This is a genomic window from Archangium sp. (assembly GCF_045802675.1).
Lineage (GTDB): Bacteria > Myxococcota > Myxococcia > Myxococcales > Myxococcaceae > Archangium.
Genome location: NZ_JBJMQO010000138.1, coordinates 1 through 56839 on the forward strand (window position 1 = coordinate 1; position 56839 = coordinate 56839).

48 protein-coding genes (1 of these 48 cut by a window edge) are annotated in these 56839 nt (G+C 69.5%); 18 read left to right on the forward strand and 30 right to left on the reverse strand.

The genetic code is table 11. From position 1 onward, the window contains the following. Both ACJ8AN_RS38290 and ACJ8AN_RS38295 read left to right on the forward strand, forming a co-directional pair. The coding region (locus ACJ8AN_RS38290) for an ABC transporter substrate-binding protein (RefSeq protein WP_407760562.1) at positions 1–2167 on the forward strand (2167 nt) is incomplete at its 5' end. A gap of 11 nt (positions 2168–2178) precedes the next feature. Beyond that, on the forward strand, positions 2179–3138 hold the full coding sequence (locus ACJ8AN_RS38295; protein ID WP_407760563.1) for a ketopantoate reductase family protein: 960 nt from the start codon (positions 2179–2181) through the stop codon (positions 3136–3138). A gap of 5 nt (positions 3139–3143) precedes the next feature. Here ACJ8AN_RS38295 and ACJ8AN_RS38300 read toward each other — a convergent pair whose 3' ends face one another. The 3 genes from ACJ8AN_RS38300 to ACJ8AN_RS38310 form a co-directional block, all read right to left on the reverse strand. Then, positions 3144–3917 carry a hypothetical protein gene (locus ACJ8AN_RS38300; protein ID WP_407760564.1) on the reverse strand — a complete coding sequence of 258 codons (774 nt, stop codon included), beginning with the start codon at positions 3915–3917 and terminating at the stop codon, positions 3144–3146. An 84-nt stretch (positions 3918–4001) separates the two neighbouring features. Beyond that, on the reverse strand, positions 4002–5345 hold the full coding sequence (locus ACJ8AN_RS38305; protein ID WP_407760565.1) for a DUF2330 domain-containing protein: 1344 nt from the start codon (positions 5343–5345) through the stop codon (positions 4002–4004). After that, on the reverse strand, positions 5315–6166 hold the full coding sequence (locus tag ACJ8AN_RS38310; RefSeq protein WP_407760566.1) for an RnfABCDGE type electron transport complex subunit D: 852 nt from the start codon (positions 6164–6166) through the stop codon (positions 5315–5317). The genes ACJ8AN_RS38305 and ACJ8AN_RS38310 overlap by 31 nt, the downstream gene beginning before the upstream one ends. Positions 6167–6215: 49 nt before the next feature. Between ACJ8AN_RS38310 and ACJ8AN_RS38315 the strand changes: the two genes are divergently transcribed. The 3 genes from ACJ8AN_RS38315 to ACJ8AN_RS38325 all read left to right on the forward strand — a co-directional run bounded on the left by ACJ8AN_RS38315 (position 6216) and on the right by ACJ8AN_RS38325 (position 9939). Beyond that, positions 6216–6821: an HD domain-containing protein gene (locus ACJ8AN_RS38315; protein ID WP_407760567.1), complete on the forward strand. Its 606-nt coding sequence runs from the start codon at positions 6216–6218 to the stop codon at positions 6819–6821. Between the two features lie 124 nt (positions 6822–6945). Beyond that, complete coding sequence (locus ACJ8AN_RS38320) at positions 6946–8754, forward strand: OPT/YSL family transporter (protein WP_407760568.1); 1809 nt, start codon at positions 6946–6948, stop codon at positions 8752–8754. An 84-nt stretch (positions 8755–8838) separates the two neighbouring features. Next, positions 8839–9939, forward strand: a complete 1101-nt coding sequence (locus tag ACJ8AN_RS38325) for an alpha/beta fold hydrolase (RefSeq protein WP_407760569.1) — start codon at positions 8839–8841, stop codon at positions 9937–9939. A gap of 12 nt (positions 9940–9951) precedes the next feature. Here the strand turns inward: ACJ8AN_RS38325 and ACJ8AN_RS38330 are convergent, their stop codons facing one another. The 5 genes from ACJ8AN_RS38330 to ACJ8AN_RS38350 form a co-directional block, all read right to left on the reverse strand. Further along, positions 9952–10638 carry an endonuclease V gene (locus tag ACJ8AN_RS38330; RefSeq protein ID WP_407760570.1) on the reverse strand — a complete coding sequence of 229 codons (687 nt, stop codon included), beginning with the start codon at positions 10636–10638 and terminating at the stop codon, positions 9952–9954. Between the two features lie 99 nt (positions 10639–10737). After that, positions 10738–11301 (reverse strand): imm11 family protein, encoded by a 564-nt coding sequence (locus tag ACJ8AN_RS38335; protein ID WP_407760571.1) that lies wholly within the window; start codon positions 11299–11301, stop codon positions 10738–10740. An 11-nt stretch (positions 11302–11312) separates the two neighbouring features. After that, positions 11313–12632 (reverse strand): AHH domain-containing protein, encoded by a 1320-nt coding sequence (locus ACJ8AN_RS38340; protein ID WP_407760572.1) that lies wholly within the window; start codon positions 12630–12632, stop codon positions 11313–11315. Positions 12633–12668: 36 nt separating this feature from the next. Next, complete coding sequence (locus ACJ8AN_RS38345) at positions 12669–13232, reverse strand: imm11 family protein (protein WP_407760573.1); 564 nt, start codon at positions 13230–13232, stop codon at positions 12669–12671. Between the two features lie 16 nt (positions 13233–13248). Further along, entirely contained in the window at positions 13249–14568 is a 1320-nt protein-coding gene (locus tag ACJ8AN_RS38350) for an AHH domain-containing protein (protein ID WP_407760574.1), read from the reverse strand. Positions 14569–14721: 153 nt separating this feature from the next. Here ACJ8AN_RS38350 and ACJ8AN_RS38355 point away from each other — a divergent pair, with 153 nt between their 5' ends. Beyond that, a complete protein-coding gene (locus tag ACJ8AN_RS38355) occupies positions 14722–17103 on the forward strand; it encodes an FdhF/YdeP family oxidoreductase (RefSeq protein ID WP_407760575.1) in 2382 nt (793 codons plus the stop codon). Positions 17104–17106: 3 nt separating this feature from the next. Here ACJ8AN_RS38355 and ACJ8AN_RS38360 read toward each other — a convergent pair whose 3' ends face one another. Then, a complete protein-coding gene (locus ACJ8AN_RS38360; RefSeq protein WP_407760576.1) occupies positions 17107–17862 on the reverse strand; it encodes a PP2C family protein-serine/threonine phosphatase in 756 nt (251 codons plus the stop codon). Positions 17863–18010: 148 nt separating this feature from the next. Further along, complete coding sequence (locus ACJ8AN_RS38365) at positions 18011–19723, reverse strand: dipeptidase (RefSeq protein WP_407760577.1); 1713 nt, start codon at positions 19721–19723, stop codon at positions 18011–18013. A 131-nt stretch (positions 19724–19854) separates the two neighbouring features. On the opposite strand from ACJ8AN_RS38365, the gene ligA reads away from it, so the two are divergent. Continuing rightward, positions 19855–21927, forward strand: coding sequence for an NAD-dependent DNA ligase LigA (gene ligA / locus ACJ8AN_RS38370; RefSeq protein WP_407760578.1), 2073 nt, complete (start codon positions 19855–19857; stop codon positions 21925–21927). A gap of 77 nt (positions 21928–22004) precedes the next feature. On the opposite strand, the gene ACJ8AN_RS38375 is transcribed toward ligA, so the two are convergent. Both ACJ8AN_RS38375 and ACJ8AN_RS38380 read right to left on the reverse strand, forming a co-directional pair. Then, positions 22005–22466, reverse strand: a complete 462-nt coding sequence (locus ACJ8AN_RS38375; protein ID WP_407760579.1) for a hypothetical protein — start codon at positions 22464–22466, stop codon at positions 22005–22007. A 51-nt stretch (positions 22467–22517) separates the two neighbouring features. Continuing rightward, the gene (locus tag ACJ8AN_RS38380) at positions 22518–22868 is read right to left on the reverse strand and encodes a hypothetical protein (RefSeq protein WP_407760580.1); all 351 of its coding nucleotides are present in this window, start codon (positions 22866–22868) and stop codon (positions 22518–22520) included. Between the two features lie 227 nt (positions 22869–23095). On the opposite strand from ACJ8AN_RS38380, the gene ACJ8AN_RS38385 reads away from it, so the two are divergent. Beyond that, positions 23096–24727 carry a fumarate hydratase gene (locus ACJ8AN_RS38385; protein ID WP_407760581.1) on the forward strand — a complete coding sequence of 544 codons (1632 nt, stop codon included), beginning with the start codon at positions 23096–23098 and terminating at the stop codon, positions 24725–24727. A gap of 45 nt (positions 24728–24772) precedes the next feature. On the opposite strand, the gene ACJ8AN_RS38390 is transcribed toward ACJ8AN_RS38385, so the two are convergent. The 10 genes from ACJ8AN_RS38390 to hemL form a co-directional block, all read right to left on the reverse strand. After that, positions 24773–25165 carry a hypothetical protein gene (locus tag ACJ8AN_RS38390; RefSeq protein WP_407760582.1) on the reverse strand — a complete coding sequence of 131 codons (393 nt, stop codon included), beginning with the start codon at positions 25163–25165 and terminating at the stop codon, positions 24773–24775. Between the two features lie 116 nt (positions 25166–25281). Continuing rightward, on the reverse strand, positions 25282–27162 hold the full coding sequence (locus ACJ8AN_RS38395) for a M4 family metallopeptidase (RefSeq protein ID WP_407760583.1): 1881 nt from the start codon (positions 27160–27162) through the stop codon (positions 25282–25284). Positions 27163–27602: 440 nt separating this feature from the next. Next, a complete protein-coding gene (locus tag ACJ8AN_RS38400) occupies positions 27603–29531 on the reverse strand; it encodes a response regulator (protein WP_407760584.1) in 1929 nt (642 codons plus the stop codon). 44 nt (positions 29532–29575) lie between these two features. Further along, positions 29576–31357, reverse strand: a complete 1782-nt coding sequence (locus ACJ8AN_RS38405) for an ATP-binding protein (RefSeq protein WP_407760585.1) — start codon at positions 31355–31357, stop codon at positions 29576–29578. After that, positions 31354–32367 carry an ATP-binding SpoIIE family protein phosphatase gene (locus ACJ8AN_RS38410; protein ID WP_407760586.1) on the reverse strand — a complete coding sequence of 338 codons (1014 nt, stop codon included), beginning with the start codon at positions 32365–32367 and terminating at the stop codon, positions 31354–31356. The genes ACJ8AN_RS38405 and ACJ8AN_RS38410 overlap by 4 nt, the downstream gene beginning before the upstream one ends. Next, on the reverse strand, positions 32358–32738 hold the full coding sequence (locus tag ACJ8AN_RS38415) for an anti-sigma regulatory factor (protein ID WP_407760587.1): 381 nt from the start codon (positions 32736–32738) through the stop codon (positions 32358–32360). Before ACJ8AN_RS38415 ends, ACJ8AN_RS38410 begins: the two co-directional genes overlap by 10 nt. Positions 32739–32742: 4 nt before the next feature. Further along, on the reverse strand, positions 32743–33144 hold the full coding sequence (locus ACJ8AN_RS38420; RefSeq protein ID WP_407760588.1) for an STAS domain-containing protein: 402 nt from the start codon (positions 33142–33144) through the stop codon (positions 32743–32745). Positions 33145–33156: 12 nt separating this feature from the next. Next, complete coding sequence (locus ACJ8AN_RS38425) at positions 33157–34029, reverse strand: STAS domain-containing protein (protein ID WP_407760589.1); 873 nt, start codon at positions 34027–34029, stop codon at positions 33157–33159. 221 nt (positions 34030–34250) lie between these two features. Continuing rightward, the gene (locus tag ACJ8AN_RS38430; protein WP_407760590.1) at positions 34251–35633 is read right to left on the reverse strand and encodes a serine/threonine-protein kinase; all 1383 of its coding nucleotides are present in this window, start codon (positions 35631–35633) and stop codon (positions 34251–34253) included. Continuing rightward, complete coding sequence (gene hemL / locus ACJ8AN_RS38435; RefSeq protein WP_407760591.1) at positions 35626–36921, reverse strand: glutamate-1-semialdehyde 2,1-aminomutase; 1296 nt, start codon at positions 36919–36921, stop codon at positions 35626–35628. Before hemL ends, ACJ8AN_RS38430 begins: the two co-directional genes overlap by 8 nt. Positions 36922–37060: 139 nt before the next feature. Between hemL and ACJ8AN_RS38440 the strand changes: the two genes are divergently transcribed. From ACJ8AN_RS38440 to ACJ8AN_RS38460, 5 genes are all read left to right on the forward strand, one after another. Beyond that, positions 37061–38095, forward strand: a complete 1035-nt coding sequence (locus tag ACJ8AN_RS38440) for a HEAT repeat domain-containing protein (protein WP_407760592.1) — start codon at positions 37061–37063, stop codon at positions 38093–38095. A gap of 10 nt (positions 38096–38105) precedes the next feature. Next, complete coding sequence (locus tag ACJ8AN_RS38445; protein WP_407760593.1) at positions 38106–39236, forward strand: HEAT repeat domain-containing protein; 1131 nt, start codon at positions 38106–38108, stop codon at positions 39234–39236. A gap of 27 nt (positions 39237–39263) precedes the next feature. Beyond that, complete coding sequence (locus ACJ8AN_RS38450; protein WP_407760594.1) at positions 39264–40193, forward strand: DUF6929 family protein; 930 nt, start codon at positions 39264–39266, stop codon at positions 40191–40193. 190 nt (positions 40194–40383) lie between these two features. After that, positions 40384–41079: a pirin family protein gene (locus ACJ8AN_RS38455; RefSeq protein ID WP_407760595.1), complete on the forward strand. Its 696-nt coding sequence runs from the start codon at positions 40384–40386 to the stop codon at positions 41077–41079. Positions 41080–41384: 305 nt separating this feature from the next. Continuing rightward, a complete protein-coding gene (locus ACJ8AN_RS38460; protein ID WP_407760596.1) occupies positions 41385–42137 on the forward strand; it encodes a M17 family peptidase N-terminal domain-containing protein in 753 nt (250 codons plus the stop codon). 135 nt (positions 42138–42272) lie between these two features. Here ACJ8AN_RS38460 and ACJ8AN_RS38465 read toward each other — a convergent pair whose 3' ends face one another. Further along, positions 42273–43904: a sigma 54-interacting transcriptional regulator gene (locus ACJ8AN_RS38465; RefSeq protein ID WP_407760597.1), complete on the reverse strand. Its 1632-nt coding sequence runs from the start codon at positions 43902–43904 to the stop codon at positions 42273–42275. 244 nt (positions 43905–44148) lie between these two features. Here ACJ8AN_RS38465 and ACJ8AN_RS38470 point away from each other — a divergent pair, with 244 nt between their 5' ends. Then, positions 44149–44850, forward strand: coding sequence for a hydrolase (locus ACJ8AN_RS38470; protein WP_407760647.1), 702 nt, complete (start codon positions 44149–44151; stop codon positions 44848–44850). A gap of 59 nt (positions 44851–44909) precedes the next feature. Beyond that, positions 44910–46736, forward strand: a complete 1827-nt coding sequence (locus ACJ8AN_RS38475) for an amidohydrolase (RefSeq protein ID WP_407760598.1) — start codon at positions 44910–44912, stop codon at positions 46734–46736. On the opposite strand, the gene ACJ8AN_RS38480 is transcribed toward ACJ8AN_RS38475, so the two are convergent. Together ACJ8AN_RS38480 and ACJ8AN_RS38485 are read right to left on the reverse strand one after the other, a co-directional pair. Next, positions 46725–48575 carry an amidohydrolase gene (locus ACJ8AN_RS38480; RefSeq protein WP_407760599.1) on the reverse strand — a complete coding sequence of 617 codons (1851 nt, stop codon included), beginning with the start codon at positions 48573–48575 and terminating at the stop codon, positions 46725–46727. The genes ACJ8AN_RS38475 and ACJ8AN_RS38480 overlap by 12 nt on opposite strands. Positions 48576–48611: 36 nt before the next feature. Next, a complete protein-coding gene (locus ACJ8AN_RS38485; RefSeq protein ID WP_407760600.1) occupies positions 48612–49415 on the reverse strand; it encodes an isochorismatase family protein in 804 nt (267 codons plus the stop codon). Positions 49416–49676: 261 nt separating this feature from the next. Between ACJ8AN_RS38485 and ACJ8AN_RS38490 the strand changes: the two genes are divergently transcribed. Beyond that, positions 49677–51122: an alginate export family protein gene (locus ACJ8AN_RS38490; RefSeq protein ID WP_407760601.1), complete on the forward strand. Its 1446-nt coding sequence runs from the start codon at positions 49677–49679 to the stop codon at positions 51120–51122. A gap of 114 nt (positions 51123–51236) precedes the next feature. Here ACJ8AN_RS38490 and ACJ8AN_RS38495 read toward each other — a convergent pair whose 3' ends face one another. Both ACJ8AN_RS38495 and ACJ8AN_RS38500 read right to left on the reverse strand, forming a co-directional pair. Further along, positions 51237–52178, reverse strand: coding sequence for a tetratricopeptide repeat protein (locus ACJ8AN_RS38495; RefSeq protein ID WP_407760602.1), 942 nt, complete (start codon positions 52176–52178; stop codon positions 51237–51239). Further along, a complete protein-coding gene (locus ACJ8AN_RS38500) occupies positions 52178–52435 on the reverse strand; it encodes a hypothetical protein (RefSeq protein WP_407760603.1) in 258 nt (85 codons plus the stop codon). The genes ACJ8AN_RS38495 and ACJ8AN_RS38500 overlap by 1 nt, the downstream gene beginning before the upstream one ends. 375 nt (positions 52436–52810) lie before the next feature. On the opposite strand from ACJ8AN_RS38500, the gene ACJ8AN_RS38505 reads away from it, so the two are divergent. Together ACJ8AN_RS38505 and ACJ8AN_RS38510 are read left to right on the forward strand one after the other, a co-directional pair. Continuing rightward, positions 52811–53812: an AAA family ATPase gene (locus tag ACJ8AN_RS38505; protein WP_407760604.1), complete on the forward strand. Its 1002-nt coding sequence runs from the start codon at positions 52811–52813 to the stop codon at positions 53810–53812. Further along, positions 53812–54669: a hypothetical protein gene (locus ACJ8AN_RS38510; protein ID WP_407760605.1), complete on the forward strand. Its 858-nt coding sequence runs from the start codon at positions 53812–53814 to the stop codon at positions 54667–54669. The genes ACJ8AN_RS38505 and ACJ8AN_RS38510 overlap by 1 nt, the downstream gene beginning before the upstream one ends. A gap of 16 nt (positions 54670–54685) precedes the next feature. On the opposite strand, the gene ACJ8AN_RS38515 is transcribed toward ACJ8AN_RS38510, so the two are convergent. From ACJ8AN_RS38515 to ACJ8AN_RS38525, 3 genes are all read right to left on the reverse strand, one after another. Next, positions 54686–55075: a hypothetical protein gene (locus ACJ8AN_RS38515; RefSeq protein ID WP_407760606.1), complete on the reverse strand. Its 390-nt coding sequence runs from the start codon at positions 55073–55075 to the stop codon at positions 54686–54688. A gap of 179 nt (positions 55076–55254) precedes the next feature. Next, entirely contained in the window at positions 55255–55764 is a 510-nt protein-coding gene (locus tag ACJ8AN_RS38520; protein ID WP_407760607.1) for a KdsC family phosphatase, read from the reverse strand. Positions 55765–55775: 11 nt separating this feature from the next. After that, positions 55776–56839: the 3' portion of an MXAN_5187 C-terminal domain-containing protein gene (locus ACJ8AN_RS38525; RefSeq protein WP_407760608.1), read on the reverse strand. Its footprint extends 37 nt past the window's final position; only the last 1064 of its 1101 coding nucleotides appear in the window; its start codon lies off the right edge, out of view — the gene reads right to left on this strand; its stop codon occupies positions 55776–55778.

A 56839-nucleotide genomic window follows, 5' to 3' on the forward strand; every position in this document is an offset into this window, starting at 1 on the left:
CGCCGCGCAGGCCGGTGAGCAGGGCCGTCCCTTCGGCGTGGTGGCCGACGAAATCCGCAACCTCGCCGAGCGCACCGCCCGCTCCACGCGGGAAATCGCCACCATGGTGGGCGGCATCCGGCGCGAGGTGGACACCACGGTATCGCTGGTGAGGGAGGGCCGCGAGCAGGCCGGTACGGGCGTGCTGCTCGGAGACCGGGCCGCCGAGGCGCTGGTGGAGATCCGCACCATCACCCAGCGCACCTTCTCCGCGGTGGAGGCCACGCTGACGGAGACCCAGCGGCTGGAGGCCCAGGGCAGCACGGTGGTGGATGCCAGCCGCCGGGTGGCCCGGCGCGTGGACGACGTCACGCGAGCCGCCATCGAGCAGTCGGGACAGGGCCGCGAGCTGGTGCACCAGACGCAGCAGATGGCGAAGCTGGCGCAGGAGGCCTCGCTCAAGGCCGAGGGCCAGGCGCGCACGGGCCGGGACCTGTCCGGCGCGGTGGGACGGCTGAGCACCGCCATCGAGGAGATCCGCTCGGCGCATGGCGTGTTGATGCGCGGGGACTCGGCCATCGGCGAGGAGGTGACGCGGGTGCGCGAGGACGCGCTGCGCGTCATCCGCATCGGTGACGGGCTGAGCCGCACGGTGGACCAGCTGGAGCACGAGGCGGCGAGCCTGGAGGGCGAGGTGTTCCGCTTCCAGCTCCCGGTCCCGCACCCGGGCGGCACGCTGCGCGCGGGCATCCACCAGACGGCGGTGCTCAGCACGGTGGGCAAGATGGATCCCCTCTTCGGCGTGGAGATCCAGCTCGTGGAGATGAGCTGCTGCATCTTCTCCAACCTGCTGCGGTTGGAGGACGGCGTGCTGGCACCGGACCTCGCCGAGCGCTGGGAGGCGGACCCCTCGGCCAGCCGCTACCGCTTCTACCTGCGCCCAGGCGTCACCTTCCACGACGGCACGCCCCTCACCGCGCGCGACGTGAAGCGCCACTTCGAGCGGCTGTTGAGCCCGGCGGAGAAGTCGCCGGAGCGTGGGCTGCTCGAGGACGTGGCCGGGGCCAAGGCCTTCATGGCGGGCCAGGCGGCCGAGGTGACGGGCATCACGGTGCTGAACGACCTGACGGTGGAGATGCACCTGGAGGAGCCCAAGGCCTTCTTCCTGCAATTGCTGGCGCAATCCGCGGCGGCGGTGGCGCGGGTGGACGCCCGCGGACAGGTGGTGGGCACGGGCCCCTTCCGGCTGGTGGACTTCGGCCCGGAGCGCATCGTGCTCGAGCGCAACCCCACCTATTGGCGCAGGGGACAACCCCTGCTGGACCGGCTCGAGTTCCACCTGCTGGGCTCGCGTGACAAGGCGCTCGAGGCGCTGCGCGAGGGGACGGTGGACTTCGTCTCGTACCTGCACGCCACGCACGTGGAGCAGCCCGAGCAGGAGGGCTTCCAGGTGGTGCCGGGCATCACGCCGACCACGGCGGTGCTGGGCTTCAACGTGCGCGAGGCGCCCTACAACGACGTGCGCGTGCGCAAGGCCATCCGGGCGGGGCTGGACGTCCAGGCGCTGGTGGACCACTTCCACAAGGGAGCGCGCATCGCGCACACGCTGACGCCGCCGGAGCTGCTGGCGGGGGAGAACCCGCGGACTCCGCCGCGGCTCGACCTCGGGCTGGCCGAGCGCCTGCTGCGCGAGGCCGGGATGCACCAGGTACCGGTGACGCTGTACCAGACCGTGGGCCGTGACACGACGGCCGAGGACGCCATCCTCTTCCGGCCGCTGGTGGAGGCGGGGCTGGTGCGGCTCGAGCACGAGCAGCTGAGCGCGGAGGACTTCGCCGAGCGGCGGCGTGCCGGACGGCTCCCCATCTTCCGGTTGCATTGGGTGGCCGACTACCCGGACCCGGACAACTTCCTCTACTTCCTGCTGAGCTCCCAGGCCCAGACGCTGTACGTGCTGGGCTACCGCAACGAGGAGTTCGACAAGCTCACCGCCGAGGCGCGCGTCACCATCGACCCCGAGCGGCGCAAGCACCTCTACCGGCAGGCAGAGCAGCTCACCCACGAGGACTGCCCCCTCATCCCGCTCTTCCATCCCCACGTGCACGCGGCGGCGACCGGCCGGGTGCAGGGACTGCGGCTGCACCAGACCCCGCCACAGGTGCGCTTCGAGGAGCTGTGGTTGGGCTAGGGTCGCCGCCCATGAGCTTGAAGCCCAGAGTGCTGCTGGTGGGTGCGGGAGCCGTCGGCCAGGTGTTCGGGAAGTACCTCCAGGCGGCCGGCTGCGAGCTCGCCTTCTTCGTGAAGGAGAAGTACGCGGACGAGGCGCGGCGGGGCTACACCCTGTACGAGCTCGGCGTCCTCGAGAAGGAGTACGAGCCGGCGGCGTTCTCCGGCTTTGGCGTACACACCTCGATGGAGGAGGTGGCCGGACAGCGCTGGGACCAGGTCTGGCTTTGCGTCTCGTCGACGGCGCTGCGCTCGGGAGGCTGGGTGGGCGAGCTCGCCCGGGCCACGGGAGAGGCCACCTGGGTCATGCTCCAGCCCGCGCTGGATGACCGCGACTGGCTGCTGCAATGGCTCCCGGAGGAGCGGCTCGTCTCCGGCATGATTCCCTTCCTCAGCTTCCACGCGCCGCTGAAGCCCGGAGACCGCGTCCCCCGGCCGGGCACGGCGTTCTGGATACCGCCGCTGTCCCGAGGCCTGTTCAGCGGTCCTCCCGAGCGCCTCGAGCAAGTGGTCGGGACCCTGCGCGCCGGCCGCTATCCGGCGGCCCGGACCGGGGACGTGGCACGCGCCGCGGCGATTCCCACCGCGGTGCTGACCGTCTTCGTGGACGCCCTGGAAGCGGCGGGCTGGAGCTTCGAGCGCTTCCTCCAGCGCGAGTCCCTGGAGCGAATGACCCAGGCCTCGCGCGAGGCGGTGCGGATTGCCGCCTGGCGCACGCAGGGGAGCGCCTCCGCCGTGCTGCGGCTGCTGCGCCCCGCGTTCTTCAAGCTACTGCTGCCGCTGGCCTCGGGACTCGCTCCTGTCGATCTGGAGACGTACCTGAAGGTCCACTTCACCAAGGTGAGCGAGCAGACCCGGTTGATGATGCGCACGTATGTGGACCTGGGGCGGAGCGCGGGACTGCCGGTGGAGCACCTGCAGGCGCCGCGGTAGCCCCCTCACCCGGCTTCGGAGCGCCGTGCCCGCTGCGGCGCGGACGCCGGGTTCCGGGAGTACAGGAGGAACGGTACCGCCAGCTGCACCAACGTCGGCATCAGCGGAAGCAGGAAGTGCAGGGTCCGCTCCGTGTTGATGTACCCGTTGAACAAGAAGAGGGCACCGGCCACGAGCAGGCAGGGCACGCTGCCGAGTGCCGCCAACACCAGGCAGACATAGTGCAGCCCGCGGTTGCGAATGCCCTGCTCGGACGTCGCCACGAACACCGGCATGAACGACGTGAGGGCGACGAAGGTGAGGCCCAACAACAACTTCGGCAGCCCGTTGCCCACGAGCAGCACGAGGCCCAGTTCGAGCACTCCCAACATCAGGGCGAGCCCCTGCCCCACGTGCTGACGCTTGGAGAGGACCACGGGCGGAGGATCGTCGTAGCTGACGAAGCCCTGGGAGGCGAGCTCGGCCCGCTCGAGGGCCGCATTCCCCTCCGGGGACAGCTCACTCGCGAAGGAAGGCTCCAGCGCGACCAACGCCTGGGCCGCGGCCCCGTCCACCCGGCGCCCATCGCTCCCGGTGAAACCACCCAGCCACGGGTCATTGATGATGAGGTGCAGCACATCCGCTCGCGCGCGGACGGTCTCCTGGGGCCGCAGGGGCTGGGAGAGCCCGAGCAGGAGCGCGTCCACCTCGGCCCGGCCCGCTTCCATGCCGCGCGCCCGCTCTCTCAACACGTCGAGAGGAGGCTGCACCCGGGGCTTCGAAGGCGGATTCGGAGACATGGCGGGCCACAGCCTAATCGGTCCCGGGCTCGGACGCAGGCGACGCATTCCAAGCCCGGTTGCGCGAGGACGGGCTGCGCTGAGCTACTTCCACAGCTTCTTGTACCAGGAGTCCGACTCCTTCCCGGCCTTCTTGCCGGGGGCGTCGTCGCCCATCTTCTGGGTGATGGTGCCCAGGTCCCAGCCCGTCAGGTTCGCCAGCGCCTCCGCCTCCTTCTGGTGACGCGTGTCCAGGTTGGTCAGGTACTGCTTGCCCGCCTCGCACTTGAGCTCGCCCTTGAAGGCGTGCCGCAACACGTAGCGCGCCTGGAAGTTCTGCCGATCGTTCGTCGCCTGGAACACCAGGTCCTCCGGGAAGTGCTCACCGTCGTAGCGCGCGTGCATGCGCGTGAGCACCACCTGCGAGCCCCCTCCCCTGCCGTTCGGGTTCTGCTCGTCCAGCCAGAACACGCCCAGGTTGCGCAGCTCCTCGGGGTTGAGGGGATCCGCCGCGCACGGGTCGCACCAGCCCATGTCCCAGACATACTCAGTGAAGATCGCCCGCTTCTCCTCCCGCTCGTGCGCCTTCTCGAAGAGCGCAGGGTAGAACTTGTTGAACTCGCCCTTCACGAACACCGGGATGTCCATGTCGCTGGGCACCTTCACCGTGCGGTAGTTCGTCGACTCCACCCGCCCCTGCCGCGTCAGCGCGTAGACGACCAGATCCTGCGGCCCCGTCGCGTTCGCCATTCCCAGGCGGATGGGCAGCATGAACTTCTTCGACTCGTACGCCATCTGCAACGGCCGCAGGTACTTGAAGCCCGTGGCCTTCTGCTCCTTGAGGTTCACCTTGGCCACGAAGAACTTCATGTCCTGCTTGACGTAGGGCGCCAGCGCCTTCGAGGCCTTCGGCGGAATCTTGTAGCCGCTCTCGCGCAGCCACGTCTCCAGGCCCTCCGACTCCTTCGCCGACAGGATGAGGATGTCGTACTCGCCCACCGTGTACTGCGCCTCCACCGTCACGCCCAGGCTCTTGCTGCGGGCCATGTCCATGGGTGCTCCCGCGGCCGAGGGGGCCGCCGGCGCCCTCTTCTCGTACACCCTCCTCGGCGGGGTGCACGGATCCTCGTCGAAGTACTCCACCAACCGCGGCGCGGAGTAGGCGTCCAGCCGCTCGACGTACTTGCGCTCGCCCACGTGGAGCTGCTCACGCTTGAGCACCGTCGGCACCGGCACCACCAGCGCGAAGTCCGTGAGCTCGCCCTTGTAGTCGTTGGACATGGTGAGCACGGTGCGCTCGCCATCTCGCACCATCACCACCTGCGAGGCCTCGTTGAAGAGGCTCGTGTCGGCCTTGCCCACGTAGAAGCCACAGAAGGCCTCGGCGGCGGGCGCGGCGAGGGTCACCAGTCCAGCCGTCAGGCCGGCTGCGAGGAGACGGAAGCGCATGCGTCTTTCCTTTCCAATGCCCCACCGCCCGGCCAGTCGAAGCGGCCGGAGGGCAGGAGGCGGTCGATGAGGGGAGTGAGGGGTGAAACCAGACAGAGCGACCAGATGAGGGCGTTCTGCCACCACAGGCCGTGCAGCAGGAAGAAGGCCAGTCCAGCCACGGAGGCGGCGTAGAGCACGCGTCCCCAGCGGTGGTCCGGCGTCGTCTTCGGGTCGGAAATCATGAAGAAGGTGAAGAGGATGAGGCCGCCGGCGGAGAGCTGATGCTGGAGGCTCGCCCAGGGCGCGCCCAGGTAGAAGATGCGGCCGGCCTTGAGCAGCACCCACGCGCCGATGAACGCCAGGCTCACGTCCGAGCGGAACGAGCGATGGGCCACCGCGAGCCCGAACGCCGCGAACCACCCGAGCAGCGCGGCGCTGTGTCCCCACTGGCTGGGCGAGCACCACGCATGCGGGGTGAGCAGCATGGCCGCCACGAGGCCCAGGTTGGTGGGGTTGAAGAGGTGCTTGCCGTGCACGCGCAGGACGAACTTGCTGGAGATGGCCACCGCGGCGGCGAAGGGCCCCACCCAGAAGGCATCCGTGCGCAGCAGCAGCGACAGTCCCAGCGAGGTGATGAGCGGCGAGAGGTACCCCACCGCGGGTGCCCCCGTCAGCCGCGTCATGACCCACTGCGTCGCGCACGCGGTGAGCACGATGAGTGGCGGCTGCCAGACAGGGACGTCGAAGCCCAGCCAGCCCACTCCGGCCACGAGGAAGGAGGAGAGGAAGGCAATCTGGAAGTAGCGCGGGTCGCGGGGGAGCGCGGCGGCGAGCGGCATGCCCCCATCAACGTCCGGCGCCCGGAAAAGGTCTAGTACCCTGGGGGGCATGCACACCAAGGCCGCGGCTCCCATCGCGTTCCTCCAGGGCCGGCGCACCCTGCCGCTCATCGAGGCGTACTTCGAGCTCAACCACCTCAAGCAGCTCTTCCGGCAGGGGTGGTTGCGCGTGGGGCTCGCGCGCGAGCGCTGTGAGAGCGTCGCTGAACACTCGTTCGGCGTGGCGCTGCTGTGCCTCTTCCTCGCCGACAGCTACTTCCCCGAGGCGGATGCCACCAGGGTGGTGCGCATCGCGCTGCTGCACGACCTGGGCGAAGCCTACGCCGGAGACATCACCCCTCATGACCCGGTGAGCCGCGAGGAGAAGCTGAAGCGCGAGCGCGACGCCGTGGAGCGCATCCTCGCCAAGCTGCCGCGCGGTGCCGAATACCTCGCGCTGTGGGAGGAGTACGAGCACGGTACCTCTTTCGAAGCGCGGCTCGTGCGCCAGGTGGACCGGCTGGAGATGGGCCTGCAGGCCACCATCTACGAGTACCAGGGCGCGGGAGACCTCTCACAGTTCTTCGCCTCGGTGCACAAGGCGCTGGAGACGCCCGAGCTGAAGGCGGTGCTCGCCGAGCTCGAGGCGCTGCGGCCCACCCGGCCTGGCGTCTGATGCCCTTCACGGAAGCAGGGCGAGCGAGCGGGAGCTGGCCATTGGGGGAGCGGCAGCGGAGTGGATTCAGTGATGCTCGCGGAGCCCCATCGGAGCGAGGCCCCGGCCGGAGTATCCTCGCCGCATGCGGGCGGGCGCAGCGAGAGACGAGGCCGAGGCGACACCCCTCTCCACGGGGACGGAGGCCCCCCGGGCTGAAGCACCGCCCCCGGCGCTCACCGTGCGCGCGCTCGGGCTCGGCGGACTCATCGGCGCGCTCATGTGCCTGTCCAACCTCTACGTGGGGTTGAAGACGGGCCTGGCCTTCCCCGCGGCCCTCATCGCGTGTGTCGTCGGGCTCGGCGCGCAGCGGGCGCTGATGAGGGTGAGCCCCTCGCGCTTCGGGCCCGCGCTCAGCCTCCAGGAGACGAGCGCCATGCAGTCCGCCGCCTCCTCCGCAGGCTACTCCACCGGCGGCACCATCGTCACCGCGAGCGTGGGCTACCTGCTGCTCGCCGGCCACCACCCTCCCGCCTGGGCCCTGCTGCTGTGGACGCTGCTGGGCTCGGCGCTCGGCGTGGTGCTCGCCCTGCCCATGCAGCGGGCCTTCATCCGCCGCGAGCCCCTGCCCTTTCCCTCGGGCATGGCCGCGGCCTCGGTGGCGCGCTCCTTCCATGCCGGCGACGACGCGGGCCGCAGAGGCGCTCGGGCGCTGGGGGTGGGCGCGCTCGTCGCGGGCGTGCTGTCGTTCGCGCGCGATGGGCTCCAGTTCCTCCCCGCCACGCTCGCGCTACCGGGGACGCTGCTCGGCGTGCCGCTCGCGGAGCTGTCCTTCTCCCTGGATTTGACGCTGATGCCGCTGGGCACCGGGGCCCTCGTGGGGCTGCGCGTCGGAGTGTCGATGCTGCTCGGCGCGCTCGTGTGCTTCGGGGGGCTCGCCCCCTGGCTGCACGCGCACGGGATGCTCCCCCAGACGGGCTTCTTCGGCATCCTCGAGTGGAGCATGTGGCCCGGGGCCGCGCTGGTGACGAGCGCCTCCTTCACCCACCTCCTGCTCCAGCGCGGGCTGCTGCGGCGCACCTTCGGCCTGCTGCTCGGCCCGGGGCGGACGCCGGACGAGGTGCCCGATGCGGCGGACGTGCCGCGCTCGTGGTTCCTCACCGGGGTGGTGCTGCTGTCGCTGGGATTGGTGACGGTGGGCGCGGTGGCCTTCGGCATTCCGTTCCCGCTCGGGCTGCTGGGCGTGCTGCTGTCCTTCGCGCTCGCGGCGGTGGCGTGCCGGGCCACGGGCGAGACGGACATGACGCCCACGGGTCCCCTGGGGCAGGTGGCGCAGCTCTTCTTCGGCGTGCTCATGCCGGGCAACACGCTGGCTAACGCCATGGCCTCGAGCCTCTCCGGCAACATCGCCTCCTCCAGCGCGGACCTGCTCACCGACGTGAAGGCGGGACACCTGCTCGGCGTGCGGCCCCGGCAGACGTTCCTCGCGCAGCTGTGGGGCTGCGTCGTGGGCTCGCTCCTCATCGTGCCCGTCTTCTACCTGCTCGTGCCGGATGCCTCGGCCATCACCGAGGACCGTTTCCCCGCGCCCGCGGGCTTCTTCGTGGCCGGGGTGGCGCGCGTGCTCTCCGGGGGCGTGGGCCATCTGCCGGCGGCGGCGCGCTGGGGCGTGCTGGGGGGCGCGCTGCTGGGCGTGGGGCTCGTGCTCCTGGAGCGCTTCGCCCCCGAGCCGGTGCGGCGCTTCGTCCCCTCGCCCATCGCCCTGGGGCTCGCCTTCGCGCTGCCCGCCTCCATCTCCCTGTCCATCTTCCTCGGCGCGGTGGCCGCGGCGCTCCTGGCCCGCGCGAAGCCGGCGCTCGCCGAGGCCGCCACGGTGCCCCTGGCCTCGGGGCTCATCGCGGGAGAGAGCCTGGTGAGCCTGCTCGCGCTGCTCGTGCTCGGCGCGCTGTCCTGAGCGCACGCCTTCCCGAGGTGCGAGCGAGCGGGAGAATCAGGCCGGGCCGCCCCGTGACTAGGTTTCGTGGCGAGGAGGAGTGCCATGGAACGTTCGACCCGACGCATCCTCGCTGGCGCGGGAGTGGGGATTCCGCTCGTGGCCCTGGGTGCACGCCTGTGGAGCAGACAGGGGTCCACACCGCCCATCCGGGATGAGTGGGGCCGGCCCGTCGCCGACGGCATCGCCTCGCTGGAGCAGGTGCGGCTCGGGGGCGTGGACCAGTGGGTGCTGATGCGCGGGCGGAGCATCCACAACCCGTTGCTGCTCTACCTCTCGGGAGGGCCGGGCGCCTCGGAGCTGGCGTGGGTGCGGCACTTCAACGCGCCGCTGGAGGACCACTTCCTCGTGGTGCAGTGGGACCAGCGCGGCGCCGCCAGGTCCTACGCCGCCGTGAAAGACAGGGACAGCCTCTCGGTGGAGCAATTCGTCTCCGACGCGAGCGACCTGCTCGAGCTGCTCACCAGCCGCTTCGCCCAGGAGAAGGTGTTCGTCGTGGGCCACTCGTGGGGCAGCATCCTCGGCGTGCTGCTGGCACAGCGCCGCCCCGAGCGCATCCACGCCTATGTCGGCACGGGCCAGCAGGTGAACTTCCTGGAGAACGACACCCTCAGCCACCTGCGTGCCTACGAGCTGGCGCTGCGCTTCAATGACAACCAGGCGCTCGCGAAGCTGGCGCGCATCGGCCCGCCGCCCTACACGGGCCCGGACCTGGCGCGGCGGTACATGGCATTGGTAACGCTCGCCAGCCGCCACGCGGGCCGCCGGAGCATCGTCCCCGAGATGCTCGCTTCCGTCCTCAAGGCCCCCGAGTACTCGCTGCGTGACAAGGCGCACATGTTCCTCGGGCAGCGGGACACGTTCTCCCGGGTGTACCCGCAGCTGGCCGGGTTGAACCTGGAGGCGCAGGTGCCTCGGCTGGAGGTGCCCGTGTGGTTCCTGCTCGGGCGCGAGGACTACGTGACGCCGTCGGAGATAGCGGCGCGCTACTTCGAGAAGCTGGAGGCGCCGCGCAAGACGCTCCTGTGGTTCGAGCATTCGGGCCACTCGCCGCCCTTCGAGGAGCCGGACCGGTTCAACGCCATCCTCGACCAGCAGGTGCGCGCGATGTTGAGCGAGCCGCACGTCGAGGCCCTGCTGCACTGAGCGGCGAGCCCGCTACGCGCCCTGGGCCGCGCGGCGCACCTCGTTCACGAGGCGGTGCGCGTGCCGGGTCGTCTCGGGCTCGCGGTAGCGGGAGGTCATGCGCAGGACGAGGTCCACGGCGGTGGGCAGGTCCATCAGGTGGCCGGGCGAGACGTAGACGGGGAGCACGTTGCTGCGGGTGCGCACGGCGCGGCCCACCACCTCGCCATCGTGGAGGATGTCCGCCACCGAGCCGCGCTCCTCACCCAGCGGCCCGTGGCGGCCCACGAGCAGCGACTTGGCGCACCCGATGGAGGGCACGCCGAACAGCAGCCCTCCGTGACACGCGAGCCCGAAGCGCCGCGGGTGCGCCGTCCCCTGGCCGTCGAAGACGAGCACGTCCGGCCGCACGTCGAGCCGGGTCCACGCCTCGGACAGCACGGGCAGCTCGCGGAAGGACAGCAGCCCCGGCACATAGGGGAAGGTCAGCCGCACGGCGGAGCTCGCCCGGTCCACGGGGGCCAGCGTGGCCACGTCCAGCACGACGATGCCACCATAGGCCCTGACGTCCCCGCGGCTCATGGAGATGTCCGCGCCCGCCACCCGCTCCACCTTCAGCCCTGGCGGAGGGTGCGGCACCAGACGCTCGCGCAGCTCACGCTGCAGCGCCACCGCCTGCTTCGGTGTCAGGTCCCAACGGTGCAGGGGCTGCAGTTCCATCCACCCTCCAGGGCCACGCGCGACCTGATTCCAAAGGTTGGCCGCGCCATGTGACCTCGGAGATTAGCTCGCCTCGCGAGCTGGACACCACCGCGAACGTCACACCTCGATGAAGCGCGTGCCGGTGATGCCTTCGGACTCCATGGCCTGCTTGAGGTCCTCGGAGATGATGAGGGCCACTCTCCACCCCCACGGGCGGAAGACACGGGCATCACCCACCTGGGTCGGGTCGATGCGCATGCCGGAAACGACCCGGTACTGCCCCAGCTTCTCTGGCTGCTCGTCCTCGGGCGCCCAATACTCCACCCGCCTGCTCCTGGCATCGTCGATACACCGAATGATGCGCAGCGCGTTGAGGATGAAGTAAGGCCCTGGATGCCCATCGACCTGGACGGGAATGAACTGCACATCCCGAACACCCAACCGCTCAAAGAGTCGGACGACTCGCTCGTGGACGACAGGGATGGCGAAGGCGGCCCAGCAATAGTCCAGCGAGTGTCCGGGCACATCGAGCGGGAATCGCGGTACGCAGCCCAGCTCGAGCCATTTCCCATGCTTGAACTGCCAGGGGTCGATTTCCTGTCCTTGCTCATCCAGGGGGCATCCCAAATGCCACCGGGGCTGGGGCCGCCTGTCGTCCATCAATTCGAAATAGTGAGCCATGCGATTCATCCTCACTCCCGCGTCTTCGTCACCAATTGGTGGAGCGAGGACCCGGGAGTGCACACCTCATCCGCCATCTTCTTGAGTACTCGCACCAGCTTGCTTTTGCATTGTGCAACGGACCGGCAGTCCCCGAGGGCGGTGTCGAGCAGCTGGTACACCTCCGAGTGGTACTCCTCGGGATGAGGACCTTTGTGTCCCGCGAGGTAGACGAGGTTCTCCGCTGCGTCCAGGCTCATCCCCGCCTTCGCGAAGATTCTCTCGAACAAGGGCGTCCAGGGCCCACCCTGGGCAGTTGAGATCTCGTTCTTGTTCGTGGCGAGGTGATGCCAGTGGTAGCCGTCCTTGCTCTCGGACCCATCGGCGCAGGCGCCGCCCACCGTGGCCGCCGCCGTCCCCGCCGCCACGCCCGTCACGACGATGCTGCCATCGGCCACCATGTGCACCGTCGCCGTCCCCTCCATCGTCATGCCTCCGGGCAACGCGTACCGCGGTGCACGCAGCAGCACCCCGAGCCCGCCCTTGGGCACCTGGGGTAGTCCCCTGGCCACTCCCATGCTGGCCACGAACATCAACACCCGCAGCCCCGTGCCGCCCATCGCCCTGCCGAAGTGCTCCGCCGAGGCCTCCAACTCCGCCACCGTACTCGCCGCCTGTGCTTCCTGGTACAGCCTCACGCAGACCCGCGCGAACTGGCCGAGCTCCATCGCTCCCACCAGCAGCGACAGCCTCAGCGTCAACGCCGCCACGAAAGCCTTGGTGAACAGGGGCTCCGGCGCCACCCACGCCGCGAAGTACACCAGCACCGACAGCGCCACGCTCGACAGGAACAGGGGAGAGCTGAACAGCTCCCGGGCCGCGTCCCGCACTCCCGCGCCCATGTAGCGAGGCGAGAGCTTCAGTGCCAGGAAGACGGGGCTCGTCTCCAGGGATTGCGGCAGGGGAAACCCCGGCGCGCCATAGCGGGCCACGAACTCCTCCCTTAGCCGCTGCTCCCACTCCGCTGGTCCGCCCTCCCCTGAGCCCCCCGTTTCCGCCAGCGCCCGCACGAGCCGGACTCCACGCCCCTCCTCTCGCGGGAAGGCCGCATCAAAGGCCGCGAGTACGGCCCGCGCCTCCTCGACCCTCAGCTGCTCCAAGGCCGGGTCAGGCGCCACTGGCTCGAAGACGAGCCGCAGCGCGTCTCCGGACAACTCGCGTACCTTCACCGTCTTCGGCTGCATCCGCGGGCGGACCTCCTCCACGGAAGCCTCCCGGGGCGTGATGCACGAGGCGGGCAGGACCATGCACAACGCCAGGGCCACGCGTAACAGCAAGAGCGTCCTCTTCATGTCCTCTCCCACGGACATAAATCCAAATACCTCAGCCTACACCTCGATGAACCGCGTGCCGGTGATGCCCTCCGCCTCCATGGCCTGCTTGAGATCCTCGGAGACGATGAGGGCCACAGGCCAACCCCAGGGACGGAAGATGCGGGCATCACCCACCTGGGCCGGGTCGATGCGCATGCCCGAAACGACCCGGTACTCGCCCACCTTCTCCGGTTGCCCGTTTTCGGGCTTCCAATACCTCGCCTCTTCACAGCGAGCGTCATCGATACAGCGAATGACGCGCAGGGTATTGAGGATGAAATAAGGCCCGGAGTGTCCCTCCACCTGGGCTGGAAGGAATTGGACCTCCTGGATACCCATACGCTCGAAGAGCTGGACGACACGTCCATGCACGACCACGACACCCAATCCCGTGAGGCTGAAGTCGAGCTCACGACCGGGAAGAGCCATGGGGAGCCGGAGTCCCGACTGCACATCAAGAACACGGCTCTCGGTGAATTGCCAGGGGTCCACCTCCTCGCCATGCTCGTCGACGGGACTCTTCAGCACCCACCGTCCTGGGATGCGCATGTTGCTGCAAAGCTCGAAATAACCGGTCATCGCTTGCGCTCTTGATTCAATCTCGAGACCTGGTCAACAGCCGATGGAGCAGAGAGCCATTTGTGCAGGCCTCGTCAGCAAGTTCCTTGAGCGCCTCCAACAGTCTGCTCCTGCAATCCGCAGGGGTCCGGCATCGGCCGAGCGCTCGCTGGAGCCGTTGGTGGACTTCCCGGTGGTACTCTTCTGGGTGAGGGCCTTGGTGTGCCTTGAGGTAGACAAGATTCTCGGCTGCATCCAGACCCATCCCCGCTTTGTCGAAGAGTTCCTTGAACAAGGGCGTCCAGGGACCACCCTGAGCAGTTGAGACCTCGTTCTTGTTCGTGGCGAGGTGGTGCCAGTGGTAGCCGTCCTTGCTCTCGGAGCCATCGGCGCAGGCGCCGCCCACCGTGGCCGCCGCCGTCCCCGCCGCCACGCCCGTCACGACGATGCTGCCATCGGCCACCATCTGCACCGTCGCCGTCCCCTCCATCGTCAGGCCTCCGGGCAACGAGTATCGGGGCGCGCGCAGCAACGCCCCGAGCCCTCCCTTCGGGACCTCGGGCAGTGCCTTGGCCACTCCCATGCTGGCCACGAACATCAACACCCGCAGCCCCGTGCCGCCCATCGCCCTGCCGAAGTGCTCCGCCGCGGCCTCCAACTCCGCCACCGTCCTCGCCGCCTGTGCTTCCTGGTACAGCCTCACGCAGACCCGCGCGAACTGGCCGAGCTCCATCGCCCCCACCAGCAGCGACAGCCTCAGCGTCAACGCCGCCACGAAGGCCTTGGTGAACAGGGGCTCCGGCGCCACCCACGCCGCGAAGTACACCAGCACCGACAGCGCCACGCTCGACAGGAACAGGGGGGAGCTGAACAGCTCCCGGGCCGCATCCCGCACTCCCGCGCCCATGTAGCGAGGGGAGAGCTTCAGCGCCAGGAAGACGGGGCTCGTCTCCAGGGATTGCGGCAGGGGAAACCCCGGCGCGCCATAGCGGGCCACGAACTCCTCCCGTAGCCGTTGCTCCCACGCCGCTGGTCCGCCCACCCCCGAGCCTCCCCTTTCCGCCAGCGCCCGCACGAGCCGGAATCCACGCCCCTCCTCTCGCGGGAAGGCCGCATCAAAGGCCGCGAGCACCGCCCGCGCCTCCTCGACTCCCAGTTGCTCCAAAAGCGGGTCGTGGGCCACGGGCGCGAAGACGAGTTGCAGCGCGTCTCGGGGCAATTCGCGCACCCGCACCGTTTTCGGCGCCAGCTGCGGGTGCACCTCATCCACGGAGACTTCCCGAGACGTGATGCATGAGGCGGGCAGGACCAGGCACAGCGCCAGGGCCACGCGTGACAGCAAGAGCGTCTTCTTCATGTCTGGTCGAGGGGCAGGGCAGCGAGCATCCAGATCGTGCCCTCCTACTCCACTCCAGCACATGACTCGCGTACATCCGCACCGCCGCGAGAGATACACTGCCCGCCCCGGCGGCCGCGGTCCCCTCCGCGCCCGGGCCAGCAGGAGGAAGCCATGGCGGAAGCGAAGCGGCAGGAGCAGGCGGCGGCGGAGTCCAACACGGGCGCCCCCAACCGGCCCGAGACGCTCCCGAGCGCCCAGCCCCCCACCACGCCCGAGCCCCTGCGCATCGGCGCTCCGGCGACGTCCGCGGGAGGCGTACCGGCGGTGGTGTCCGCGATGAAGCACGCCTGGAGCGAGATGGGACCGGTGCGAGGCACCCAAACCCTGCTGAAGGTGAACCAGACGCACGGCTTCGACTGCCCTGGCTGCGCGTGGCCGGACGCGAAGCACCGCACGGCCTTCGAGTTCTGCGAGAACGGCGCGAAGGCCGTCGCGGAGGAGGCCACCACGGCGAGGGTAACGCCGGACTTCTTCCAGCAGTGGAGCCTGGTGGACCTCGCCGCGCAGACGGACCACTGGCTGGGCAAGCAGGGCCGGCTCACGCACCCCATGGTGCTGCGCGAGGGCGCCACGCACTACGCGCCCCTCTCCTGGGACGAGGCCTTCTCGCTCATCGCCGAGGAGCTCAACGCGCTCGGCTCACCGGACGAGGCGTGCTTCTACACCTCGGGCCGCACGAGCAACGAGGCGGCCTTCCTCTACCAGCTCCTCGTGCGGCAGTTCGGCACCAACAACCTGCCCGACTGCTCGAACATGTGCCACGAGTCGAGCGGCACGGCGCTCCTGGAGACCATCGGCATCGGCAAGGGCACGGTGACGCTGGAGGACTTCGAGAAGGCCCAGGTCATCGTCGTCATCGGGCAGAACCCGGGCACCAACCACCCGCGCATGCTCACGGCGCTCGAGGCCGCGAAGCGCCAGGGCTGCCGCATCGTCAGCATCAACCCGCTGCCGGAGCCGGGCCTTCAGCGCTTCAAGCACCCGCAGGCGGTGCGAGGCGTGCTCGGCTCGGGCACGCCCCTGGCGGACCTGTTCCTCCAGGTGCGCATCAACGGGGACGTGGCGCTGTTGCAGGGACTCGGCAAGGCGCTGCTCGAGCGCGAGGCGAAGCAGCCGGGCACGGTGGTGGCGCGGGACTTCGTGGAGGGCCGGACGCTCGGCTTCGAGGCCTACGCGGCGCACCTCGGCACCGTGTCCTGGCAGGACGTGGTGGAGCAGAGCGGCGTGCCGCGCGAGCAGCTTGAAACCGCCGCGGAGTGGCTGGCGGGCACCGACCGCATCATCTGGTGCTGGGCGATGGGGCTGACGCAGCACCGCAACGCGGTGGGCAACATCCAGGAGATCGTCAACCTGACGCTGCTGCGCGGGAGCATCGGCAAGCCGGGCGCGGGCGTGTGCCCGGTGCGAGGCCACAGCAACGTGCAGGGTGACCGGACGATGGGCATCTGGGAGCGTCCCCGTCCGGCGTTCCTCGATGCGCTGTCACGCGAGCTCGGCTTCGAGCCGCCGCGCCACCACGGGCTCGACACGGTGGCGGCCATCCAGGCGATGCACGAGGGCCGGGTGAAGGTCTTCTTCGCCCTGGGAGGCAACTTCCTGTCGGCGACGCCGGACACCGAGCGCACCGCCGAGGCCCTGCGCCGCACGCGGCTCACCGTGCACGTGTCCACCAAGCTGAACCGGGCGCACCTCGTGACGGGGAAGCGGGCGCTCATCCTGCCGTGCCTCGGCCGCACCGAGCGCGACGTGCAGGCGGGCGGGCCGCAATTCGTCACGGTGGAGAACTCGATGGGCGTGGTGCACACCTCGCGAGGCGCGCTGCCCCCGGCCTCGGAGCACCTGCTCAGCGAGCCGGCGCTGGTGGCGAGACTGGCGCAGGCGGTGCTCGGCGCGCGCAGCCAGGTGAAATGGGAGTGGCTGGTGGAGGACTACGACCGGGTGCGCGACCTCATCGCGAGGGTGATTCCCGGCTTCGAGGACTTCAACCGCCGGGTGCGCGAGCCGGGAGGTTTCTCCCTGCCCAACGGGCCGCGCGAGGGCCGCTTCACCACGCAGAGTGGGAAGGGGCACTTCACGGTGCACGAGATGTCCCGGTTGAAGCTGGCGCCAGGGCAACTGCTGATGATGACCATCCGCACGCACGACCAATACAACACGACGGTGTACGGATTGGACGACCGCTACCGGGGCATCCGGAACGGGCGGCGCGTGGTGCTGCTCAACGCCGAGGACCTGAAGGAACTGGGCGTGGAGGCCGGGCAGGTGGTGGACCTCACCAGCCACTTCGAGGGCCAGCAGCGTGTGGCGCACCGGTTCGTGGTGGTGCCGTACGACATTCCCCGGCGGTGCGCGGCCACCTACTTCCCCGAGACCAACGTGCTGGTGCCACTCGACAGCTACGCGGAGAAGAGCCGCACGCCGACCTCCAAGTCGGTCATCATCAGCCTCACGCTGTCGAAGGAATCGCCCGCCCTGGCGGCCTCCACGTCCTGAGGCTCAGCCTTCCCCCTGCACGCGGACCACGATGCCCGTGATGTTGTCGGTGCCTCCGCGCTCGTAGGCCTTGGCGACGAGCCGCTCGGCCATCTCCTGGGCCGAGCCGCCCTGCGCCAGCAACTGCACCATCAGGTCCGGCGGCACCGGCTCGTACAAGCCATCGCTGGAGAGGACCAGGACATCGCCCGGCTGCACGGACACGCGGATGCAGTCGGGGTCGACGCTCGCCTCCATGCCCACGGCCCCCGTCAGCGAGTTGCGGTGCATCACGGCGAACGGGTTGTTCGTATCCAGCCCCGCCTCCTCCATCTCCGCGAGCACCGTGTGGTCTCGCGTGAGCCGCCGCAGCACCCCGCCCCGCACCAGGAACGTGCGGCTGTCTCCGAGGTTGCACACCACGGCCTCGCTGTCGCTCAAGAGCACCGCGGTAATCGTCGAGGCCATCATGGACAGCTTGCCGCTCTGCGCCGCGCGCACCGCGTGGTGGGCCTGGCGCACGGCGTGGAGGAGGAGGCCCTCGGGTGCATTGCCCGACGCGTCCGGGACGGGAGAGACGGGCCGCGCCTTGCCTCCCTGCGAGGACAGGAAGTCGACCACCGTGCTCAGCACGAGCTGACTGGCCACCTCACCGCCCTCGTGACCGCCCAGGCCGTCGGCGACCGCGAAGAGGCCCAACTCCGGCTTCTGGCAGTAGGAGTCCTCGTTGTTCGGCCGGCGGCCCACGTGGGTGGCCGCTCCGCTGTCGGTTGGTGCCATGTCGGGCCCGGATGGAGTCGAGGGAAAGATGCGCATTCCTCTCCCGAGTCTCGACCGGACATGGCACCGGGCCAAGGAGATAACGCCTCCCTGGCCCCCTGCCCCCCAGGCGCGGACCTGCGCTCCACGCCCGGGGCACCTCAGCGCGTCACGGCGCGGGCGCGACCGTGGGCTTGGACTCCGGCTTCGCGGCCGGCTTCACCTCGGCGGGCTTCGGCTCCGGCTTCGCGGCGGCGAGCGTGGGCTCGGCGGGGATGGCCAGGCGCGAGCCGGTGTCCTGCACGATGCGGCGGTACCAGGACTCGGGGTACTTGGGGTGGTTCACCTTCCCCATCTCGTCGCGCACGTTGCCGTCCATGTACTTCACGAGCAGCTGCTCGCCCAGCTTGCGCCAGCGGCCGTGCACCTTGTCACCCTGCTGGGCCGAGTACTCGGTGAGGTAGGTGCGCGCCTGCTCGGGCGAGCTCTTGTACAGCTCGAGCGCGGCCTTCTCGATGTCCGCCTGGTCGGCGAGGAACTGGCCCTCCAGCTCGCCCTGCGCCTTCTGGACGTCGACGATCATGTCGCTCCAGCGCGCGTAGGCCTGGTTGGACACCCAGTTGAACACCCAGAAGGACGAGTCCCAGGAGAACTGGCCGCGGTTGGCCACGCCCGTGGCCACGTTCTTCGGCGCGTGGCGCACGCCCGCGTAGACGGGCGTGTACACGGTGGTGAAGGTGTCATCCACGCCGAACCAGAGCAGGCCGCCCACGGGGCTCGGCATCCACGAGCGCATCTGCGCCACGAAGGAGAAGCCCGTCTGCTGCGTGGAGATGGCGCGCTCGTGGAGGTACTTCTTGCCGTCCACCTCCCACGTCATCGGGCGCCAGCGGTAGGGCACGGCGTAGGGCCCGGCGCCCACGTCCTTCGCCATGTCGAGCGGGGTGCCCTCGAAGTGGTCTCGCATCAGCCCCATGACGTCCTGCACGGCCAGCTTCTTGTCTGGCTTCACCCACAAAGGCAGACGCTTGCCCGGGACCGAGCCATCCACGAAGTCCGCGCCCAGTCCGGCCGACGGCGCCGCGCGGCGGAAGATGCTCCACACACGCGCCTCGGCGAAGCGCATGCTCTCGAAGTCGAACGGGTGGTAGGTGTCGGCGAAGCTGAAGTCCTTGTCCGCGCCCTTGAACCAGCCCTTCTCGCGCGCGAAGGAGATGACGTCCTTGGAGTAGAGGGCGTTCTCCGCGTCGTTGAGCGGAAACTGCTGGATGCGCGACTGGTTGGCGTGCGCCGAGATGTACCCATCCGGCAGCCGGCGGGCCACCCACACCGCGCCCTTCTGTCCCGCGCCCTTGCCGATCATCTCCAGAATCCACGCTTCCTTCGGATCCGCGATGGAGAAGGACTCACCGGTGGAGGCGTAGCCGTACTCGGCGACCAGGTCGGTCATCACCTGGATGGCCTCGCGGGCCGTCTTCGCGCGCTCCAGGGCGATGTAGATGAGCGAGCCGTAGTCGACGATGCCCGCGGGCCCCTCCAGCTCCTTGCGGCCCGTGAAGGTGGACTCGCTGATGGTGAGCTGGTGCTCGTTCATGTTGCCCACCACGTTGTAGGTGATGGGGGCTTCCTTGATGCGGCCGAGGAACCTGCCCGTGTCCCACTCGATGATGTCGCGCATCGCGTTGGGCGGATTGCGGCGCGCGGGGGTGTAGTACAGCTCGCCGTACAGCTCGTGCGAGTCCGCGGCGTAGGTGATGAGGGTGGAGCCGTCGGACGTGGCGCCCTTGGTGACCAGCAGGCTGGTGCAGGCGAGCGCGGCGGGAGCGACCAGTCCCGCCGAGACGGCCAGGGCCGGGAGGAACTTCGAAAGGGGTCGGATCATGGCGGTGGAGACTACCAGGGGCCTCCCGGATGCACTCCCTTTTGAGCGCCTCCGCCCACCGGGCAGGGGAGCGTGCGGCAGGTGCCCAGAACGGGAGCGCGGCCTAGCTTGAGGGAACGTCGGGTAGGGACATGGAAACTCAACTTCCCACATCCCCCCTGCGCGGGGACGAGCGGCGCCGCGAGGTGGCCCAGCTCCGGGTCGAGGAGCTGCGCGGCCTCATCAACCACCATGATTACCGCTACTACGTGCTCGACAGCCCGGAGGTGACGGACGCCGAGTACGACGCGCTGCTGCGCGAGCTGCGTGGACTCGAGACGGACTTCCCCGAGCTCGTCACCCCGGACAGTCCCACGCAGCGCGTGGGCGGCAGGCCGGGTGCGCTGTTCGCCCCGGTGCGTCATCGGCTGCCGATGCGCTCGCTCGACAACGCCTTCTCCGCCGAGGAGCTGGCCGCCTGGGCCGCGCGCGTCGAGAAGCGCATCGGCGCCCGGGCCGACTACGTCTGCGAGCTGAAGATCGACGGGCTGGCCGTCTCCATCGTCTACGAGAACGGCGCCCTGGTTCAGGCGGCGACGCGGGGAGATGGGCAGGTGGGCGAGGACATCACCGCCAACGTGCGCACGATGCGCTCGGTGCCGATGCGCCTGCGCGGCCGCGAGGTCCCCCGGGTGCTGGAGGTGCGGGGAGAACTCTACCTGCCCGTGAAGGCCTTCGAGCGCCTCAACCAGGAGCTGACCGGGCGCGGCGAGCGGCCCTTCGCCAACCCGCGCAACGCCGCGGCGGGGAGCATCCGGCAGAAGGATCCCGCGGTGACGGCCTCGAGGCCCCTGCGGCTGTGGTGCTACGCGCTGGGGGTCGCCGAGGGCGTCTCGTTCTCGCGGCACTCCGAGTCACTCGAGTACCTCAAGCGCATGGGCCTGCCGGTGAACCCGGCCGCGAAACAGGTGCGCACGCTCGCGCAGGTGGGGGACTTCTGCGCGCACTGGCAGGAGCACCGCCACGACGTGGACTATGAAATCGACGGCGCGGTGGTGAAGGTGGACGCGCTCGACTTGCAGCGGGAGCTCGGGGAGACGAGCCGGGCGCCGCGCTGGGCCATCGCCTTCAAGTTCCCGCCGGAGGAGCGCACCACGCTCGTGAAGAGCATCTCGGTGAACACGGGCCGCACGGGCAAGGTGACGCCCTTCGCCGTGCTCGAGCCGGTGCGCGTGAGCGGGGCCACGGTGACGTATGCCACGCTCCACAACGAGGAGGAGGTCCAACGCCGCGACGTACGCGAGGGAGACACCGTCATCGTCCGGCGCGCCGGTGAGGTCATCCCCGAGGTGGTGGGCCCCGTGCTCTCCAAGCGCTCGCCGGATGCGCGCCCCTGGCGCTTCCCCAGGAAGTGTCCCTCGTGCGGCACGAAGCTGGTGCGCGAGGAGGGAGAGGCCGACTGGCGCTGTCCCAACCGCGTGGGCTGCCCGTCGCAGGCCGTCGAGTGGCTCTTCCACTTCGCCTCACGGGGGGCCATGGACATCGAGCACCTCGGGTACGTCACCGGCGGCCAGTTGTTGGAGCTGGGCCTGGTGAAGGACCCGGCGGACATCTTCTTCCTCACCGCGGAGCAGCTCGGGCAGTTGCCGGGCTTCGGCGAGAAGTCCGTCCACAACCTGCTGTCCGCCATCGAGGCCGCGCGCCACCGTCCCCTCTGGCGGCTGCTCGTGGGCCTCAACATCCGCCACGTGGGGCCGTTCGCCGCCCGGCTGCTGACGCAGGCCTTCCCGTCCATGGACGCACTGCGCCTGGCCTCGCTCGAGCAGCTCCAAGCCGTGCAGGGCGTCGGACCGAGGATCGCCCAGAGCCTCCACTCCTGGCTCGAGCAGCCGGAGAACGTGCGGCTCCTCGAGAAGCTGCGGCGCTCGGGCGTGCAGCCGCGGGAGGAGGCTCCGGCGCGCGAGCCCGCCACCACGGAAGCCCTGTCTGGGAAGACCGTCGTCATCACCGGCGAGCTGGAGACGATGAGCCGCGAGGAAGCGACGCATGCGGCCAAAGCCGCCGGGGCCCGCGTCACGGGCAGCGTCTCGAGGAGCACCTCCTTCGTCGTCGCCGGCGCCAACCCGGGCGCGACCAAGTCCGACAAGGCCCGGGCACTCGGCATCGAGACCGTGGACGAGCAGGAGTTCCTCCGCCGCCTGGGCGGACGCGGCACGCTGCACTGAGGGGGAGCCTCCCGGCCGCGTTTCTCGCGCACTGGTCCGATGGTCGTACCAGTCGCGCCCAACTCACACCGGAGGGCTCACCCGGTGCTCCGGCGCAGCACCGCTCCGTGGTGCACCCGGACGCGCTGGGCGTCCGCGAACAACCCCGCTTCATCGAGGCGCGCCGCCGCCCACTGCGCCGCCTCGGACACAGACCGGGCCACATGGTACGGCGTCTCCGTCTGCGTGAACTGGAGGATGCTGCTCAGCAGCAGCCGCGTCACGGGCGAGGTGATGACGAGGGCGCTGCCGATCGAGAGCTGCTTCTGAATCGCCTTCCGCTCCCTGAACCAATTGATCAGCCGCTGGCGCTGCTCGGGGGAGAGCACGCGGAAGCTCCCCGTGTCGTAGATGACGACGTGCTTCTGCCGCCTCGCCAGGGAAGCCCCCCGCTTCGCGAGGAAGTCGTCGAACTGCTGGTTCGTCGGCATGCCCGTGAACCGGATGACGAGCAGCGGCCACAGCGAGTCGTCAAACGTGATGTTGCTGGAGGGCTCCATACCTTGTGCAGCCTGAATCGGAAAAACGGGACAATCAAGGGGTACCTGGACTCACTTCCACTCCCGGGGGATGCGCAGCAGGTCCTCCAACCGCACCGAGTTGAAGGCGGCGGAGTGGATCTCCGACACGCGCCAATCCTCCAGCGCCTGGGCGTCGACGAGGACCTCGGGCTTGGGCAGGAAGGCCAGGAAGCAGTCCTCGAGCCCCAGCTCCACCGCCACCTTCCGCGCGTGCTCGACGCCGTGCCGGCTCCACAGGTACAGGCCCGCCCCCTTCCGGGCGAGCTCGCGCACCCGGCCCACCACCCGCTCGCGGGGGAGGCCCAGGGCGGTGGGGCCGGACACCAGCGTGTCCTCGGCGTCGAGGTAGATGGCCCTACAGGGAACGACGGGGGTGCTCATGGCCGGGGCAGGATGTCACCCCGGACGGGCCTGTCCAGCGCCCCCCGGGGGCCGCCCCCAGGGCATGCGAGCGGCTCCCCCTACAATCGCTCGTCGCTCGCATGAGGGAAGGTTGTCGGCGTGTTTCCGGCGGGCTCCCCGCCCGGGCCGCTCCCGGCGGACAATCGGAGACTCTCGGGGACCCGGACCGCGCGTCGGGGTCCAGCCCACCGTTGGAGAAGGCCACGATGAACGACTTCCAGTTCCAGGACATGCTGCCGCTCGGCAAGGACGAGACGCCCTACCGGCTGCTCACCCAGGAGTACGTCTCCACCTTCGAGGCCGGTGGAAAGACGTTCCTCCAGGTGGCTCCCGAGGCCCTCACGCTCCTCACCCGCGAGGCCATGCGGGACATCTCCCACCTGCTGCGGCCCGGCCACCTCAAGCAGCTCGCCCACATCCTCGAGGACCCCGAGGCCTCGTCCAATGACCGCTTCGTGGCGCTCGAGCTGCTCAAGAACGCCAACATCGCCGCCGGCGGCGTGCTGCCCTCCTGCCAGGACACCGGCACGGCCATCGTCATGGGCAAGAAGGGCCAGTATGTGATGACCGGCGGCGGCGACGAGGCGGCCATCTCGCGCGGCGTCTTCGACACGTACCGCACCGCCAACCTGCGCTATTCGCAGATGGCGCCGCTCGACATGTACAAGGAGGTCAACACCCAGAACAACCTCCCGGCGCAGATCGAGCTCTACGCCACCGACGGCGACGCCTACAAGTTCCTCTTCATGGCCAAGGGTGGCGGCTCGGCCAACAAGAGCTACCTCTTCCAGGAGACGAAGGCCGTCCTCAACCCGCGGAGCCTGCTGAGCTTCCTGGAGACGAAGATTCGCTCGCTGGGCACCGCGGCGTGCCCGCCCTACCACCTGGCCATCGTGGTGGGTGGCACCTCGGCCGAGTTCGCGCTGAAGACGGCCAAGTACGCCTCGGCGCGCTACCTGGACTCGCTGCCCACCGAGGGCAACGCGCTGGGCCGCGGCTTCCGCGACGTGGCGCTGGAGCAGGAGGTGCTCAAGCTCACCCAGCGCACCGGCATCGGCGCCCAGTTCGGCGGCAAGTACTTCTGCCATGACGTGCGCGTCATCCGCCTGCCCCGCCACGGCGCCTCGTGCCCGGTGGCCATCGCCGTGTCCTGCTCGGCGGACCGCCAGGCGCTCGGCAAGATTACGAAGGACGGCGTCTTCCTCGAGCAGCTCGAGGCGGATCCGGCGAAGTACCTGCCGGAGACGAAGGACGAGCACCTGTCGGGCGAGGTGGTGCGCATCGACCTGAACCGCCCCATGGCGGACATCCGCGCCGAGCTGTCGCGCTACCCCATCAAGACGCGTCTGTCGCTGTCGGGCCCCATGGTGGTGGCGCGCGACATCGCCCACGCCACCCTCAAGGAGCGCCTGGACCGCGGCGAGGGTATGCCGCAGTACCTCAAGGACTACATGGTCTACTACGCGGGCCCGGCGAAGACGCCCGAGGGCTCTGCGTCCGGCTCGTTCGGTCCCACGACGGCGGGCCGCATGGACGCGTACGTGGACCAGTTCCAGGCGCAGGGCGGCAGCTACGTGATGCTGGCCAAGGGCAACCGCTCGCCGGCCGTCACCGAGGCCTGCAAGAAGCACGGCGGCTTCTACCTGGGCTCCATCGGCGGCCCGGCGGCGCGGCTCGCCAAGGACTGCATCAAGAAGGTGGAGGTGCTCGAGTACCCCGAGCTGGGCATGGAGGCCGTCTGGAAGATCGACGTGGTGGACTTCCCGGCCTTCATCGTCGTGGACGACAAGGGCAACGACTTCTTCGCGGACATCAACAAGCCCTCGAAGAAGGCCTGAGCGCCGCGCGGGAGGCCCGGTGACTCCGGGCCTCCCCGGCCCGCTTCAGTGCTTGAGGCCCGCCACGTGCGGGGTGGGCAGGTTCTCCATCCCGTGGGCGAGCTGGAAGGTGTAGCGCACGCGGGGCGCGGCCTTGAGGCCCCCCATCACCTTGAAGAGGAAGTAGCCGCGCTCCACGTTGTCCGGGTCCGGCGTCACCTGCACCTGGAGCAGATCCGTGGTCTCCAGCACCATCTCGCCCACCAGGCGCTTGCCGAGAATCAGCTGCACCACGGGCGTGCCGTTGTCCTCCGCGAAGAGCACCCAGTGGAGCGCCTCGGCGTCGTAGAGCCAGCACTCCTCGGTGCCCACGCTGAGGATGCAGTTGGTGTGGTCCAGGAGCCAGTCCCAGAAGCGGTCGAAGGGGAGCGTCGTCCCCGTCTCTGTCTCAATCGCCATGGCTCCCCACATAGCTCAGGTCGGGGCGCCGTGGGGGAACACCCGCAAAAACGAAGCCCCCGGGAGGCATGCCTCCCAGGGGCCCGTTTCAGGTTTCAGCTCAACCCGGATTCACATCACGGGGTGTAGGAGCCCTTCAGCGAGACGCTGGAGTACGCGCTGAAGGCGTTGAGCATCACGTGCATGCGCTGGGTGGTGGTCTGCGCCGCGATGTTGCACGTCTCGGCGTTGCCGGAGAGGTACGGACGGCAGGTGTACGAGGCGGTGGTCGGCTGCGAGCCAACCTTCACGTACAGGTCCGCGTCGCCCGTGCCACCGCTCGTGGCGAAGGTCGAGGCCTTACCGGCCGGGACGTCCAGGTAGTAGAACTTCTGCGAGCCTGCGGCGCCCGAGATGCCGGTGATGGCCACGCCGTTGGTCAGCGGGGTGGAGACGACGGGCACGCCCACGCCCACCGCCTGCCAGGCCTGCGTCACGGAGGCCACGGGGTAGCCCAGGGCCGTCGCCGCCTGCTCGGTGTACGTCTTGGCCTGGGCGAAGGTGGTGGAGGCCGTCATCAGGTCCACGTTGGCCTTGTAGAAGATGGCGCCGGCCGCCTGCACGCCGATGCCCGTCACGTTGATGGTGCTCTTGCCGCGCGGGTGCGTGCCGCCCGTGGACAGCAGCTTGAACGCCAGGTTGGCGATGCCCGAGCTGTAGTGCACGTCCGCGCTGCCGACGCCGCTCACCCAGAAGTCCTTCGAGACGCCGTCCTTGGCCGGGTCGTACAGGTAGCGGAGCGCGTCACCCGCGGTGGCCGGGGTCCAGATGTCGTCGCCGACCATGAACACCGCGTTGGAGGTGGACCAGGTGCCCGAGGCGTAGCTCTCGCAGTAGGCGCCGAAGATGTCGCTCATCGCCTCGTTGAGGCCGCCGGACTCACCCGAGTAGGTGAGGTTGGACTCGCTCGAGGTCACCGCGTGGGTGAGCTCGTGCGTGGTCACGTCCGCGGACAGGCCCAGCATGCCCGACTGCACGCCGTCGGCATCGCCGTACACCATCTGGGTGCCGTCCCAGTAGGCGTTCACGTAGTTGGTGCTGTAGTGCACCGAGCTGATGAGCGTGGCGCCCAGGCCGTTGTACGAGTCGCGGCCGAAGTTGTTCTTGTAGCAGTCGTACGTGCCACCCAGCTTGGTGTAGTTGCCGTCGACGTGCGCGTCACCCGTGGCGGCGCCGCCCTCGGAGCGCTTGAGCGTGCCGGGCAGGGTGGTGCCGTTGTTGGCCGAGTACACCTTGCGGTTGAGCAGGGTCTCGATCTGCGAGACGCGCTGAATCTCGGAGCCGTCCTTGGCGCTCACGTAGACGAGGTCACGCACGGGCAGCTCCGCGCCCTCGCCCGTCACCGTCACCTCGTAGGCCAGCTTCAGCTTGCCGTCCTGCTGGGAGCGCACGTACACCAGACGCGAGCCCTCGGTGGCCAGGTGGCGGCCGGTGGTGGTGTTGAGGGCGGCGACCTGGGCGGCGTCGGCGGAGATGGTCGCCTTGGCGGAGACGATCTCACCGTCGCGCGCGGTGCCGTTGGCGCCAGTGATGGTGCCGTTGGAGTCCACGTGAACGATGAGCTCCTCGTTCACCACCGGCAGGCCGTTCTTCGTCTGGCCATAGCGGATGTGGGTGACGCCCTGCTCGTCCACGCGCGAGCGCTTGGCGACCAGGTCACCGGCCTGCAGGCGGAACGCCGCGGCGATGGAGGGCAGCGCCTGGCTCACGCGGCTGTGCGCGTCACCGGCGGACAGGCTGGCCGTGCCCAGGTTGCCGGTGATCATGTAGGGGAAGTTGGCGTCGTCCGCGCCCACCACCCTGGCGGAGGGCAGCGCCGAGAGCGCGGCCTGGACGTCGCCGAGCGAGTCGGTGGCCTCATCGTACTTCTGGGCACCCTCGGGCAGCTGGGAGTTGTCGACCTCGCACGCGGCGAGGGGAAGGGCGAGCAGTGCGGCAGCAAGGAAACGCGTACGCAAGGGGGGACTCCTTAGAACCAACGACGAGATGCCGTCGGACGCAGAACCCTAGAGCAGGGAACGGGCCAACCCGCGAACCCATTGAAATCCTTGACAGCCCAAACATCCCGCCGACTCCGGATGGAGCACGCATGTCACAGCCGGCGCGCGTCCGGATGTACGGAGGCTTTACATCCACTCCGTGCAAGTCATTGATTCCAGGCGAAAGAGCCCGACACCTGGGGGTGTCCTGTCCTCAGACATCTTCCGCCGGGGTCATGTCTGGATTGACCCGGGGCCAGATGCTTAGGGCTCAAAGCATTTCCAATATGTCGGGCTTTCCGCCGCTTGTAAAACCACACCCGGGGAGAGCACCGCGTAACCCAGACATTACGCCCGGTGACGTCTGTTTTCAAGAATCTGAGAATAGAGGAAGACGGGCCCTGCACCCCACCGGGCGCCTACGCGGCGGTGGGGTGTTGCGCCGGGAGCCGCTCCAGCAGCCGCTCCAGCTCATCGGGCTTCACGGGCTTCACCATGTGCAGGTCGAAGCCCGCCTCCACCGCCTGCGTGCGGTGCTCGCCGCTGTAGCCCGTGAGCGCCACCAGGAAGACGTCCCGGCCGCCCTCGCTCTCGCGGATGCGGCGCGCCACCTGGAAGCCATCCATCCCCGGCAGCCCCAGGTCCACCAGCGCCACGTGCGGCCGCAGCACGGGGAAGAGCTTCACGCCCTTGAAGCCGTCCTCGGCCACCTCCACCCGGTGGCCCCACATCTCGAGCAACTCGCGCAGCACCTCGCGCGTGTCCTCGTTGTCCTCCACCAGCAGCACCCGCCGTCCCCCTGGCTCCTCGGCGCCCACCGGCGCGGGCTGCACGGGCGTGTGCGCGGCCACCTCCTGCGCGGCCTCCAGCGGCAGGCGCACCACCAGCTCGCTGCCCTTGCCCTCGCCCTCGCTGTGCGCCGACACCGAGCCGCCGTGCAGCTCCACCAGCCGCCGCACCAGCGTCAGCCCAATCCCCAGTCCGCCCCGCGCGCGGTCCAACTGCTGCTGCGCCTGGACGAAGAGCTCGAACACGCGCGCCATCAGCTCCGCGCTCATGCCGATCCCCGTGTCCCGCACGCGCAGCACCGCCTGGCGCTCCTGCCCCACCCACTCCACCGACACCTCGACGAAGACGTGGCCGCCGGGCTCGGTGTACTTGCGCGCGTTGTCCAGCAGGTTGGACACCACCTGCTCCAGCCGCGTCGAGTCCCCGCGCAGCCACAGGCTCTCCGTGGCGGGCAGCGACACCTCCAGGTGCAGCCTCTTGTCGTCCAGGGCCTGCCGGCGCGCCTCCAGGCTGTGCTGCACCACCTGCCGCAGGTCCACCGGCGCCCGCCGCAGCTCGATGTGGCCCCGGTTGAAGCGCGACACGTCCAGCAGGTCATCCACCATGCGCGCCATGTGCTGGCTCTGCCGCACCATCACCCGCATGGCCTTGGACTCGGCGTCCTCGGGCCGCGTGGCCTCCGCCAGGTGCAGCGCGTTGACGATGGCCGCCAGGGGATTGCGCAGCTCGTGCGCCAGCATGGCGAGGAACTCGTCCTTGCGCCGGTCCGCCTCCGCCAGGTCCGCCGCCCGCTGCCGCAGCGCGTCCTCCAGCTCGCGGCGGTGGGTAATATCCGAGAGGATGCGCACCGCCCCCGTCACCGGGCCCTCGGCGCTCTCCACCGGGTTGGCCGCCACGCGGTACCAGCGCGTGCCCAGGCACACCTCGGCCTCGCCCTGGCAGGCCAGCACCGCCCCACAGCTCGGTGGCAGCTCGGCCTCGGAGCCCGAGGCGGCCCGCATCAGCTCCTCGAAGGGACGCCCCACCACCTGCTCCCGGGGCAGCCCCAGCAGGGAGAGCAGGGCCCGGTTGGCGCGCATCACCCGCCCGCCCCGGTCCAGCAGACACACCCCGTCGCCGAGCGCGTCGAAGGTCGTCTTCCACTGCAGCGCCGCCGCGCGCGCCTCCTCCTCCGCCTGGCGCATGCGCAAGAGCGAGCGCACCGTGGCCAGCAGCTCCGCCGAGTCCACCGGCTGCGTCAGGTAGCCGTCCGCGCCGCTCTCCAGCCCCTCCACCTTGTTCTCGGTGCGCACGTAGTTGGCCGACAGGTGCAGCACCGCGATGCCCGCCGTGCGCGGGTCCGCCTTCAGCCGCCGGCACACCTCAATCCCATTGAGGTCCGGCAGCTTCACGTCGAGGATGGCCAGGTCCGGCCGCGCTTCGGCGGCCAGCCGGAGCGCCTCCGCACCCGTGCCCCCCTCCAGCACCAGGAAGCCCGCCGCCCGCAGCATGCGCGTGACGGCATACCGGTTGGCCTCGTTGTCGTTGATATTGAGGAGGATGGATTCCCTGTGCGGCAAGTGACGGTCTCCTCAAAGGCGTACAAACACTCTCAGCTACGTGCTCAGCGCTGGGGAGAGCCCCCCCCGGACCGGTGTCCCGGATCCGACAACGCCCGCTGCAGGAGCTCCGACGCCACCTCCCGGGTGAGTCCACTCTTGGAGAGGATGCCCACCACATGGGGAAGGAGACGCCCGCGCTCCTGCTCGGTCAGCGAGCGGCTGGTATGGATGATGACCGGAATGCTCCGGGTAGCGGACTGCCGGCGGAGGGCCTCGAGGACCTCGAAGCCGTCCATGCCGGGGAGCGACATGTCCAGGACGATGGCGGCGGGCCGGAGCTCCCCCGCCTGGCGCAACCCCTCCGGCCCCGACGCCGCCTCGCGGAACTGCAGCGAGCCGTCGCCCAGCAACCGCCGAAGCAGGTAACGGGCGACCTCGTCGTCGTCGATGATGAGCACCGTGGGAGCTTGCGCAAGTTGCTGCTCCAACGCCTGGGAGGACGCATCCTGTTCCCCCGCCCCCTGACGCTGGGTGTAATCGCGGGACACCGCCGCATGGAAGGTGCTGCCGCGGCCCGGCTCGCTCTCCACGGTGAGTGAGCCGCCGAGCTGCTCGGCCAGCCGCCGGGACAGCGGCAGCCCCAGGCCCGTGCCCTTCACCCCCTGCTGGTGGGGGCCCTCCACCTGGACGAACTCCTCGAAGATGCGCTCCTGGTCCTCGGGGGCGATGCCCACGCCGCTGTCGCGCACCGAGAACACCACCGTGTCCCGGGGGCCGGGCGCCACCGACACCCGCACCTCGCCGTGGGAGGTGAACTTGAGCGCGTTGGAGATGAGGTTGCGAAGAATCTGCGACAGCTTGCGCTCGTCGGTGTGAAGCGCCGGCAGGCCGTGAGGCTCCTCGAAGACGAGCGACACCCCCTCGTGCACGCGCAGCGGCCGCAACATCCCGCGCAGCGCGCCGAAGAGCTCCGCCACGGAGAAGTGCGTGGGCGCCACCTCGGATCGGCCGGACTCGATTTTCGCCAGGTCCAGCAGGTCGTCGATGAGCTCCTGCAGGGCCTCGCCGGACTTGCGGATGAAGAGGACCTGCTTCTCCTGCTCGCTGGTGAGCGGCCCGTCGATGCGGTCGAGCAGCAGCCGCGAGAGGTTGAGCACGGAGCTGATGGGCGTGCGCAGCTCGTGGCTGACGTTGGAGATGAAGCGCGTCTTCATGTCCGAGGCGCGGCGCAGGGCCTCGGCCTTCTCCTCCAGCTCGGCGTAGAGGGCCACCACGCCGCGGTTGGTCTCCTCCAGCTCGCGGTTGAGCCGATCCACCTCGGCCTTGCGCGCCTGGAGCTCCTCGAGGATGCGCAGCAGGTCCGCGTTCTGCTTCTGCAGCTCGTCGGCGGCACTGCCCCGCCGCTGCCGCTCCAGCTCGCCGCGCAGCGACTGCACCACCAGTCCTCCCGGCAAGGCGTGTGGGAGCCGGTGACTCAGCTCCAGCAGGAGCCAGCCCTCGCCGTCGGGCCGCACCACCACCCGGTCCATCAGCCGCTGCGCGGGAGCGAGCGCGGGCCCGGGCCGCAACGAGTCCGGAGCGCTGCCCGCGACGAGCCCCTCGTGGGTGGCCGAGGCCCGCACGCGCACGAGCAGCGCGGGCACCGGCAGGTCCTCCAGGAGGAACTCGATGTGGCCGTTGGCCTCGGCGGCCGCCAGCCGCGCCACCTCGGAGATGGCGGTGGCGATGCGCACCTGATCCTGGCCGTCGAAGCCCAGCGCCTGGGCGATGTGCCGCCCGCGCTGCCGGGTATTCACCACGTCCTGGCCGGTGCGCAGCTCCGACTGGAAGAGCGAGGCGCTCAAGGCGCGCTCCCGCCGGAAACCTCCCGAGCCACCAGCACCGTCGCGTCGTCCCGGCCCCGGGCGAAGTCGCGGTACAGCACGCCGGCCACCAGGCTGGGGTGACGGGCGAGCAGCCCGGGGTAGGGGTCCAGGCGCCACTGGGTGGCGAGTCCGTCCGAGCACATCACCAGGGTGTCGCCCGGGCTCCACGTGTAGCTGAACTGCTGCATGCGGTGCGCCTGATGCCCCAGTGTTCCGTTCATGGAGACCAGCCGCTGGATGGCGCCCGGAGAGACAATGGCCGCGGCGATGTTGCCCACGCCCGCGAAGTGCAGCCGCGCCCCCTCCACCGAGGCGAACGCCACCGCCGCGCCCCGGGTGCTGCGCAGCTCCTGGTGCGCCCCGCGCATCAACTCCACCAGCTCGCTGGAGCCCTGCTCGAGGAAGGACACCACCGCCGCGCGCGAGGCCCGGGCCGCCTCGGGCCCATGGCCCAGGCCATCGGCCACGAGGGCGAAGAAGCGGCCCTGCTTGAAGTCCACCGCCCAGGAGTCCCCGCACACCTCCTCGCCCGGCATGGGCACGCACACCGCGCCCACCTCCACGCGGGCCGCCGGGGGCGGCTTGTCGGCCCACAGCTGGGCCAGCACCGCGGTGCCCACCCCGGGCACGGAGTGGATGTCGAAGAGGGAGGCCATGCGCCGTATGGCGCCCAGCCCCACGCCGCTGGTGCCGGCGGTGGAGTAGCCGTCGCGCAGGCAGCGGTCCACGTCCGCCATGCCGGGCCCCTTGTCCAGCGCGAGCACCTCCAGCCCGACGTGGGGGCCCTCGTGCAGCGCGCGCAGGAGGATGTGCCCGCCCCCGCGCGCATGGGCGACCAGGTTCTTGGCGGCCTCGCTCACCACGATGGCGACCTTGCCCTGGGCCTCCTCGTTGAACCCCAGGCGGGCAGCCAGGGCCGCGGCCGTCCGGCGAGCATGGCCCGCCTGGCTGCTCTCCGTGACCGCCAACACCGTGGAGCTCACTTCCATCGCGTCACCGTGACCCGGGTTCCCTCGCCTACGGTGGAGACGATGTCGAACTCGTTCACCAGCCGCTTGGCGCCTCCCAGCCCGAGCCCCATGCCGCCCCCCGAGGTGTACCCGTCGCGCAGCGCCAGCTCGATGTCGGGAATACCCGGGCCCTTGTCCTCGAAGCACAGGCGCAGGCCGCGGCGGATGCCCTCCTGGATCAGCTCGAGCTTCACCTCTCCACCCTTGCCGTAGTCCAGGGTGTTGCGCGCCAGCTCGCTGGCGGCCGTCACCATCTTCGTCTGCTCCACGAGGCTGAACTTGAGCTCGGCCGACCACGTACGCACGGCCTGGCGCACCAGCACCAGGTCCTGCGACGAGCGGATGGGCATGACCTCAGTCCTCAAAACTTGCATCCGGGACCTCGAGCACGACGTCGTCAGCCTCTATCGAGGACTGCAACAGTGCCATGCCCTTCTCGACGTTGAGGGCGGTGCGGATGCCCGGCAGGGACATGCCCAGCTCCACCAGGGTGATGGCCACCGCCGGCTGCATGCCCACCACCACCGTCTGCGCGTCCAGCACGCGCGACATGGTGGCGATGTTGCCGAGAATGCGTCCGATGAAGGAGTCCACCACCTCCAGCGAGGAGATGTCGATGAGGACGCCGCTCGCGCCCGTCTCCACGATGCGGGAGGTCAGGTCATCCTGCAGGGTCACCGCGAGCTGGTCGTGCATGTCCACCTGGATGGTGACCAGCAGCACCTTGCCCATGCGGAGGATGGGAATGCGCTCCATGGGGGAACCCGCCTAGGCCTTTCCCGCCGCGCCGCGCGAGGAGGGCTGGGCGACCGTCTGACTGAGGCGCCTGAGGGCCCAGTTGAACGCCCCGGCCACACTGGACTTGGTCACCACGCCGGCCAGGTCCACGCCCAGGTGGACGATGGTCTGGGCAATCTGCGGGCGGATGCCGCTGATGACGCACTCGGCGCCCATGAGCCGGGTGGCCGTCACCGTCTTGATGAGGTGCTGGGCGGTGAGCGTGTCCACGGTGGGCACGCCGGTGATGTCGATGATGGCGATCTCCGCGCCCGTCTCGACAATGCGCTGCAGCAGCGACTCCATCACCGTCTGGGTGCGCCCGCTGTCCAGCGTGCCGATCAACGGCAGGCAGACGATGCGGTCCCACAGCTGCACCACGGGCGTGGACAGCTCCAGCATCTCCTGCTGCTGGCGGACGATGACCTCCTCGCGCGTGCGCTGGTGCACCTCGGTGGTGTACAGGCCCAGCTTGTCGAGCAGGACGGTGATGTTCCACAGCTCGTCGGTCACCAGCTCGGGCTGGCTGGCGAGCTCACGGCGCAGCCGCTCGAACACGGGCTGCTTGAAGCTGAAGATGAAGGTGGCCGTCTCCGACGGGGAGAAGCCCTGCAGGCTGCGCGCACGCGACAGGCGATCCAGCATCTCCCGCACGCCGTGGTACCCGGTGCTGGAGGTGTCGGTGACGTTGCCGTGCTCGGTGGCCTGCGTGAGCAGCCGGAGGAACTCGGCGCACTGCTCGCGCAGCTCCGCCTCCTTCATCAGCGCGTCACGCCGCACCCCGCTCGTCGCCATGGCGGCGAGCCACTCCGTCAGCAACTCGGACGGGTACTTCTTGAGAATCTCGTGGATACGAGTGGTCAACGAAGCCTCCTGGAGACACGCCTGTAACACACGCCCCCGAGGCGGCTCGTGCGTCAAAATCCACCCTGATCGCAAGGCCCCGAGGCAGTGTTCACTTGTCGGCGCAGCACCCCGCAGGGCGATACCCATCGGCGCGAGTGTGAAATTCCCGCGCCGCCTTTCCGCACCGGCGGTGAGGGCTTCCTCCTACCCGCGGCGGAAGAGGGCGTGAAGCGCGGGACTCACCCCAGCAGCCACACCAGCAGGAAGCCCAACGCGAGCGCGAGGAGGAACAGCCCGGCGGCGAGCCACCCCTTGCGGGACATTCCGGGAAGCGGACCAGACACCTCTCCCTCGCCACCCTCCTCGATGGCCCGCACCAGCCCGGACTCCCCGGCCGCGACGACGACTTCACTGGTGACGTCCACGTCGAAGGCCACCCGCACCTCGCGCGACGTCACGGGCGTGAGGCTGCGCGACGCGTCGGCGGTGCCCCGGCTCTCCGGCTTCACCTCCTCCACCAGCTGCACCTCCTCGGAGGGGACGAAGCCGGCGGGGGCGTCGAGCGCGCGGTGCTCGAAGGCCAGCGCGGTGGGCGGCGCGAAGGTGGACAGCTCCTTCTCGGACGGGCGGCGCGAGGAGGACTCTCCCCGCAGCAGCTCGGCGAGCACGCCGTCCTCCACCCCCTTCTCCTTGGCGAACGCGGTGCTCATCAGCCGCGCGAGCGCCTCGTCCCCCACGCCGGGCGCCACCTTCTCCCGCAGCGCGCGCAGCGCCGCGCCGAACGCCGCCGCATCCGGGTAGCGCTCGTTGGGCTCGGAGGCGAGCGCCTCGAGCACCACCGCGTCCACCTCCGGGAGCAGCTCCGGGCGGTGCTGGCTCGGCGCCTCCCACTTGGGATAGGCCGCGCGCTTCCACCGCTCGGCGACGTCGCCCTTCTGCGGCAGCGGGCGCCAGGCGAGCAACTCCCAGAGCACCACGCCCGTGGCGTACACATCCGCGCGCCGGTCCACGTGCTTCTTGCGCGCCTGCTCCGGCGCCATGTACGCGATGCTGCCCATCACCACGCTGGGCGCCGTCTGCGCCTCCTTCAGCGTGGACTGCGCCGCGCCGAAGTCGATGATTTTCACCTCGCCCGCGTAGGAGATGCACACGTTGGCGGGCGAGAGGTCGCGGTGCACCAGGTGCAGCGGCTGGCCCTGCTCGTCCGTCACGTCGTGCGCGTAGGCGAGCCCCTGGCACATGCGCTCGCCGATGAGCAGCGCCAGCCCCACGGGCAGCACCTGCCCCCGGTTGCGCAGCCGCCACGCGAGCCGGTTGAGCGTCTTGCCCTGCACGTACTCCATGGCGAGGTAGAGCTCTCCGTCCACCTCGCCCATGGCCCACACGCGGGCGACGTTGGAGTGGGACAGGCGCCGCACCACCCGCGCCTCGTCCCGGAAGCGGGCGAGGAACTGCGGGTTGCCCCCCAGGTGGGGCAGCACCTTCTTCACCACGCAGGCGCGGCCCGCCTCCTCCTCGCGCGCCAGGAACACCTCTCCCATTCCCCCATACCCGATGCGCCGCACCAGGGTGTAGGGACCGAAGGGAATGGGCCCCGTGCCCGCGTCCTGCGCCTCAGGCACCCTGCCCCACCGCGCGGAACGCCAGGCGGGCCGCCCGGAGGATGTGCGCCACCTCGGGCTCGTTGAGGGACAGCGAGAGGAACGCCGACTCGAACTGGCTCGGCGGCAGGTACACGCCCTCCTCCAGCATCTGGTGGAAGAAGCGGCCGTAGCGCGCCGTGTCGCTCTTCTTCGCGCTCGCGTAGTCGAACACCGGGCCCTCGGTGAAGAAGACGGTGATCATGCTGCCCACGCGGTTGATGGTGACGGGGATGTTGGCCTCCTTCGCCTCGGAGCGCAGGCCCGCCTCGAGCTCCCGGCCGATGAAGTCCAGCCGCTCGTACACGCCCGGCGCGCGCAGCGCCTGCAGCGTGGCGATGCCCGCGGCCACCGCCACCGGATTCCCCGACAGCGTGCCCGACTGGTACACCGGGCCCTCGGGCGCGATCTTCGACATGATGTCGCGCCGCCCGCCGTAGGCCGCCAGCGGCATGCCGCCGCCCACCACCTTGCCGAAGGTGCTCAGGTCCGGGCGCAGGCCGTACACCTCCTGCGCGCCGCCGCGGGCCAGCCGGAAGCCCGTCATCACCTCGTCCAACACGAAGAGCACGCCGTGCGCGCGGCACAGCGCCTGGAGCCCCTGCAGGTAGCCCTCCTCGGGGATGAGCACGCCCATGTTGCCCACCACCGGCTCGATGATGGCGCAGGCGATGTCCTTGGCCCGCTCGGCGAAGAGCTTCTCCACCGCGCCCAGGTCGTTGTACGGCGCCGTCAACGTGAGGGCCGCCACCTCCTTGGGCACGCCCGGAGAGTCCGGCAGTCCCAGCGTCTCCACGCCGCTGCCCGCCTTCACCAGGAAGGGATCACCCGCGCCGTGGAAGCAGCCCTCGAACTTGAGGATGTAGTCGCGCCCCGTGTAGCCGCGCGCCAGCCGGATGGCCGCCACCGTGGCCTCCGTGCCGCTGGAGACGAGCCGCACCTTCTCCACGCTCGGCACCGTGGCGCTGATGAGCTCGGCGAACTGCACCTCGAGGTCCGTGGGCGCCCCGAAGGTGGTGCCCCGGCGCGCCGCCTCGGTGATGGCCGCCACCACCGGCGGATAGGCATGCCCGAGGATGAGCGGACCCCAGCTGCCCACCAGATCCACGTACCGGTTGTCGTCCGCGTCCGTCAGCCACGCGCCCGCGCCCTCCTTGAAGAAGACGGGCTCACCGCCGACGCCCCGGAAGGCGCGCACCGGCGAGTTCACACCGCCGGGAATGCGCTCCTGCGCTCGGGAGAAGAGGGCCTTGCTCTGCGTGTGGTTCATGGGGGGCTCCATAGCACGCGGCGAAGACGCCCATTGCCGCGCCACTTCTTTCTCGAATTGCGGGTTATCTAAGAGAAGGAGAACTTTCGGCGGCAGCCGTTCTATACGTTCTCGGGCCCGAATGCATACCGGTGGCCTGTTGAGAATCCAGCGAATGCTCGCCGCGCTGCTCGCCCTGCTCGGCGCCAGCGAGGCCTCCGCCGTCGACGAGCGGCCCATCGTCGCACCCCGCCAGCCCCCGCTCACCTGTTACGCGGGCTACTTGAAGCGCGAGGCCCCGTACGGGCTCGAGGGCGTGCGTGCCGCCATCGGCCAGGCCCTGGCCCGCAAGGACACGGCCGCGCTCGGCTTCCTGGAGGAGCGGCTCGCGGAGGTCATCGGCTCGGACGCTCCGGCGGCGCTGCGGGTGGTGGAGTGGGCGAGCACGGCGCAGGAGCCCGAGGTGTCGCTCTACCTGCGCGCGGTGCGCGAGACGGACGCGGTGCGCGCCCCGGCCGTGGTGGAGCGGCTCACCGCCCTGGCGGAGACGCACCCGGATGCCGGCCATCAGGTCAACGCCCTCGTCGCCCTGGAGACGCAGCAGCGCCTCGAGCCGGCCGTGCTCGAGCGCCTCACCGCGTTGGCCCGGAAGGACACGCTCGACACGGGCGTGGTCCTGCACGCCGTGCGCGCCCTCGGCCGGGTGATGGACAACGACTTCCAGCGCACGGGCCGGCTCGAGCCGTACCTGGGCAGGCTGCTGGAGGTGGCGCTCGGCGCTAAAGAGGCCCGGGTGCGCGGGCTCGCCCTGGAGATGGCCATCTACCCGGACGCGCGCATCGAGGACGCGCCACTGCGGCAGGTGGCGAAGCTCCAGGCCGGGGACCCCGACCCCGAGGTGCGAGAGATGGCCGCGCGGGTGATGTCCTCGGGGCGAGACACGCAGGCCGTGCTCGAGGCCTTCCGGCAGTCCTTCCCCCGGGAGAAGAGTGAGTGCGTGCGCTGGGCGCTCGTGCGCTACGCGGTGCGAGCTGCGGGAGCCCGGGCCCTGCCCCTGCTCGAGGACTTCGCGCGCCAGGACGCGCGCTTCCAGCGGGATTACGCCGAGTTCAAGTCGCTGTACGGCTCGGGCCTGGTCGACTTCAACCAGGTGTTCCTCGGCAAGCCCCACCACCACCGCTGCGAAGCCCCCTGAGGAGCACGCGATGAGCACGGGAGCGAAGAAGGCGTGGCTGGGCGTGGGCGCGGTGCTGCTCACGGTGCTGGTGGGCGTGCTGCTGTGGCGCTCGGACGCGGCGGACGGGGCGAAGGACGAGCCCCGGGACGAAGGGGCCTCGCGGGACGGCACGAACGCGGGCAACGGACAGGCGGCCCCTCCGGTGACAACGCCAGCCACGGGAGAAAGGAGCACTCCACCCGGGGAGCTGTTGCGGCCAGTGCCGTGTGAATTGGATGCGTTGGTGGAGGAGTACCGACAGGGCAAGGGCTCGCGGGCGTACCGCCTCTATGTGATGGAGCAGTTGCGCGCGCTGCTGGAGAACGTGCCGCCCGAGCAGCTCTGGGCGAAGGTGGACGCGGAGCAGGACCCCGAGGTGTTGGAGGCGCTGTCCTCACTGTGGGTGACGCGCTTCAACCAGACGGGGGACCGGGGCGTGCTGGAGCGGGTGCTGGACAAGGCGGCGCACGAGACGGACCCGGCACGGCGGGCGGCACTGGTGCGCTCGCTGAGGGCCTCGGGCGAGCCGGCCAGCGAGGTGCTGGCGAAGGGCGCGGCCACGCGCAATGCCTATCGCGAGTGGGTGAAGGACCCCTCCCCCGAGGTGCGCGAGGCGGTGGTGGGCAACCTGACGGCCGAGGCCGCGCGCAACTTCGGGCGCTTCCAGGGCGTGGCGGAGCAGGCGGTGGCGCTCGCGTCGGAGGCGACAGACGCGAAGACGGCGGCGGGGCTGCTGGGGGCGTCGTCCATCGAGGCGGCGCGGGCCCCGGCGGTGGATTCGGTGCGGCAGCTGCTCCAGGGCTCCGAGCACCCCGAGGTCCGAGCGGCGGCGGCGAGGGCCCTGGGCACGGTATCGGTGAGCGAGTCCGCGCGGACGATGCGGGCGCTCACCGAGCGCTATGCAACGGAGGGCTCGCGCGAGGTGCGCAGTGCCATCCTGGAGAGCCTCGCGCGCCTGGGCCTGACGAACGCCGTGCCGGTGCTGCGGAAGCTCGAGGGCGTGGACCCGGGGATGGACGGGGAGATCGACACCTGGCTCGCGCTGCTCGCCTCACAGCCGCAGACGTGGAACCTGCTGCTGCGCGACAAACAGGCGATGGAGCATGCAAGGAGCCCGTGAGGCCGGGCCATTGTAGTCTCCCGCCCCATGCTCCGACTCACCCAGCGCCGGAAACTCACCTTGCAGGCTCCCGAGACTCCGGGAGGCGAGCCCCACGTCTCCGCCGCGAGCGGACTGGTGCGCGCGGGCAACTGGCTCCACGTCGTCGCGGACGACTCGCTGTTCCTGGCCACCTTCCCGCTCGAGGGGGATGCGCCCGGACAGCTCCTGCGCCTCTTCCCGGGCGAGCTGCCGTTGGAAGCCAAGGCACGCAAGGCGCTCAAGCCGGACCACGAGGCGCTCTGCCTGCTCTCGGGCCTGAAGGACGCGCCGCACGGAGCGCTGCTGGCGGTGCCCTCGGGGAGCACGCCGGTGCGGATGAAGGGGGCGCTGGTGCCGCTGGCGGCCGACGGGAGCATTGGCGGCCCGGTGCGCGAGGTGGACTTCACCCGCCTCTACGCCCAGCTCACCCGCGAGCTCGGCCCGCTCAACGTGGAGGGCGCGGCACTGGCGGGCGCCCGGCTGCGCCTGCTCAACCGGGGCAACGGAGACCAGGGCACGGACGCGGTGGTGGACCTCGACGCGGGCCGGGTGCTGCGCACCCTGGAGGCGAACGAAACCCTTCAGCCCGACGTGGTGCGCATCGTGCGCCGCTGGGAGCTCGGCCGAGCGGGCACCGTGCGCCTGTCCTTCACGGATGCCGCGCCCCTGCCGGACGGCCGCGTCGTCTTCACCGCCGCCGCCGAGGACACCCGCGATGCCTATGCGGATGGCGCGGTGATGGGCTCGGCGGTGGGCGTGCTCGCACCGGATGGCTCGCCGATGTTCCTCGATGGCGTGGACGCGAAGGTGAAGCTGGAGGGCGTGGACGCCCGGGTGGAGGGGGGCCGCATCCACCTGCTGCTCGTGGCCGACGCGGACGACCCCTCCCAGTCCGCGCCCCTCTTCGAGACCGTACTGGAGGGCGTGCCGGGCTAACCCTCTTCGGGTAAGTCCGCGAAGGGACCGCCCTGCGCGGTGGAAGGAAGCCGCTGAGGCAGCGGACCGGTACGTCGGGATGGCGACTCCTTTGTCCCATGGATGGAACGGTCCTTCCTGGATTCACATCTGGCGGAGCACCAGTCTCGCCGTCATCTTGGACGGGACTCACCGAGAAAAGGAGCACCCCATGATGATCGTTCGACCCTCTGAAGCGCGTGGACATGCGAACCACGGCTGGCTGGACTCGCACCATACGTTCTCGTTCGCGAGCTACTACGACCCGGACTTCATGGGCTTCCGCGCCCTGCGCGTCATCAACGAGGACCGCGTCACGGCGGGCGAGGGCTTCGACACGCACCCGCACCGGGACATGGAGATCATCACTTACCCGCTCAGCGGCGCCATCGCGCACCGGGACAGCACCGGCGGCGAGGGACTGCTGCGCGCCGGCGAGGTGCAGCGCATGACGGCGGGCACCGGCGTCCTGCATAGCGAGATGAACGGCACCAACGAGGAGCTGCACTTCCTGCAGATCTGGATCCTCCCCAACCGGCGCGGCCTGAAGCCCGGCTATGAGCAGAAGTCCTTTCCTGAGTCCGAGCGCACGGGCCACTGGCGCGTGGTGGTCAGCCCCGACGCCCGCGACGGCAGCCTCACCGTGAACCAGGACGTGTTGCTGCACAGCACGCTGCTGGGCAAGGGCGAGCAGGCCGAGTACACGCTGGCTACGGACCGCCACGCCTGGGTTCAGCTGGCACGAGGCAGGGGCACGCTCAACGGCGTGGAGCTGAAGGCCGGAGACGGCGTGGCCGTGTCCGAGGAGTCGCGGCTGGTGCTCACGGCCTCCGAGCCGCTCGAGGCGCTGCTCTTCGACCTCGCCTGACCGACGTGGAAGGAGCGATACATGAGCTGGGATGACCCGAGCGGAACGAGGCAGCTCCCCGAGCTGGAGACCCTCATCGTCTCCCGCACGCGGGATCTCGGCGAATCCCGCTGCCTGAGGAGCCCGCTCCCGTACGCTACCCGTAGCTGGCTCCTCGCGGTCTTTCATGGGCCCATGCTGGTGGAGTGTCCACGCGAGGGCTCCTCCCTGGCGTGGGCGGTGGACAGTGCCACCTTTCTCCAACACCTTGAGTGGGGGTTCACCGGGGAGCCACATCGCGACCCGCCGACCTTCAGGAGGAAGACATGCGCCTCGCACTGAAACACGAGCTGCTCGCCCTGGGTCTTGTTCTCACACTCGGCGCGTCGTGGCCAGCACTCGCAGAAAGCGCGAAGCCGCCGCCCGAGAAGAAATTCGAGACGCCGGTGGGGCTTGCGTTGAGCGTCAAGCAGATCGGCCCGGTCACCCAGACCACCGACCTGCAGATCATCTGTGTGTTGAAGCACAATCCCGCAGGGGACCAGTACATCGAGGCGATGCGGGACTTCAATGAGAAGCAGGGGGGACTGCTCTCGGCGCTGCGTGAGCGGGGCGAGTTCGTGGGCGAACTGGGGGAGACGCTGCTCTACACGCCCCCGCCGCGCTCCATCACGCCGAAGCGGGTGCTGCTGATTGGCATGGGGGATGCCCGGGAGCTGTCGCTGGACAGGCTGCGGTTGGCGGGACGAATCGCGGTGCGCGAGGCCATGCGCCTGGGAGTGAATCACGCGTCGTTCGCGCCCACGCTGCGCGATCAGGGAAGCTCGGTCATCGATGTGGCCGAAGGAGACGCGGCCGTGGTGGAGCAGGTGCTGCTGGCCTTCGACACGGAGAAGCGGCTGCAGCAACAGGGCCTGGCGCCCAAAATCCAGCTCTCGTCCTGGGTCATCGAGGCGGGTCCGAAGTACTTCGATGGCGTCGTCACCCACGTGGGCGAGACGGTCCAGACCGTCAGCAAGACGCTCGAGCAGCGCGAGAAGAAGCCGTACGTGAACGCGGCCCCGGCCCCCGCGAAGTAGTCGAACTGGAGCGGCCATGCCGCTACGGGACCATGGCCCTCACTCGTAGAGGTACCCGAGCTCCTTCGTGTCCTCGTTTGGATGACCCGGGAGAATGCCAGAATGGCACTGTTGAAATGCCATTCTGGGAGTGAATCACCCCTGTGAAGCGCCCTGATACTGCTTCAGCTTCCGGAAGAGCGTGGAGGTGCCGATCTTCAACGTCTGGGCGGCCTTCAGCTTGTTGCCTCCCACGGCGTCGAGCACGGCGAGGATGTAGTCACGCTCGACCTCCTCGAGCGAGCGCAGGTTGCCCGGCGTGTAGACCGGAGTGACCGCCCCCCGGATCTCATCGGGCAGATCCTGCGGCTCGATGAAGCTTCCCTGCGTCAACACGACGGCGCGCTCGATGGTGTTCTCGAGTTCCCGCACGTTGCCCGGCCAGTGGTAGCGGAGGAGTTGGTTCGCGGCCTCGGGGGTGAGCCCGGACACCTTCCTCTGGAGCCGCGAAGCGGAGCGCACGAGGAACAGGCGCGCGAGCGCGAGGATGTCGTCCCGGCGCTCCCGGAGCGGAGGGATGCGAATCTCGACCACGCGCAGCCGGTAGTAGAGGTCCTGACGGAAGCGGCCCGTCTGGATGTCGGCGGCGAGATCCCGGTTCGTCGCCGCCACCACCCTCACATCCACGGGCCGATTCTTGTTCTCACCGACGCGCCGGATCTCCCGCTCCTGGAGCGCGCGCAGGAGCTTCACCTGCATCGAGAGGGGCACCTCCCCGAGCTCATCCAGGAAGAGCGTGCCTCCGTGGGCGGCCTCGAAGAGACCGATCCGCTCCTGGGTCGCGCCCGTGAACGCCCCTCGCGCGTGTCCGAAGAGCTCGCTCTCGAGCAGGCTCTCGGGCACGGCGCCGCAGTTGAGTGCCACGAACGGACCCGCCACTCGCGCCGACTGCTCGTGGATGAAGCGGGCCAGCACCTCCTTGCCCACGCCACTCTCGCCGGTGATGAGGATCGTCGAATCCACCTTGGCCACGCGCTCGGCGAGCTCGCCCACCCGCTTCATGGCCGGGCTCCTTCCGAGGATGGGCTTCGAGTCGTCCTCCCCCTCCGTCCGGGCAAGCTCACGCCTCTTGGCCTTGAGCGTCCGCTCGGTGGACTTCAGGGCCTGGGTGATACGGCTGAGCGCCTCGTCGAGGCAGTCCTTCTCGTAGTAGCCGAGCTGACTGGCGGCCTCTTCCCCCCACTCCTCTTGGGGCCGGCCCACCATGATGCAGGTGGCATCTCCCTTCCCGCGACACCGCTCCTCGAGACAGTAGATGGGGCGGCCATGGCCGTAGCTCAAGTACCCGCTCGCGAAGCCGCACAGGGACCAGCACACCGGCTCCTCGGAGAGCCCGAGGTGCAGCAGATGCTGTTCGGCCTCGAATGACTCGTGCCAGAGGGCCTCGGCGAAAGGCGCGTTCTCCACGGGTTGCTCGTGCCTGATGGGCTCGAAGAGGACCAGTCCCTGAAGACGGTGGAAGCGCCCCCCCGCGCGCCGCCAGTCCTCCTCGGAGTCCCACGGGAAGGCGTCCTTCAACGTCTCGGCGGTGCGCCGGCCGAGCGCATAGCCGAACCGGGTGAGCACGGCGCGGGCCCCCGCCTGTCCGAGGGTCTCGATGAGCTGCTTGCGCAGCAGCCCCAGGGCCACCGCGTCCAGCAGCACCGCCCGCTGGCCGGCGAAGCGGAGGATGCCGCCAGACGGCTCGAATTGAAGAAGCTCCCTCAGGTCCAGGTCTTCCAGCCGCATGGGGGCCCCTCCCGGGAATACCAAAATGGCATTGATGGAATGCCATTCTGGGACTGCCACGGCAAGCAAAAGCAAAAAGTTTCGTAATTTCAGTGGCTTAGGAGCTTGGTGGATTGGCATCCATCTTGGAAGAGGTCGAGGCGTGCGCATCAGCGCGCAGAACGCAGACACAGGAGAAGAAACCATGAACGTCAGCAACAGCCTCGCGGCCATCCGGGGCCGGTCCGTCCTCGCCGCCCTCGCCATGACGGTGCTCCTCGCTGGAACGAGCGCCTTCGCGCAGAAGGCCACCAGCAAGCCGAGCCCTCGCCTGCTCACGCCGCAGAACTCGGCCATCATCCTCATCGACCACCAGCCCCAGATGGCGTTCGCGGTGCAGTCCATGGACCGCACGCTGCTCACCAACAACGTGACGGGGCTGGCGAAGACCGCGAAAATCTTCAACGTCCCGACCGTCCTCACCACGGTCGCGGAGAAGAGCTTCAGCGGGCCCCTCTTCCCGGAGATCCAGGAGGTCTTCCCGAATGTGAAGCCCATCGACCGCACCACCATGAACTCGTGGGAGGACGCGAACTTCGTCCAGGCGGTGAAGCAGACCGGCCGCAAGAAGCTGGTCATCGCGGCGCTCTGGACCGAGGTGTGCCTGGTGATGCCGGTGCTGTCGGCCATCGACGAGGGCTATGAGGTCTACATCGTCACGGACGCCTCGGGAGGCGTGACGAAGGAGGCCCACGACATGGCGGTGCAGCGCATGGTGCAGGCCGGCGCCACCCCGGTGACCTGGCTGCAGGTCCTGCTCGAGTACCAGCGCGACTGGGCGCGGCAGGGCTCCTACAACGCGGTCACGTCGCTCGTGAAGCAGCACGGCGGCGCGTACGGCACGGGCATCAACTACGCCAAGTCGATGCTGGGTGAGCATGCCAGCGAGGGTGGCACCGCGAAGTAGTCGGGAGCCCGGGCGCGGAGTGCTGGCTGCTCCGCGCCCCTCTCTTCTGGAGAATCGATATGCGCTCGCTCGAGAACTTCCTGACGCGAATCCCGCATCGACTCGGCGCCCTGGCCCTGGTGGCCAGCCTCGTCGGTGCCTGCCATCACAACCCCTTCACTCCGCGGAACGAGGCCGCCGCGGACCTCATCCTGCACAACGGCAAGGTCGTCACCCTGGATGCGGAGAACCGCATCACGTCCGCGGTGGCCATCCGGGACGGGAAGATCCTGGCGACCGGTGACGACGCGGACGTCCAGCGGTATCGCGCGGCTGCGACGCGAGTGGTCGACCTGGGCGGACGCACGGTCATCCCCGGGCTGAACGACTCGCATATGCACGTCATTCGCGGTGGCCTCAACTACAACCTGGAGCTCCGGTGGGATGGCGTCCCGAGCCTCGCCGAGGCCCTGGAGCGGGTCCGTCGCCAGGCGGAACGTACGCCCGCGGGGCAATGGGTCCGGGTGGTGGGCGGTTGGTCGGAGTTCCAGTTCGCCGAGCGCCGCATGCCCACGATCGCCGAGCTGAACGAGGCCGCGCCGACGACGCCGGTGTTCGTGCTCTACCTGTATGGGAAGGCGCTCTTGAACAAGGAGGCCCTCCGGGTGCTGGGAATCACGAAGGACACGCCGAACCCCTCTGGCGGGGTCATCGAGCGTGACGCGAGGGGAGAGCCGACGGGCCTGCTGCTCGCGAAGCCGGATGCGCTGATTCTCTACTCGACCCTGGGGCGCCTGCCGAAGCTCTCGCCCGAGGAACAGGTGAACTCCACACGTCAGTTCATGCGCGAGCTGAACCGCCTGGGCCTGACGAGCACCATCGACGCGGGCGGCGGCGGACAGAACTTTCCGGGCGATTACGCGGTCGGCATGGAGCTGGCCCGGCGCGGCGAGCTGACGCTCCGGATCGCCTACTACCTCTTCGCCCAGAAGCGGGGCCAGGAGCTGGAGGACTACCGGCAGTGGACGACGATGACCGCGCCGGGGAATAACGGGGACCTGCTGCGTCCCAACGGCTACCAGATGGAAGGAGCTGGCGAGAACGTGCTCTGGGAGGCGGCCGACTTCGAGAACTTCCTCGAGCCGAGGCCAGAGCTTCAAGAGGGCATGGAGCCGAAGCTGGAGGAGATACTGTCCCTCTTCGCCGAGAAGGGCTGGCCCTTCCGCATCCACGCCACCTATGACGAGTCCATCTCCCGCATCCTCGATGTCGTCGAGCGGGTGAAGACAGGCCAGGGGCAGCAGGGGCTGCGCTTCATCATCGACCACGCGGAGACCATCTCCGAGCGCAACCTCGAGCGCGTGGCCAGGCTGGGTGGGGGCATTGCCGTGCAGGACCGGATGGCCTTTCAGGGCGAGCACTTCATCACCCGGTATGGGGCGGAGGCGGCCTCGCGTGCTCCGCCCGTGAAGCGGATGCTGGAGCTGGGGATTCCCGTGGGGCTCGGGACGGATGCCACCCGTGTCTCCAGCTACAATCTCTGGCTCTCTCTCTACTGGCTCGTGTCCGGGAAGACGCTCGGCGGTGCCACGCTGAACCAGCCCGAGGCGCGGCTGGACAGGGTGACGGCGCTCCGGCTCGCGACCGTGGGAAGCGCGTGGTTCTCCGGGGAGGAGAAGCTGAAGGGCACGCTCGAGCCGGGCAGGTACGCGGACCTGGCCGTCCTCTCCGCCGATTACCTGTCCATCCCGGAGGAGGACATCAAGTCGCTCGAGTCCGTCCTCACGGTGGTGGGAGGGCAGGTGGTGTTCGCGGCTGGAAACCTCGCCTCGCTCGGCCCCCCGCCTACTCCCGTGGAGCCCGCCTGGTCGCCCGTGGCCAGGGATGGGGGCTCCTCAGCGAGGTGATGCCGTCTTCTTCGGGTTCTGGTAGCCGCCGAAGTGCGCAACCGGCGACCAGGCCGGGCGCACCGGAGGCAGCGCCGGCGGAGCAACGTCCTCGAACGGCTCCGCCGCGTAAACCACCCTTCCTCCCACCACCGTCAGCAGCGACTCGAGGTTCTTGATCTGCTCTTCGGGAACAGTGAAGTAGTCGTCGCTGAGCACGGCGAAGTCGGCGTACTGCCCCGGCGCGATGCGGCCCTTGACCGTCTCCTCTCGAGTGAGCCACGCGCTGCCGACAGTGAACAACCTCAGCGCCTCTTCGCGCGTCAGCCTGTTGTCGTCCGCGAAGAGCTGCGTGCCGCCGATGGTCTTGCCTGACACCAGCCAGTAGAGCGCCGGCCAGGGGTTGTAGCTGCTGACGCGCGTACCGTCGGTGCCCGCTCCGACCGGAATACCCATCGCGAGCATCTTGCGGATCGGCGGCGCATCCCTCGCCGCGTCCTTGCCGTAGCGGTCCACGAAGTACTCGCCGGCGTAGGCCATGCGGTTCTGGATCGCGATGCCGCCCCCCATCGCCTTGATGCGGCGCAATTCTTCGTCGCGCACCGTTTCAGCATGGTCGATCGCCCAGCGCGGGGCGAACCTGCCCTGCTCGCGATTCACCTGCTCGAAGACGTCCATGATGACCTTGATGCTCTCGCCGTACGTCGCGTGCTGGCGGAGCGGCCAGTTGTGTCCCACCAGGAGGGTCGCGACGGTGCGCAGGTCGCCGGCCGGATCCTGGCCGGCGGCCTTGCGCGCCTCCAGGTCAGGCCGCGGGGCCAGGAAGTTCTCCCAGTCACCGACGCTGTGCGCCAGGAACTCCCCGCCGCCTTCGAGCTCGAAGCCATGTTCGAGCTGCGCCGCCTCGTTCCTGCCGGCCTGATATTCGCTGGTCCAGCGGCGGAAGTCCTCGGCCTCCTTGCCCGCCGTCTGCGGGAACAGGTAGTAGCCGATGCGGACGGACATCTGGCCCTCGTGTGCAACAGCCTGGCTGGCGCCGTAGTCCTTGGGGAACGCGTGCCCGCCCCCCCCCGGATCGACCGCGCTCGTCATACCGAGCCGGTTCAGCTCGCGGTAGAAGTGGAGCGTCGAGTTGAGCTGCTCTTCGGCCGAGAGCTGCGGCGGCCTGGCGATCATCTGATAGAGAATCAATGGGTTCGGCTCGGCATGGAGAATCGCGCCACCGTCCACGAACTCGAACCGCCCTCCCTCGGGCGCCGGGGTTGCCTCCGTGAGCCCCAGCGCCTGAACCGCAGCGCGGTTGAGCATTCCCTGGCTGTACAGGAACAACACGAAGGTGGGCGTATCGGGTGCGGCCTCATTCAACTCCTTGACCGTCGGCATGCGTTTCTCTTTGAACTGGTAGGGTGACCAGCCGCCGATGACGCGCACCCACTGTCCCTTGGGCGTTCGCCCGGCCTGCTCACGGACCATGGCGAGTGCACGCTCCAGCGATTCGACGCCGTCCCAGCGCAGCTCCAGGTTGTAGAAGCGCCCGCCGCGGACGACGTGTGCGTGCGAGTCGTTGAGGCCGGGGATGACGATGTGACCCCTGGCGTCGATGACGCGGGTCTTCTCGCCGCGGTACGCCGCCATCTCCGCATCGCCGCCGACGGCAATGAATCTGCCGTCCTTCACCGCGAATGCGCTCGCCCGCGGCCGCTGCTCGTCCACCGTGAAGACCTTGGCATTGGTGACGACGAGGTCCGCGGGTTGCTGTTGCTGGGCTGCCGCGGCCGCACTCGCGGGCGTGGTCTTACACCCCGTGAGCATGACGGCCAGCGCGACGGTGGCCGCGCCCAAGATGGCAGATGACCGCATGGCGTTCTCCTGGAAAGAGGGGTGGTTGCGCACCGACTACTTCTGGGGCGCCTTGGCGGCTTCCTGGGCCCGCTGGTAGCTCTCGGCCACGGCGCGGTAGTTCGGCACGAGCTCGTTATAGAGCGCGCCCCACCTGGCGGCGTCGGGGCGGGCCCACGTCCGCTGCATCTCGCACATCACCACGTTCGTGGTCACGGGGATGATGCCGGCCTGCGTCATGCGCGCAAGCGTGGTCTGGGAAGCCATCTCGCTCATGTCGCCGGAAGCATCCATCACCGCGTAGACCTTGTATCCGTCGGCCTTGGCCTGTAGCGCGGGAAAGGCGACGCACACACTGGTCCAGACGCCAGCCATGATGAGCGTCTTCCGGCCGGTCGCCTTGACGGCATTGACGAAGTCAGCGTTGTCCCACGCGCTGACCTCGCCCTTACGCGCGACGTATTTGGCGCTGGGGGCGGCCTGCGCGAGCTCCGACATCAGCGGGCCGTTGGAGCCGTTGGGCTCCGACGCGGTCGTGATGATGGGCACCTTGGCGAGCTCGGCGATCTTGGCGAGCACCACGGTGTTGGCGCGCAGCTCCGGGAGGGGGACATCCTTGACGGTCTGGAACAGGCCGGTCTGGTGGTCGAGCAGGAGGAGAACCGTGTCGTTGGGGTCGAGAAGGACCTTGGCGGCGGCCGCGCTGGGTTGCCGTGAAATCCCCGGGATGGGCGCGGCGGGTGCCGCGTCCCGCGCCTGAGCAAGTGCTGGAGGGCTTTGCATCAGAACGCCGAGCCCGACCAGCGCAGTCAATGCAACGCCAGTCAGGGCAACCATGCGCTTCACCTTGAGCGACCTCATCTCAGCTCTCCTTTTGGGAAGCGGCTTCGGAAATGGGATGCATACCGGGCTTCCCTCCGGCCCATTGTCGTGTCTCGCAGAGCCCCACTCCGGGGAAATGCGCCGCCGATGCCAATCGCTCGTGCGCTTGCGGACAAGGGGATGCCTTGCGGACAAGAGGAAGTGAAACGCTGAACACCCCGCCCCTCGGGGACGATATGACAGCGCCTCTCCCTCTCCACCCATTGGCGCGCACCCGACCGACGTGCCTCGAGGAGCACCATGTCCGTCGCGATTCCGCCTGTGCGGACCCTGCAACGCCCGCCCCATCGCGGATGGACCGTGCTCGCGCTGCTCGTCGTGGGGCTGCTCGTTGGCGGGCGCGCCCAGGCACAGGCCCCGCAGAAGCCGTCCTCGCCGCCCCCCTTCGAGGTGCTACGCGCGGAGGAGGACTACCGCTACCTCCGCGCCCCGGACGCGCCGCGCGCGCCCCTCGATGGGCTGAAGTACCTACCGCTCAACGAGAAGGGCTCTGTGTTCCTCTCGCTGGGGGGCGATCTGCGCCAGCGGGTGGAGTATTACCGCTACCCCGACTGGGCCGTGGCACCCGCTGCGGACGGCGCCTGGCTGCAACGCTACATGCTGCACGGGGAGGTGTGGCTGTGGGACCGGGCCCGGACCTTCTTCCAGCTCAAGAGCGGGTGGACACTCGGACGCGAGGGAGGCCCCGGCCCCACGGACGAGGACCGGCTGGATGTACACCAGGCCTTCGTGGAGGCGCGCCCATGGGAGCGCGCGGACGAGGGGCTCCAGGTGCGGCTGGGGCGCCAGGAACTGCAATTCGGCTCGGCCCGCCTCGTCTCGGTGCGCGAGGGCCCCAACGTGCGCCGGACCTTCGATGGGGTACGCACGCGGCTTCGGTTCCACCGATGGGACCTCTCCGCCTTCGCCGTGAGGCCTGTCGCCACGGAGCCCGGCGTCTTCGATGACGGCCCGGTGCGCACCCAGGGCTTCTGGGGCCTGTACGCGGTGCATCCCGTCCTCCCGGGTGGGAACGTGGACGTCTACTACCTCGGCTTCTCCAATAGACAGGCCCGCTACGCGCAGGGCGAGGGCCGCGAGCAGCGCCACTCCTTCGGTACCCGGTGGTGGGGGAAGACCGGTCCGTGGGACTACAACCTCGAAGCCGTGCTGCAGGTGGGCCGATTCTCGGGCGCGCCCCTCCTCGCCTGGACGGTGGCGAGTAACACCGGCTTCACTCTCGAGCGCCTGCCGCTGTCCCCGAGGCTTGGGGTGATGGCGGACATCGCCTCCGGGGACCCGGACGCGGAGACCCCGTCGCTGGGGACCTTCAATCCGCTCTTCCCACGCGGCAGCTACTTCGGGGAGATCGCCCTGCTGGGACCCTACAACTTCATCGACCTCCACCCCGTGCTGCGCCTGCACCCCAGCCGCTCACTCGTGCTGTCGGCCGAGTGGACCGGCTTCTGGCGGCAGAGTGTGGAGGATGGCATCTATGGTCCGAGCGGCGTGCTGGTGAGACCGCCCGGCGGGAGTAGCAGCCGCTGGGTAGGGCATCAGGTGAACCTCACGGCCGAGTGGGAACTCGGCCGGTACACGCACGTGTACGCCACCGCGTCACGCTTCTTCGCCCGCACCTTCCTCCGGCAGACGGGCTCCTCGCGCGACGTCGACCTCCTCCAGGCCGAGGTGTCCCTGCGCTTCTGAGACCGGGCTGCACTCGGCCTTCATGCGCCTTGCCTGTCGCCCCACCGCCCTGCGTGGCTTCTTCCACCGCGCAGGGCTGTCCCTTCGCGGACCTACCTGAAGAGGGTTAGGACGTCAGTCGCCGCCCTCGCGGGAGGCTTCCTCGGCCGAGCCGCCCACGGCTTCCAGCGAATTGCGGTGGTTCTGCCGGATGTTGTGGTCGAAGGCCGACTTGCGGTCCACCCCATCCGGCGTCGTCGCGGCGATGCGGCGGCGCGCCCGGGAGATGGCGTCCTGCACCATGCCCGGATCCGGGTGGGTCTTCAGGGCCTGCACGAAGGTTTCAATCGCCTTCTCGTTGTCGCCGGCCTCGGCCTTGAGCTTGCCCATCTCGAAGACGGCGTGCGGGGCCAGCTCCGAGTCCGGGAAGCGCGCGATGAGGTCCGCGTACGTGCGCGAGGCCTCCTGGCGGTAGCGCACCTGCTCGGGCGTGCCGAAGGAGAACTGCAGCGCCTGCATGTGCAGCGCCTGCGCCTGCAGGAAGACGGCGTCGTCCACGAAGGCACTGGTAGCGAAGCGCTCGGTGAGCTTGCGCGACTCGAGCGCGCACTGCTGGTAGTCCTGAAGCTCGAAGTAGAGCTTGGCCACCTGGTAGTGCAGCTCGGCGCCCTGCGGCGGATTGCGCGCCAGCGCCGCCGTGAGCTGATCAATGGCGCCGCGCAAATCCCGGAAGTGCACGCGCAGCAGCTCCGCGAGCACCACGCGGGCCTCCAGGGCCTCGGGGGACTCGGGGCACTGGGCGATGAGCTCCTTGTAGACGCTCGCGGCCTCCTTCACCTTGCGCAGCTCGAGCCAGTACACGTCCGCGGCGCCCTTGAGGGCGCGGGCCTTGAGTACCGCGGCCTGGGCGGAGTCATCCGTGCGCAGCGTGTCCAGCGCCTTGCGGTACTCCACGAGGGCCTCGTCGGGGCGCTTCTCGAAGATGGAGTCGCGGGCGCGCTGCAGGTGGTCGGTGGCGCTGTCCCGGGAGCAGCCCGGGGCGAGCGCGAGGGCCAGGACGAGCATCAAGCGCCGCACTAGCAGGCCTCCGGGGTGACGGTGTAACACCGGGTTTCAATGCAGCGGACGCAGGCCTCGAGGTTGCCGGTGTCGCTGACGCACAGCGGCACGCCCGAGGAGCGGGGGCAATCCTCGGAGGCGGTGCAGCGGTACTCGGCACCCTGGGCGTTTATCACCGGCAACTGCTGCGAGGCGCACTCCTCGGCGGGAGCGGTGTTACAGCCGGCGAGCCCGGCCGCGACAGCAAGGACGAGTGCACCAATCCGGGTTCTCACGGGACGGGAGTTGTAGCCGGATTTGACGCCCTCGTCACGGAAGCCGGCGTCCGCACGCCCGCTCGCCCCCCCGCGTCACGGGGATTCCCGGAGCGCGCGCCCTCTCCCTCGCCCTCCGGGAGAGGGTCGGGGTGAGGGTATTTGGACCTCCGGGAGTCCCTCCGTGCACAGGATTGCACCAGGGGGTACGGAACCTCGCTATACCCGGGGTGGGCACGTCTGCGTGACTGGCGAAGAGAGGGTGTCCGGATGCCGTTGAGTTTCAAGGTCACTAACTACCGAGCACTCCGAGCGATAACGTGGAGCCCGCAAGGGGTCTGCGCGCTCGTAGGTCCCAACGGCGCCGGGAAGAGCACGCTGCTGGATGTGCCCCAATTGCTCCGCCACATCCTCGAGCACGGGTTGGTACGCGCGCTCGACTACCGCGGAGGAATCGCCAATCTGGTGAACTTCGAGGCCGGGCCAGATGCCTTCATTGTCCTCAACATCAAATTCAACGAGGGCACCTGGGATGTGCGCTTCATGGCCCAAGAATTCCGCTCCAGTGGCAGCTATCACGAGATCATTGGCAGCAACCTGGGAGGAGGTCGTCTAGGAATACGCAGTGCAGGCACGGTTAGCATCAATGGCACCTCGCAGCCCGCCGACGAGCGCAGCCTGTTGCGTCTCGCCGCTGATAATCCGGCGACGGCCCCTGCGGTCCAGTCCCTGCTCTCCCTGCTCCAAGGCTACCGCTGCTACGCGGACTACCACCTCGCCCACATCCGGGAAAACGGCTCGCCCCTGTCCTCCGAGAAGGCGCTGGACGTCCACGGCCGCAACGTCTTCTCCGTGCTGCGCAACTGGCGGGACACTCGCGCGGACCGCGTCCGCTTCAACTTCGTCATGGAGAGCCTGCGAGCCCTCTTCCCGGACAACTTCTCGGACCTGGACTTCGAGACCGCCGGAACAACCGTCGCTGCACGCGTGGTCGCCCCGAGACCCGACACCACCTACCCCATCACGTTCGCGGCCAATGGCCTGCTCGTCGCGCTGCTGCACCTGTGCGCGGTGGCCTCCGTCCCCGACGGTGGCATGGTGGCCATCGACGAGGTGGAGAACGCGCTCCACCCCTTTGCCATCAAGCGGCTCGTCGAGGCGTTCCGCTCGTGGTCGGACCGGACGCGCAGCACCGTGCTGCTGGCCACGCACTCGCCCGTCGTGCTCGACCAGTTCCGCGACTGCCCCGAGCACGTGTACGTGATGGAGCCGTCTCAGGAGACCAACCCGGTCCCCCTGAGCAAGGTCCGCGATCCGGAGTACCTCTCCCACTTCTCGCTGGGAGACCTCTACGCGCACCTGGAGTTTGGCGCCCCTCGGGAGCCCGAGCCCTCCTGATGAAGAAGGTCGTCCTGATCGTCACGGGCGAGTGCGAGCGCACCGGGTTGGTGCCCTCGCTCCAGCGCTACTTCCCCTCCGCCGAGTTCACGCGGCCCCTCTTCCTCGACTCCTTCACCAGCTCACGCCTGAAGCTCACGGAGGGTCCGCGGTCCCGCCCGCGGCAGGTCGACAGGCTCGCCGCGGCCATGGTCGCCGCCACGGATCCGGGCCGGACCGGAGAGCGCCCCGATCTCGTCATCGCAGTGGACGACGTGGAGCTCCCGAACGTGGACCAGGTGGATGTGGTCGCCTCGCAGGTGCGCGAGGCCGTGAAGCAGCACCTCGCGAGTCATCCCTGGCCCAGTGCCCGGCGCCAGGAGCAGGTCACGCAGCGCCTGCGCGAGCACTGCTCCTTCCATCTGCTCTGCCCCATGTTGGAGGCCTACTTCTACGGCGAGCCCTCCGCGCTCACGCGAGCAGGGGCACAGCGCCCCTCCTCCGTGGACGGACGCGCCCTCGACGTCGAGGACTTCATCACCCACGACCCACCGTTCCTCGAACCCGTGGACAAGGCGAAGTACTGGGCCACGCCCGACCGCCAGCGTCACCCCAAGCGCTATCTCCAGTTCCTCTGCGACCCGGAAGGCGACGAGCAGAACCCGAGCCCCACCCGCTACCGAGAAACCCAGGGCGGAGTGAAAGCCCTGCGCGAGCTCGACTGGTCCGGCGCGCTGTCCGAGGAGGCCCACGCCCGGCTCGCCCGCTCGCTCTTCGCGGACCTCGCCGCGGCGCTCGAAGTGGACAATCCCTTCCCGGGGACGTGCCACGCGGCCACCTCGGCGCACGGCTCTGGCGCCGTGCTGCGCAACCTCTGAAGCCCCGGAAGTGAGCCTAATTGTTGCTCAACTGCTCGCGGCTGCCCGAGGACAGCACCTGCGAGTCCACCGAGGCCATGCGGCGCGCCTTCTTCATCTGCCGCGCCTTCTCCTCCATGTGCTCGTAGTGCTTGGCCATGCCCATCAGGTGCTCGTCCGCCACGCGGCACTGGATGGCCGACACCTCCTGGTGCCGCCGCCCCAGCTCCGCCCACAGGTGCATCGTCGCCTGGTTGCCCAGCAGCCGCGTCTCCACCTCGTCGAGCGCCTGGTCCATGCGCTCGTCCTCGGCCTGCAGCTCCGCCAGACGCGCCTCGGCTTCGTCCGGAGGCTCCGCGCACGCGCTGCCCAGCCACAGCACCAGCGCCGCCAGCCCGAGCCCCCTGCGCCGCGTCCCTCCAGCCATCGCCCACCTCGGTGTCCGGTGCATGTCCCCGTCCGCGCACCGCGCCCCCGGGTGGGGCTCGACGCGTGGCGCAAACTAGGGAGCCCCGCCCACCGGGACAACCTCCCCCGGGCGCGGGTTGCCACCTCGCGCGGGCCACGGCTTTCAGCAGCCGACGCTTCTCTCGTCCCCGGGGGCCCTCAGGGCGCCTGCCGGTGACGGAGAATGAACTCACACACCTCGCGCGCCGCGCCGAAGCCCGCCGCCCGCTGCGCCACGTAGTGCACTTGCGAACGCACCTCGTCCGGGGCCTCGGGGGGCGCCGCCGAGAAACCCACCGCCTTGAGCAGCGGCAGGTCCACCGTCTCGTCCCCCATGTACCCACACCGGTCCGCGGTGACCTTGAGCAGCGCCAGCAACTTCTCGAAGTGCGCCACCTTGTCCTGGCTGCCGAAGTGCACGTGCTTGAGGCCCAGCGACTGCATCCGCATCTGCGCCGACAGGCTGTCGCCGCCGGAGATGGCCGCCACCTCCACGCCCGCCTCCTGCAGCCGTTTGATCCCCATGCCGTCGCGCACGCTGTACATCTGCGTCCAGCCCGAGTTGGGCACCCAGAAGATGCGACCATCGGTGAGCGTGCCGTCGATGTCGAAAATCATCACCGACAGGCGGCTCACCCGCGCCTTGAGCGACTCGAGATTCTGGTTCATCCGCGCACGCCCTACTTGGGCACGGCCTTGAGCACGGCCTTGCCATCCTTGATGACGACCTTGAACTCCACCGACTTCGCGCCGTGCTGCTTCATCAGCTCCGGCACCTGCTTGCGCAGCGAGGCGGCGATGGAGTCGTAGCTCATCTTCGACGTGTCTTCCTTGTTGTTACGCTTGGCGGCGACGTAGGCGTTGTAGACGGTCTTGAGCTTGTCGTCGGACAGGTCGCTCGGGCTGGAGGCGGCGGGAGGACGCGGCGCGGCGGGCCTGGGCACCGTGGGAGGAGGACGGGCCGCCAGGGGCTTCACCGCGGGAGCCACGGGCGGCACCAGCGGCGCCACCGAGGGCGTCAGGGGCTTCACCGCGGGGGCCACGGGCGGCACCAGCGGCGCCACCGAGGGCGTCAGGGGCTTCACCGCGGGAATGGACGGAAGGGCCGTGCCCCGGGCCGGCGTGGCCACCACGGGCGCCACGGAAGGGACGAGCGGCGCCACGGACGGCACCAGCGGCGCCACCGAGGGCACGCCCCGGAAGGGCACCGGCTCCACGGCCGCCATGGGCGGAGGCGGCGGGGGCGCCTTGAGGGCCCCCGAGAGCATCGCGTCCACCTCGTCCACGTCGAAGTCGGAGTCGGGCAGCTCCGTCACCTCATGGGACAGCGGCCGGTCAGCGCCCGTCTTCTTCTCCACGCGGCGCTTCGCCTTGGCCACGTCGCGCTTGTAGGTGCCGTTCTCGATTTCCTGCAGCGTGCGCTGCCACAGCCGGTCGTACGTGAGGAACTTGCCGTGGATGGACTGGACGCGGAACTTCGCCGCAGTGTTGCGGATGAAGGCGGACTTGAGCCGCTCCAGCCGCTTCTTCAGGTCATCGTACTGGCGGGTGGGCGGGTGACGGTCCACGCCCAGGAAGTAGTGCTCGAAGGCCACCTTGAGGCTGGCCAGGTTGGCCTCGATGGCCTCGCACTCCTGGAAGGCCATCTCGCTGCCCGACTTCGTGGGCATGCCAGACTTGGTATCGCCATTGGTGGCGGCCAGCTTGGCGGAGGACTTCGCCGAGGCACCGGCCTTCAAGGCCT

Coding starts and splice junctions, on each gene's coding strand:
- ACJ8AN_RS38375 (WP_407760579.1), bottom strand. CDS start 22,466: ATGGAGCCCTCCAGCAACATCACGTTTGACGACTCGCTGTGGCCGCTG.
- ACJ8AN_RS38390 (WP_407760582.1), bottom strand. CDS start 25,165: ATGGCGATTGAGACAGAGACGGGGACGACGCTCCCCTTCGACCGCTTC.
- ACJ8AN_RS38320 (WP_407760568.1), top strand. CDS start 6,946: ATGCGGGCGGGCGCAGCGAGAGACGAGGCCGAGGCGACACCCCTCTCC.
- ACJ8AN_RS38310 (WP_407760566.1), bottom strand. CDS start 6,166: ATGCCGCTCGCCGCCGCGCTCCCCCGCGACCCGCGCTACTTCCAGATT.
- ACJ8AN_RS38515 (WP_407760606.1), bottom strand. CDS start 55,075: ATGGCTGGAGGGACGCGGCGCAGGGGGCTCGGGCTGGCGGCGCTGGTG.
- ACJ8AN_RS38470 (WP_407760647.1), top strand. CDS start 44,149: ATGACGGTGCTCCTCGCTGGAACGAGCGCCTTCGCGCAGAAGGCCACC.
- ACJ8AN_RS38305 (WP_407760565.1), bottom strand. CDS start 5,345: ATGCGCTTCCGTCTCCTCGCAGCCGGCCTGACGGCTGGACTGGTGACC.
- ACJ8AN_RS38335 (WP_407760571.1), bottom strand. CDS start 11,301: ATGGCTCACTATTTCGAATTGATGGACGACAGGCGGCCCCAGCCCCGG.
- ACJ8AN_RS38385 (WP_407760581.1), top strand. CDS start 23,096: ATGAACGACTTCCAGTTCCAGGACATGCTGCCGCTCGGCAAGGACGAG.
- ACJ8AN_RS38325 (WP_407760569.1), top strand. CDS start 8,839: ATGGAACGTTCGACCCGACGCATCCTCGCTGGCGCGGGAGTGGGGATT.
- ACJ8AN_RS38300 (WP_407760564.1), bottom strand. CDS start 3,917: ATGTCTCCGAATCCGCCTTCGAAGCCCCGGGTGCAGCCTCCTCTCGAC.
- ACJ8AN_RS38520 (WP_407760607.1), bottom strand. CDS start 55,764: ATGAACCAGAATCTCGAGTCGCTCAAGGCGCGGGTGAGCCGCCTGTCG.
- ACJ8AN_RS38420 (WP_407760588.1), bottom strand. CDS start 33,144: ATGGAGCGCATTCCCATCCTCCGCATGGGCAAGGTGCTGCTGGTCACC.
- ACJ8AN_RS38360 (WP_407760576.1), bottom strand. CDS start 17,862: ATGGCACCAACCGACAGCGGAGCGGCCACCCACGTGGGCCGCCGGCCG.
- ACJ8AN_RS38415 (WP_407760587.1), bottom strand. CDS start 32,738: ATGCCCATCCGCTCGTCGCAGGACCTGGTGCTGGTGCGCCAGGCCGTG.
- ACJ8AN_RS38345 (WP_407760573.1), bottom strand. CDS start 13,232: ATGACCGGTTATTTCGAGCTTTGCAGCAACATGCGCATCCCAGGACGG.
- ACJ8AN_RS38380 (WP_407760580.1), bottom strand. CDS start 22,868: ATGAGCACCCCCGTCGTTCCCTGTAGGGCCATCTACCTCGACGCCGAG.
- ACJ8AN_RS38450 (WP_407760594.1), top strand. CDS start 39,264: ATGCTCCGACTCACCCAGCGCCGGAAACTCACCTTGCAGGCTCCCGAG.
- ACJ8AN_RS38485 (WP_407760600.1), bottom strand. CDS start 49,415: ATGAGGTCGCTCAAGGTGAAGCGCATGGTTGCCCTGACTGGCGTTGCA.
- ACJ8AN_RS38510 (WP_407760605.1), top strand. CDS start 53,812: ATGAAGAAGGTCGTCCTGATCGTCACGGGCGAGTGCGAGCGCACCGGG.
- ACJ8AN_RS38350 (WP_407760574.1), bottom strand. CDS start 14,568: ATGAAGAAGACGCTCTTGCTGTCACGCGTGGCCCTGGCGCTGTGCCTG.
- hemL (WP_407760591.1), bottom strand. CDS start 36,921: ATGAACCACACGCAGAGCAAGGCCCTCTTCTCCCGAGCGCAGGAGCGC.
- ACJ8AN_RS38480 (WP_407760599.1), bottom strand. CDS start 48,575: ATGCGGTCATCTGCCATCTTGGGCGCGGCCACCGTCGCGCTGGCCGTC.
- ACJ8AN_RS38475 (WP_407760598.1), top strand. CDS start 44,910: ATGCGCTCGCTCGAGAACTTCCTGACGCGAATCCCGCATCGACTCGGC.
- ACJ8AN_RS38365 (WP_407760577.1), bottom strand. CDS start 19,723: ATGATCCGACCCCTTTCGAAGTTCCTCCCGGCCCTGGCCGTCTCGGCG.
- ACJ8AN_RS38455 (WP_407760595.1), top strand. CDS start 40,384: ATGATGATCGTTCGACCCTCTGAAGCGCGTGGACATGCGAACCACGGC.
- ACJ8AN_RS38295 (WP_407760563.1), top strand. CDS start 2,179: ATGAGCTTGAAGCCCAGAGTGCTGCTGGTGGGTGCGGGAGCCGTCGGC.
- ACJ8AN_RS38490 (WP_407760601.1), top strand. CDS start 49,677: ATGTCCGTCGCGATTCCGCCTGTGCGGACCCTGCAACGCCCGCCCCAT.
- ACJ8AN_RS38445 (WP_407760593.1), top strand. CDS start 38,106: ATGAGCACGGGAGCGAAGAAGGCGTGGCTGGGCGTGGGCGCGGTGCTG.
- ACJ8AN_RS38410 (WP_407760586.1), bottom strand. CDS start 32,367: ATGGAAGTGAGCTCCACGGTGTTGGCGGTCACGGAGAGCAGCCAGGCG.
- ACJ8AN_RS38330 (WP_407760570.1), bottom strand. CDS start 10,638: ATGGAACTGCAGCCCCTGCACCGTTGGGACCTGACACCGAAGCAGGCG.
- ligA (WP_407760578.1), top strand. CDS start 19,855: ATGGAAACTCAACTTCCCACATCCCCCCTGCGCGGGGACGAGCGGCGC.
- ACJ8AN_RS38340 (WP_407760572.1), bottom strand. CDS start 12,632: ATGAAGAGGACGCTCTTGCTGTTACGCGTGGCCCTGGCGTTGTGCATG.
- ACJ8AN_RS38355 (WP_407760575.1), top strand. CDS start 14,722: ATGGCGGAAGCGAAGCGGCAGGAGCAGGCGGCGGCGGAGTCCAACACG.
- ACJ8AN_RS38465 (WP_407760597.1), bottom strand. CDS start 43,904: ATGCGGCTGGAAGACCTGGACCTGAGGGAGCTTCTTCAATTCGAGCCG.
- ACJ8AN_RS38460 (WP_407760596.1), top strand. CDS start 41,385: ATGCGCCTCGCACTGAAACACGAGCTGCTCGCCCTGGGTCTTGTTCTC.
- ACJ8AN_RS38315 (WP_407760567.1), top strand. CDS start 6,216: ATGCACACCAAGGCCGCGGCTCCCATCGCGTTCCTCCAGGGCCGGCGC.